The organism is Nocardia barduliensis, from assembly GCF_013315795.1.
GTDB classification, from domain to species: domain Bacteria; phylum Actinomycetota; class Actinomycetes; order Mycobacteriales; family Mycobacteriaceae; genus Nocardia; species Nocardia barduliensis.
Map to the genome: position 1 here is coordinate 1 of NZ_JABLTE010000047.1, position 56,899 is coordinate 56,899.

At 69.8% G+C, this 56,899-nt stretch carries 53 protein-coding genes (1 of these 53 cut by a window edge); 20 read left to right on the plus strand and 33 right to left on the minus strand.

The features are described from left to right. Positions 1-289: 289 nt before the first annotated feature. Complete coding sequence (yczR, locus tag HOV91_RS20775; protein ID WP_174187069.1) at positions 290-1,795, minus strand: MocR-like transcription factor YczR; 1,506 nt, start codon at positions 1,793-1,795, stop codon at positions 290-292. A gap of 63 nt (positions 1,796-1,858) precedes the next feature. Between yczR and HOV91_RS20780 the strand changes: the two genes are divergently transcribed. Further along, positions 1,859-2,089: a hypothetical protein gene (locus HOV91_RS20780; protein ID WP_174187070.1), complete on the plus strand. Its 231-nt coding sequence runs from the start codon at positions 1,859-1,861 to the stop codon at positions 2,087-2,089. A 130-nt stretch (positions 2,090-2,219) separates the two neighbouring features. Further along, positions 2,220-2,771: a methylated-DNA--[protein]-cysteine S-methyltransferase gene (locus tag HOV91_RS20785; protein ID WP_312884720.1), complete on the plus strand. Its 552-nt coding sequence runs from the start codon at positions 2,220-2,222 to the stop codon at positions 2,769-2,771. A gap of 153 nt (positions 2,772-2,924) precedes the next feature. On the opposite strand, the gene HOV91_RS20790 is transcribed toward HOV91_RS20785, so the two are convergent. The 3 genes from HOV91_RS20790 to HOV91_RS20800 form a co-directional block, all read right to left on the minus strand. Further along, positions 2,925-3,197 (minus strand): hypothetical protein, encoded by a 273-nt coding sequence (locus HOV91_RS20790; protein ID WP_174187072.1) that lies wholly within the window; start codon positions 3,195-3,197, stop codon positions 2,925-2,927. Then, on the minus strand, positions 3,194-5,800 hold the full coding sequence (locus HOV91_RS20795) for a helix-turn-helix transcriptional regulator (RefSeq protein WP_174187073.1): 2,607 nt from the start codon (positions 5,798-5,800) through the stop codon (positions 3,194-3,196). The genes HOV91_RS20790 and HOV91_RS20795 overlap by 4 nt, the downstream gene beginning before the upstream one ends. 116 nt (positions 5,801-5,916) lie before the next feature. Beyond that, the gene (locus HOV91_RS20800; protein WP_174187074.1) at positions 5,917-7,206 is read right to left on the minus strand and encodes an adenylosuccinate synthase; all 1,290 of its coding nucleotides are present in this window, start codon (positions 7,204-7,206) and stop codon (positions 5,917-5,919) included. A 280-nt stretch (positions 7,207-7,486) separates the two neighbouring features. Here HOV91_RS20800 and HOV91_RS20805 point away from each other — a divergent pair, with 280 nt between their 5' ends. Together HOV91_RS20805 and HOV91_RS20810 are read left to right on the plus strand one after the other, a co-directional pair. Beyond that, complete coding sequence (locus HOV91_RS20805; protein WP_217440920.1) at positions 7,487-8,146, plus strand: hypothetical protein; 660 nt, start codon at positions 7,487-7,489, stop codon at positions 8,144-8,146. Continuing rightward, positions 8,143-8,925 (plus strand): site-2 protease family protein, encoded by a 783-nt coding sequence (locus HOV91_RS20810; protein ID WP_174187076.1) that lies wholly within the window; start codon positions 8,143-8,145, stop codon positions 8,923-8,925. The genes HOV91_RS20805 and HOV91_RS20810 overlap by 4 nt, the downstream gene beginning before the upstream one ends. 313 nt (positions 8,926-9,238) lie before the next feature. Here HOV91_RS20810 and HOV91_RS20815 read toward each other — a convergent pair whose 3' ends face one another. From HOV91_RS20815 to HOV91_RS20845, 7 genes are all read right to left on the minus strand, one after another. Continuing rightward, positions 9,239-10,342 carry an FUSC family protein gene (locus HOV91_RS20815; RefSeq protein WP_174187116.1) on the minus strand — a complete coding sequence of 368 codons (1,104 nt, stop codon included), beginning with the start codon at positions 10,340-10,342 and terminating at the stop codon, positions 9,239-9,241. 99 nt (positions 10,343-10,441) lie between these two features. After that, a complete protein-coding gene (locus HOV91_RS20820) occupies positions 10,442-10,885 on the minus strand; it encodes a DUF3151 domain-containing protein (RefSeq protein ID WP_174187077.1) in 444 nt (147 codons plus the stop codon). Positions 10,886-10,976: 91 nt separating this feature from the next. Next, the gene (locus HOV91_RS20825; protein ID WP_174187078.1) at positions 10,977-11,219 is read right to left on the minus strand and encodes a helix-turn-helix transcriptional regulator; all 243 of its coding nucleotides are present in this window, start codon (positions 11,217-11,219) and stop codon (positions 10,977-10,979) included. Continuing rightward, positions 11,209-12,060, minus strand: a complete 852-nt coding sequence (locus HOV91_RS20830; RefSeq protein ID WP_174187079.1) for an ABC transporter permease — start codon at positions 12,058-12,060, stop codon at positions 11,209-11,211. Before HOV91_RS20830 ends, HOV91_RS20825 begins: the two co-directional genes overlap by 11 nt. Further along, positions 12,057-12,986, minus strand: coding sequence for an ABC transporter ATP-binding protein (locus HOV91_RS20835; protein WP_174187080.1), 930 nt, complete (start codon positions 12,984-12,986; stop codon positions 12,057-12,059). The genes HOV91_RS20830 and HOV91_RS20835 overlap by 4 nt, the downstream gene beginning before the upstream one ends. A 354-nt stretch (positions 12,987-13,340) precedes the next feature. Next, the gene (locus HOV91_RS20840; protein ID WP_174187081.1) at positions 13,341-13,985 is read right to left on the minus strand and encodes a hypothetical protein; all 645 of its coding nucleotides are present in this window, start codon (positions 13,983-13,985) and stop codon (positions 13,341-13,343) included. A 33-nt stretch (positions 13,986-14,018) separates the two neighbouring features. Continuing rightward, complete coding sequence (locus tag HOV91_RS20845; RefSeq protein ID WP_174187082.1) at positions 14,019-14,531, minus strand: hypothetical protein; 513 nt, start codon at positions 14,529-14,531, stop codon at positions 14,019-14,021. A gap of 133 nt (positions 14,532-14,664) precedes the next feature. Here HOV91_RS20845 and HOV91_RS20850 point away from each other — a divergent pair, with 133 nt between their 5' ends. Continuing rightward, positions 14,665-15,942: a nuclear transport factor 2 family protein gene (locus HOV91_RS20850; protein ID WP_246350492.1), complete on the plus strand. Its 1,278-nt coding sequence runs from the start codon at positions 14,665-14,667 to the stop codon at positions 15,940-15,942. A gap of 98 nt (positions 15,943-16,040) precedes the next feature. After that, a complete protein-coding gene (locus HOV91_RS20855; RefSeq protein WP_174187083.1) occupies positions 16,041-17,108 on the plus strand; it encodes a fused (3R)-hydroxyacyl-ACP dehydratase subunits HadA/HadB in 1,068 nt (355 codons plus the stop codon). Between the two features lie 10 nt (positions 17,109-17,118). Here the strand turns inward: HOV91_RS20855 and HOV91_RS20860 are convergent, their stop codons facing one another. Continuing rightward, positions 17,119-18,585, minus strand: a complete 1,467-nt coding sequence (locus tag HOV91_RS20860) for a glycoside hydrolase family 183 protein (protein ID WP_174187084.1) — start codon at positions 18,583-18,585, stop codon at positions 17,119-17,121. A gap of 160 nt (positions 18,586-18,745) precedes the next feature. Here HOV91_RS20860 and HOV91_RS20865 point away from each other — a divergent pair, with 160 nt between their 5' ends. Then, the gene (locus HOV91_RS20865) at positions 18,746-19,069 is read left to right on the plus strand and encodes an excalibur calcium-binding domain-containing protein (protein ID WP_312884718.1); all 324 of its coding nucleotides are present in this window, start codon (positions 18,746-18,748) and stop codon (positions 19,067-19,069) included. Here HOV91_RS20865 and HOV91_RS20870 read toward each other — a convergent pair. Beyond that, positions 19,066-20,184, minus strand: coding sequence for a BTAD domain-containing putative transcriptional regulator (locus HOV91_RS20870; RefSeq protein WP_174187086.1), 1,119 nt, complete (start codon positions 20,182-20,184; stop codon positions 19,066-19,068). The two genes, HOV91_RS20865 and HOV91_RS20870, sit on opposite strands and share 4 nt — an antisense overlap. A gap of 31 nt (positions 20,185-20,215) precedes the next feature. Beyond that, positions 20,216-21,250, minus strand: coding sequence for a class II fructose-bisphosphate aldolase (fbaA, locus tag HOV91_RS20875; RefSeq protein ID WP_174187087.1), 1,035 nt, complete (start codon positions 21,248-21,250; stop codon positions 20,216-20,218). Positions 21,251-21,549: 299 nt separating this feature from the next. Here fbaA and HOV91_RS20880 point away from each other — a divergent pair, with 299 nt between their 5' ends. Both HOV91_RS20880 and HOV91_RS20885 read left to right on the plus strand, forming a co-directional pair. Further along, a complete protein-coding gene (locus HOV91_RS20880; protein WP_246350494.1) occupies positions 21,550-22,212 on the plus strand; it encodes a DedA family protein in 663 nt (220 codons plus the stop codon). 4 nt (positions 22,213-22,216) lie between these two features. Beyond that, positions 22,217-22,915 carry a DedA family protein gene (locus tag HOV91_RS20885; protein ID WP_174187089.1) on the plus strand — a complete coding sequence of 233 codons (699 nt, stop codon included), beginning with the start codon at positions 22,217-22,219 and terminating at the stop codon, positions 22,913-22,915. 6 nt (positions 22,916-22,921) lie between these two features. On the opposite strand, the gene HOV91_RS20890 is transcribed toward HOV91_RS20885, so the two are convergent. From HOV91_RS20890 to HOV91_RS20900, 3 genes are all read right to left on the minus strand, one after another. Further along, positions 22,922-24,007 (minus strand): glycoside hydrolase family 76 protein, encoded by a 1,086-nt coding sequence (locus HOV91_RS20890; RefSeq protein WP_174187118.1) that lies wholly within the window; start codon positions 24,005-24,007, stop codon positions 22,922-22,924. 273 nt (positions 24,008-24,280) lie between these two features. Then, positions 24,281-24,967, minus strand: coding sequence for a TrmH family RNA methyltransferase (locus tag HOV91_RS20895; protein ID WP_174187090.1), 687 nt, complete (start codon positions 24,965-24,967; stop codon positions 24,281-24,283). Positions 24,968-25,010: 43 nt separating this feature from the next. Further along, positions 25,011-25,346 carry a DUF4190 domain-containing protein gene (locus HOV91_RS20900; RefSeq protein ID WP_174187091.1) on the minus strand — a complete coding sequence of 112 codons (336 nt, stop codon included), beginning with the start codon at positions 25,344-25,346 and terminating at the stop codon, positions 25,011-25,013. A 92-nt stretch (positions 25,347-25,438) separates the two neighbouring features. Between HOV91_RS20900 and HOV91_RS20905 the strand changes: the two genes are divergently transcribed. From HOV91_RS20905 to HOV91_RS20920, 4 genes are all read left to right on the plus strand, one after another. Further along, complete coding sequence (locus HOV91_RS20905) at positions 25,439-26,806, plus strand: sensor histidine kinase (RefSeq protein ID WP_174187092.1); 1,368 nt, start codon at positions 25,439-25,441, stop codon at positions 26,804-26,806. Beyond that, positions 26,803-27,456 carry a response regulator transcription factor gene (locus HOV91_RS20910; protein ID WP_174187093.1) on the plus strand — a complete coding sequence of 218 codons (654 nt, stop codon included), beginning with the start codon at positions 26,803-26,805 and terminating at the stop codon, positions 27,454-27,456. Before HOV91_RS20905 ends, HOV91_RS20910 begins: the two co-directional genes overlap by 4 nt. Before the next feature lie 74 nt (positions 27,457-27,530). Then, a complete protein-coding gene (locus HOV91_RS20915) occupies positions 27,531-28,109 on the plus strand; it encodes a Uma2 family endonuclease (RefSeq protein WP_174187094.1) in 579 nt (192 codons plus the stop codon). A 62-nt stretch (positions 28,110-28,171) separates the two neighbouring features. After that, complete coding sequence (locus HOV91_RS20920; protein WP_174187095.1) at positions 28,172-28,618, plus strand: DUF3592 domain-containing protein; 447 nt, start codon at positions 28,172-28,174, stop codon at positions 28,616-28,618. On the opposite strand, the gene HOV91_RS20925 is transcribed toward HOV91_RS20920, so the two are convergent. The 7 genes from HOV91_RS20925 to clpB form a co-directional block, all read right to left on the minus strand. Continuing rightward, positions 28,602-29,309 carry a lysoplasmalogenase family protein gene (locus HOV91_RS20925; RefSeq protein WP_174187096.1) on the minus strand — a complete coding sequence of 236 codons (708 nt, stop codon included), beginning with the start codon at positions 29,307-29,309 and terminating at the stop codon, positions 28,602-28,604. The genes HOV91_RS20920 and HOV91_RS20925 overlap by 17 nt on opposite strands. A 3-nt stretch (positions 29,310-29,312) precedes the next feature. After that, the gene (locus tag HOV91_RS20930; protein ID WP_174187097.1) at positions 29,313-30,371 is read right to left on the minus strand and encodes a beta-ketoacyl-ACP synthase 3; all 1,059 of its coding nucleotides are present in this window, start codon (positions 30,369-30,371) and stop codon (positions 29,313-29,315) included. A gap of 48 nt (positions 30,372-30,419) precedes the next feature. After that, a complete protein-coding gene (gene pyrE / locus HOV91_RS20935) occupies positions 30,420-30,968 on the minus strand; it encodes an orotate phosphoribosyltransferase (RefSeq protein WP_174187098.1) in 549 nt (182 codons plus the stop codon). Between the two features lie 2 nt (positions 30,969-30,970). After that, a complete protein-coding gene (locus HOV91_RS20940; RefSeq protein WP_174187099.1) occupies positions 30,971-31,780 on the minus strand; it encodes an SDR family NAD(P)-dependent oxidoreductase in 810 nt (269 codons plus the stop codon). A 55-nt stretch (positions 31,781-31,835) separates the two neighbouring features. Next, a complete protein-coding gene (locus HOV91_RS20945) occupies positions 31,836-32,828 on the minus strand; it encodes a TtfA family protein (protein WP_438822681.1) in 993 nt (330 codons plus the stop codon). A gap of 137 nt (positions 32,829-32,965) precedes the next feature. Then, a complete protein-coding gene (locus tag HOV91_RS20950) occupies positions 32,966-33,760 on the minus strand; it encodes a DUF5666 domain-containing protein (RefSeq protein ID WP_174187100.1) in 795 nt (264 codons plus the stop codon). A gap of 164 nt (positions 33,761-33,924) precedes the next feature. Then, entirely contained in the window at positions 33,925-36,480 is a 2,556-nt protein-coding gene (gene clpB, locus HOV91_RS20955) for an ATP-dependent chaperone ClpB (RefSeq protein WP_174187101.1), read from the minus strand. Between the two features lie 334 nt (positions 36,481-36,814). On the opposite strand from clpB, the gene HOV91_RS20960 reads away from it, so the two are divergent. The 4 genes from HOV91_RS20960 to HOV91_RS20975 all read left to right on the plus strand — a co-directional run bounded on the left by HOV91_RS20960 (position 36,815) and on the right by HOV91_RS20975 (position 40,950). Then, entirely contained in the window at positions 36,815-37,750 is a 936-nt protein-coding gene (locus HOV91_RS20960; RefSeq protein WP_174187102.1) for an NADP-dependent oxidoreductase, read from the plus strand. A 58-nt stretch (positions 37,751-37,808) separates the two neighbouring features. Next, positions 37,809-38,696 carry an LLM class flavin-dependent oxidoreductase gene (locus HOV91_RS20965; protein WP_174187103.1) on the plus strand — a complete coding sequence of 296 codons (888 nt, stop codon included), beginning with the start codon at positions 37,809-37,811 and terminating at the stop codon, positions 38,694-38,696. A gap of 302 nt (positions 38,697-38,998) precedes the next feature. Then, the gene (locus tag HOV91_RS20970; RefSeq protein ID WP_174187104.1) at positions 38,999-40,156 is read left to right on the plus strand and encodes an FAD-binding oxidoreductase; all 1,158 of its coding nucleotides are present in this window, start codon (positions 38,999-39,001) and stop codon (positions 40,154-40,156) included. 29 nt (positions 40,157-40,185) lie between these two features. Beyond that, positions 40,186-40,950, plus strand: a complete 765-nt coding sequence (locus tag HOV91_RS20975; RefSeq protein WP_174187120.1) for an FAD-binding oxidoreductase — start codon at positions 40,186-40,188, stop codon at positions 40,948-40,950. A gap of 302 nt (positions 40,951-41,252) precedes the next feature. On the opposite strand, the gene HOV91_RS20980 is transcribed toward HOV91_RS20975, so the two are convergent. The 5 genes from HOV91_RS20980 to dnaK all read right to left on the minus strand — a co-directional run bounded on the left by HOV91_RS20980 (position 41,253) and on the right by dnaK (position 47,066). Next, positions 41,253-42,422 (minus strand): globin domain-containing protein, encoded by a 1,170-nt coding sequence (locus tag HOV91_RS20980; RefSeq protein ID WP_174187105.1) that lies wholly within the window; start codon positions 42,420-42,422, stop codon positions 41,253-41,255. Between the two features lie 530 nt (positions 42,423-42,952). Beyond that, a complete protein-coding gene (locus HOV91_RS20985) occupies positions 42,953-43,372 on the minus strand; it encodes a heat shock protein transcriptional repressor HspR (RefSeq protein WP_174187106.1) in 420 nt (139 codons plus the stop codon). Further along, on the minus strand, positions 43,372-44,529 hold the full coding sequence (gene dnaJ, locus HOV91_RS20990; protein ID WP_174187107.1) for a molecular chaperone DnaJ: 1,158 nt from the start codon (positions 44,527-44,529) through the stop codon (positions 43,372-43,374). Before dnaJ ends, HOV91_RS20985 begins: the two co-directional genes overlap by 1 nt. Positions 44,530-44,553: 24 nt before the next feature. After that, the gene (gene grpE / locus HOV91_RS20995) at positions 44,554-45,222 is read right to left on the minus strand and encodes a nucleotide exchange factor GrpE (protein WP_174187108.1); all 669 of its coding nucleotides are present in this window, start codon (positions 45,220-45,222) and stop codon (positions 44,554-44,556) included. Further along, complete coding sequence (gene dnaK, locus HOV91_RS21000; protein ID WP_174187109.1) at positions 45,219-47,066, minus strand: molecular chaperone DnaK; 1,848 nt, start codon at positions 47,064-47,066, stop codon at positions 45,219-45,221. The genes grpE and dnaK overlap by 4 nt, the downstream gene beginning before the upstream one ends. 426 nt (positions 47,067-47,492) lie before the next feature. Here dnaK and HOV91_RS21005 point away from each other — a divergent pair, with 426 nt between their 5' ends. Continuing rightward, positions 47,493-47,933, plus strand: a complete 441-nt coding sequence (locus tag HOV91_RS21005) for a winged helix-turn-helix transcriptional regulator (RefSeq protein ID WP_174187110.1) — start codon at positions 47,493-47,495, stop codon at positions 47,931-47,933. A gap of 55 nt (positions 47,934-47,988) precedes the next feature. Further along, a complete protein-coding gene (locus HOV91_RS21010; RefSeq protein WP_174187111.1) occupies positions 47,989-49,152 on the plus strand; it encodes a zinc-binding dehydrogenase in 1,164 nt (387 codons plus the stop codon). Between the two features lie 10 nt (positions 49,153-49,162). Here the strand turns inward: HOV91_RS21010 and HOV91_RS21015 are convergent, their stop codons facing one another. The 4 genes from HOV91_RS21015 to HOV91_RS21030 all read right to left on the minus strand — a co-directional run bounded on the left by HOV91_RS21015 (position 49,163) and on the right by HOV91_RS21030 (position 56,441). After that, positions 49,163-49,807 (minus strand): HhH-GDP family DNA glycosylase, encoded by a 645-nt coding sequence (locus HOV91_RS21015; RefSeq protein WP_174187112.1) that lies wholly within the window; start codon positions 49,805-49,807, stop codon positions 49,163-49,165. 134 nt (positions 49,808-49,941) lie between these two features. Beyond that, the gene (locus HOV91_RS21020; protein ID WP_312884719.1) at positions 49,942-51,495 is read right to left on the minus strand and encodes a dynamin family protein; all 1,554 of its coding nucleotides are present in this window, start codon (positions 51,493-51,495) and stop codon (positions 49,942-49,944) included. Then, entirely contained in the window at positions 51,492-53,354 is a 1,863-nt protein-coding gene (locus tag HOV91_RS21025; RefSeq protein ID WP_174187113.1) for a dynamin family protein, read from the minus strand. The genes HOV91_RS21020 and HOV91_RS21025 overlap by 4 nt, the downstream gene beginning before the upstream one ends. A gap of 36 nt (positions 53,355-53,390) precedes the next feature. Continuing rightward, positions 53,391-56,441, minus strand: a complete 3,051-nt coding sequence (locus tag HOV91_RS21030) for an IniB N-terminal domain-containing protein (RefSeq protein WP_174187114.1) — start codon at positions 56,439-56,441, stop codon at positions 53,391-53,393. 297 nt (positions 56,442-56,738) lie between these two features. Here HOV91_RS21030 and HOV91_RS21035 point away from each other — a divergent pair. Further along, the coding region annotated (locus tag HOV91_RS21035) for an Hsp70 family protein (RefSeq protein ID WP_174187115.1) crosses the window boundary (this coding region is incomplete at its 3' end): on the plus strand, positions 56,739-56,899 show 161 of its 1,604 nt. 1,443 nt of the annotated region lie beyond the right edge of the window.

Consider the following 56,899-nt stretch of genomic DNA (forward strand, 5'->3'; position numbering starts at 1 on the left):
CCCCGCCTGCTGGTTGAAAGTTGCAACAAACCAACCGGTTCGACAGTTAGGCACCGCACCTGCCATACTGTCCGCGAGCTGGCGGCCTTCGAGAACAGTGGATCTCGCCCGGTCCGCTCCTTGACCGCCGCTCGAGCTGGAGGCCTCGGCGCCGTGCGAGCTTTCCGCACGCCGCCCGCGCACGACGAGGGCCAGCCCCGAGGGGTGGCCGGCCAATCGTGCCCGGCGGCGCTCGGAGGGGAAGTGCCGCCGGCGGAGGCTCTCCCATGAGCCCGGCGGCGAGAATCCCTCAGTAGCAGGTCAACGGCGTCAACGGGTCCGCTGCGCGAGGCGTCAGCGCCGCGTAAGCGGAGGCAATCGCCTTGACCGCCAATCGCAATTCCGGTTCCCGATGGGTGAACGGCAGCCGCAAGAACCGTTCGAACGCGCCTTGGACGCCGAATCGAGGCCCGGCCGCGAGCAATACGCCGTGATTGGGGGCCGTGGCGGCCAGCGCCGTGGAGACCGAGGTCGGCAGCTGCGCCCACACCGACATACCGCCCGCGCCGACGGTGACGCGCCAGTCCGGCAATTCCTCGGCGAGCGTGTCGAGCAGAGCGGCACGCTGCGAACGCAACTGGTCGCGCCTGCGGTCGAGAATGACCTCCGCGTGCTCGAGCAGGTGCACGGTGGCCAGCTGGTCCATCACGGGGGTACCGAGGTCGACCGTCGAGCGGATGCCGAGCAGCTTGGTGATCAGCGCCTGGTTGGTCCGGATCCAGCCGACGCGCAAACCGCCCCAGAACGATTTCGAAGCCGAGCCGATGGTGACTATCTCGGAGCCCTTGGCGAAGGCCGCGACCGGCGGCGGTGCGATGTCCCCGCTCAACCCCAGATCCGCCATGGACTCGTCGATCACGATGGTCATCCTGGTGTCCCTGGCGATCGCGGCCAGTTCGGCGCGGCCGTCGGCGTCGAGCAGCAGGCCGGTCGGGTTGTTGTAGTCCGGCACCAGGTAGGCCAGGCTGGCCGCGGTCTGGCGGGCGGCGCTGCGGATTCCGTCGAGGTCCCAGCCGCCCGCCGGGTCCTCCGGGCGCAGCGGCACCGGCACCGGCCGGGCGCCGACGTCGCGAATCGCCTCGATGGCGTTCGGATAGGTCGGATGGTCGATGAGCACGCGGGCGGCGGGCGCGGTGAGCACGTTCAGCAGCAGACGCAGGCCGTGCTGGGCGCCGAGGGTGACCAGGATCTGGTCGGGCTCGGTCGGCAGGCCGCGCGCGGTGTAGCGGCGGGCGATCGCCTCCCGTAGCGCGAGCACGCCCACCGGGTCCATGCCGTGGGTGCCGAGGTATGCCGGAATCCCTTCCAGAGCAGCGGAATACGCGTCCTGCATCTCCAGCGGAGCGGCCATCGCGGCATAGGTCATGTCGATGGTGGGCAATTCGGGCGAGGCCATCATCGCCAGGATGCTCCTGGCCGGCTTGACGCCGTCGTGCTGCACGTCCCGGGGCAGGGCCACCGTGCTGCGCGAGCCCTGGCGGCTGATCAGGTAGCCGTGCTCGCGCAGCAGCGCGTAGGTGGAGGTGATGGTGGTGCGGCTGACGCCGAGGGTGGCGGCGAGATCGCGTTCGCTGGGCAACGCGACGCCCAGCGGTGCGCGACCGTCGTGGATCAGCAGCCGGATGCCCTCGGCGAGCGCCAGGTACGCCGGGCGGGCGGACCGCCGCCCGGCCGCGTCCGGCTCACCGTCGTCCGCGTGCCGCCAGCGGCCCAGATCGCGAGCCAAACTGCCCGCGCCGATCACTCTCGTCGCCATGCGGTCCAGTATTGGCCGATTGGATATTCCTTGGCAAGGCCAGTGGGGCGCACGCTGACGGACATGACCGCCCTCGCCACCCTGCTCCTCGTCGCCCTGTTCGGCTTCCTGATCTGGCACTACACGCCGAGACGCGATGAGCGCGCCTTCCGACTCGAGCGCTTCCACCCGGGCACGCCGATGTCCGACCAAACCCTCTCGTACTACGACCACCAGCGGCGATACCCCGATCTCGCCGCGATCCACGGCCGTGGCGACATACCGGACCGGGACGGCAACAAAAAGGCCAGTTAGGAATAACTGGACTGATTGTTTCGAACTTGTCGGTCCCCCGGTGCAGACTTGGCTCATGCCCGACGCCACTCGTCTCGCCGCCGCGGCCGAATTTCCGGCGGCCACGGCCGCCGGTCCCGTCCCGGAGACCGTGACCTCGGGCCGCGGCGCGGCGGCGCTGTTCGACACCGCGATCGGCTGCTGCGCCATCGCATGGCGTGCGGCGGGGGTGATCCGTTTCCAACTCCCGGAAGCGAGCCCGGCGGCCGCCCGCGCCCGCATCACCCGCCCGCGCGCCGGGGAGGAAATCCACGAGGAAGCACCCACCGCCGTCATCGCCGAGGCCATCGCTGGCATCCGCGCCCACCTCGCGGGCGAGCTCGACGACCTGCGTTGGATCCCCGTCGACCTCAGCGGAATCCCCGAGTTCCACCGCGCCGTCTACGCGGTCACCCGAGCCATCGATCCCGGCCGCACTCTCAGCTACGGGCAAGTCGCCGACCGCGTCGGCGCACCAGGTGCCGCCCAGGCGGTCGGCCAAGCCCTTGGCCGCAACCCGATCCCGCTGATCATCCCCTGCCACCGTGTCCTCGCCGCCGACCACGCACTGCACGGCTTCTCCGCTCCCGGCGGCATCGACACCAAGCAACGACTGCTGACCATCGAGCGCACATCCGGATTCGGCGAGCCCACGCTGTTCTGAGCACTTCCGGCGGCGATCGCACCGCTCGATCCGGCTTCGAGTGCGGCGAGCCCGATCGTGTGCCGTTCGGTCCGGCTCGCGTGCCAGTGGCCGCCGCGCAGGCGACGACGGAGTGAGTTCGTCCGAGCCACCGAGCACATGAACCGCGGGGAGTTACAACACCGGGTGCGCGCGGAAGAACTCGCAGGCGTCTCCGGTGATGTACCCGTCGGCGCAGCCGAAGTACGTTTGGATGCAGGCGTTGGTCGTGCAGCCGAGTTCGATCAGCTTCTGTCTGATCCGCTCGTTGCGCTCCTGCGGCGTCTCGGTTCGCGGCGCCACCGTGGCCGAGCTGGTGACCGGTTGCGGCTGCCCGTCCGAGCATCCGGCGGCCAGGACCAATCCGGCTGCCAGCGCACCCGCCACCGCGATCGCTCGCGAGGTCATCCTCCGCTCCCGGTCTCCCCGCGCATCAGTGCTCCGAGCGACTCCCGATCGGTGACGTCCATCTTGATGCAGGCCCGGTAGAGATGGCCCTCGACGGTGCGCACGGAGACGGTGAGCCGGTCGGCGATCTGCCGGTTGGACAGGCCGGCGGCGACGAGGTTCGCGATCTCGCGTTCCCGGGCGGTCAAGGGCAAGGGCTGCGCGGCCTGCCGCAGCGCCGGGGTGCTCGCTCCGCCGCACGCGGCGGCGAGCCGGTTGGCCGCCGCCGCGGACTCCAGCAGCCTGCGCCGATCGCCGGCTCGCTCGTGTGCCGATGCGGCCTGCGCCGCGGCGTCGGCGGCCGACAGCAGCACGCCGATGCGCTCGAATTCGGCTGCGGCCGCGTCGAGCCCGGGTCCGTCATGGGCCGCGAGCGCCACCGCGTGCCGTGCCTGCGCCTGCACCAGTTGCCCATCCACCCGGGTGGCCAGCTCGGCCAGCCGTCCGGACACGGAATGATCGCCGAAGCGGGCCGCGGTGTGCAGCGCGAAGGCCTCGATCGCGTGCTGATGCGAACGCGCCGCCGCGTCGGCCGCGTTCACCGCGATCCGGATGGCCGGGGTCACGGTGCCCTCGGCGGCGGCCAGCCAGGCGCGGGCGACCTCCAGCTGCGGCTCGTACACGGCGCTGTGCCTGCCGCCCCGCGCGGTGGCGTGCGCGATCGACTCGGCCGCCTCGCCGGGGCGCCCGAGCGCCGAATACGCCTCCGCCAGGCGGATTCTCGCGGGGAACATCCAGGCCGCCGCGCCCTCGGCGGCCAATGCGGCCAGCGCCTGTTCCAGATTCTCGATGCCGTCGACGAACCGGCCCTGTGCCACGTCGACGGTGCCCTGCAAGATCTTGGACATGCCCCAGGCCAGGTACTGCCCCGGCGAGGAGTAGCCGACGAACGCCCCCGCGCGCCGCCGTGCGGCCTCCAGATCGCCGGTGAAGGTCAGGGCGAGCACCTCGGCATGCGTGGACATGAAGCGGTTGAGCCCATCGATGTGCTCCTCCACCTCGTGCCCGCGGGCCGCGTACCGCCGGGCCGCCTCGCCCTTGCCCATCAGCGCCAGCGCCAGCCCACCGCCGAACGACGCCCACCACACCGCCCACGGCGGTGCGCCGTCGGCGGAGATCACCGTTTCCGCCTCGGCGATCGCCTCTTCGACCCGGTTCTCGTTCACCAGGCTCGCGGAGGCCAGACCGGTGAAGATGGCCGCGATCTTCGGATGCCGCACCTTCGCGCGCACCAACTGCAGTACCTCGTCGGCGCGGTCGGCATCGCCCATCGCCCACAGCAGGTTCGCCACCCGGGTACTGCCCCAGCGCGCCAACTGGACCTCGTCGAGCTGGTCGGGGTCGAAGCTGGCCAGGGTGCGCTCGGCCTCGATCCGGTGCCCCTGCCAGAGCAGGGCACGCGCCAGCAGGTCCGCGGATTCCACGCCGCCGCGCCGCTCCACCGCGGCCCGCGCGAAGCGCTCGCCCAACGGCAGATTGGCCAATCCGATCGCGTCGGCCGCGGCCGCCTCGAACAATTCCAGATCCGCGGATTTGTCACTGTCCAAGGCCAATTCGGCCAGCCGGATGCGGTCGGCCGCGGAATTGATCCGGCGTTCCTTCAGCGACGAATACAGCCTGCCGCGCAGCCGCCGGGCCGAGGCGATGCCGAGTCGACGGCGGATCACCTCGCCGAACAGCGGGTGGTTGTAGCGCACCGTCAGCTCTTGCGAATTCTCCACGACCCGGATCACACCGCGCGTCTCGGCGGCCTCCACCGCGTCCTCGCCCGCCAATTCGGCCAGGACGTCGAGATCGATCGGCTCACAGAAGGTCAGCAGTTCCAGCACCCGCAGCACCGGCTCGGGCAGCTGCTCGACCCGGTCCTCCAACAGCGCGGCCAGCTCCGAGGTCACCGCGGCGCGCCCGCGCAGCTGCCACACGCCGTTGACCTGACGCAGCGTGCCCGCTTCCAGCGCTCCTTCGACCAAATGCCGGAGAAACAGCGCGTTTCCAGCCGAGGACTCCCACATCAGATTGGCGGTGAACCCTTCCAGCTGCCCGCCGAGCATCGACTCCACCAGCTCCACGCTCTGACGCTGGGTGAACGGGCGCAGGTCGATGCGCATCAGATGGCCGTCTTTCCACAGTGAGGTGACGGCGTCCGGCACCGGGACTCCACTGCGGACGGTCACCACGATGTGCGCGGCCTTGTCGATGGCCAGCTGTAGCAACAACGTGGCGGAGAGCTGATCGAGCAGATGCGCGTCGTCCACGCCGATCACCGTGTCGCCGTCGGCGAGCAACGCCTCCCGCGCCGCCGACATGAACGTGACCGGATCGTGCGCCGTGTAGACGCCGACCATGTGCGCGAAGACCCCCAGCGGGATGCTGCGCGCCGACTCGGTGCCCGCGACCCACCGCACATTGCCACCGATCGCGGAGGTGGCGTGCCTGGCCAACGTGGTTTTTCCCACCCCGGCGTCGCCGGTCAGCACCACACCGACGTGCTCCGGACCGGTCAGTGCCGCGCGGATCGCCTCGAATTCGCTTTCGCGCTCGATCATCGGCCAGTTCCGAGCCATGCTCTAACTGTAGTTCTTCAGCGATCATGATCGAAGCCGAGCGAGCACGATCGATGTGGCTAATTTGTGGTCAACGTGCCGAATTTCCGCTGGACCGCGCGGAATTCGAACAGGTTCTAGCCGAGCACGTCGTGCCGGACGATGGTCTGATCCCGGCCAGGACCCACGCCGATGCACGAAATGCGGGCTCCGGACAGTTCCTCCAAACGCAACACGTACGCCTGGGCGTTGGCGGGCAGTTCCTCGAAGGTGCGCGCGCCGGAGATGTCCTCCCACCAACCGGGCATCTGCTCGAAAATCGGCTTCGCGTGATGAAATTCGGTCTGTGTGGTCGGCATCTGCTCGACCCGCTCGCCATCGACCTCGTAGGCCACGCAGATCGGCACCGTATCCAGACTGGATAGAACGTCCAGTTTGGTGAGGAAGTAGTCGGTGATGCCGTTGACCCGGGTGGCGTAGCGCGCGATCACCGCGTCGAACCAGCCGCAGCGGCGGGCGCGGCCGGTGGTGACGCCGACCTCGCCGCCGGTCTTGGCCAGGTACGCGCCGAACTCGTCGAACAACTCGGTCGGGAAGGGGCCGGAACCGACCCGGGTGGTGTAGCACTTCAGGATGCCGAGCACCGTGTTGATCCGGTTCGGCCCGATGCCCGCGCCCACCGCCGCGCCGCCCGACGTGGGGTTCGATGACGTGACGTACGGATAGGTGCCGTGGTCGACGTCCAGCAGCGTGCCTTGGGAGCCCTCCAGCAGCACCGTCTCGCCGCGCTCGAGCGCCAGATTCAGCTTCAGCCGGGTGTCGGCGATCCGGTGTTTGAAGCTGTCGGCTTGGTTGAGTACCTCGTCGACCACCTGCTGCGGATCCAGGGCGCGCCGGTTGTAGATCTTGACCAGCACCTGGTTCTTGAACTCCAGCGCCGCCTCGACCTTCTGGGTGAGGATCTTCTCGTCCAGCACGTCCGCGACGCGCACGCCGACGCGGGCGACCTTGTCCTGGTAGCACGGCCCGATGCCGCGGCCGGTGGTGCCGATCTTCTTGTTGCCGAGGAAGCGTTCGGTGACCTTATCGATGGCCACGTGGTACGGCATGATCAGGTGCGCGTCGGCCGAGAGCAGCAGGCCGGAGGTGTCGACGCCGCGCTCTTCCAGACCCGCGAGTTCGTCGAGCAGCACGCCGGGATCCACAACGACGCCGTTGCCGATGACATTCGTCACGCCGGGTGTGAGGATGCCGGAGGGAATCAGGTGCAACGCGAAGTTGTCACCGTTCGGCAACACCACGGTGTGACCGGCGTTGTTGCCGCCTTGGTAACGGACCACCCATTGCACCCGGCCGCCGAGCAGGTCGGTTGCTTTGCCCTTTCCCTCGTCACCCCACTGGGCGCCGATGAGGACGATTGCCGGCATGGTCGTGTCTCCTACGGTTCGACAGGCAACACTGATGTGTTGCAGCTACCTGCCGTACTGAGGCGGTGGCCGGAAGCACAGTCTAGCCGACCCGTCCGCGGCGGCATCGCGGCGGATCTCGTCGTAGGCTCGACAACCGTGTGGTCACGGCCGGGCAGGGCTATGGTTGCACGGCACGCCCAGCGGCAGCGCGGCGTGCACGGGTGGGCCGCAGCGGGTCCGCCCGCGATGGCGAGGGGCCCGACGGTGTCGGCTCGAACCGAGGAGGGTGTACGGCAGCTTGAGTACCCATGTTCTCCGCTGCGACGGCGCCCCCGTACCCATCGCGCTCGCGGCACTGCCGACCACCCAGACGGCCGCCGTCCCCGATCCCGCCGTGATCGATGAACTACTTCCCGTGCTGGCCGCCGACAGCCTGCCGCGATTGATCGTGCTGGGCGAGGACGCCGCGCTGGCCGCGGTGCTCACCCACCTGATGCGCACCGAGCGCCTGCACGTGGAGATCGGCTACGTGCCGGTCGAGCGGACCTATGGTTCGCGTGCCTACCAGACCGGCACCGGCAATGCCGCCGCCAAGCGCGCCATCGAAGGCCGCGCTGTCGAGACGCCACTGGTTCGCGACGACACCGGCAAGGTGCTCGCGGGCCGAGCGGTGATCACGGGCCTCGGCGGCGAGAAACTGGAGGGCGAAGCCTACGTCGACGACACGCTGCTGTTCTCCGGGCTCGTGCCGGCCATGCACATCTCGCCGTGCCTCGAACCGCCCGGTGTGCGGGCGACCGTGCGAAAGGGCTTCCGCAAACGGCGCTGGGTGGAGGGACGAGCGGCGCAACTCGGGACGCCCGGCGCGATCGTCACCAGGGACGGCGTCCGCGCCGATCGCCCGGTGCCGCGCTCGACTTTCTACCGCCACCACGAACCATGGCTGCTGGTGCGATGAGCTCTCCCTTCCCGATCCACCGCGGAGCGCGCGCGGTCCGGCCGAGCCCGGTTTTCCTGCTCGTGATCGCCCTGACCGTGGTCGGCGGCGCGCTGGCCTGGGACGCCCCGCTGGACTCGACCAGAGCCAAGGCCGGGGTGTTCGTCTTCGTGGTGTTCGGCTGGGTCGTTTCGCTGTGCCTGCACGAGTTCGCGCACGCGTACATGGCGTGGCGCGCGGGCGATCGCGAGGTCGAGTTGCGCGGCTACCTGACACTGAACCCGTTGAAGTACAGCCATCCCCTGCTGTCGATCGTGTTGCCGATGGTGTTCATCGCGCTCGGCGGCATCGGTTTGCCGGGCGGCGCGGTCTACGTGCACACCCACAATGTCGCGCCGCGCACGCAGCGGATCATCAGCGGCGCCGGGCCCGCGGTCAACGCCCTGTGCGCGGTGCTGCTGTTGGTGGTCGTCCGGATCTGGGGCAGCGCCGAGCACCACCCCGCATTCTGGTTCGGCGTGAGTTTCCTCGCCTTCCTGCAGATCACGGCGACGCTGCTGAACCTGATCCCGCTGCCGGGACTGGATGGTTACGGCATCGTGGAGCCCTCGCTGAGCTATCAGACCAGGCGCTCGCTCGACCAGTTCAAGCCGTTCGGCATGTTGATCCTGTTCGCGTTGCTGTTCACGCCCGCGATCAACGAGGTGTTCTTCGACGCGGTGTACGCGCTGTTCGAACTGTCCGGCGTGCCGTCGAATTGGTCGCGCTACGGCGGCTATCTGACGCGATTCTGGACCTGATCACCGGTCTCCGGCCGCGGCGAGGCGCGAAGCCGCCCGGTCGGGTCGACCGGGCGGCTCCGCTTCTTCGCCCGCTTCCGATCCGCCCCACCCTCCGGCCGCCACACCCCTTGGCCGGAGAGCCCTTTCGTCCACGTGCGAAGCGATCGACCGCGATACCCCTCGGACTCGCGGTCACATCGCAAAACTACGGCGGGCCGACGCGCGCGACACGAGTAGCGCACTACTTGAAGATCAACTTTCCCGCGTGGCGTGCCCGGCGCGGAACACGGTGCCGGACAGGAATGTCCGATTACCGCTGAGTAGTCCGGGGTCAGGCCTCCGGCCGCACGTACGGATTCTTGACCGTCGGCGGCAGCAGGGCAATCGCCGAGATACGCTGCACGCCACACACCTGCATCAGGTCTACCAGCGTCGAACGCACCTGCGCGAAGACGACGTGCGCCGAAAGCCCCGCGCCCGCTACCAGTTCGGGGCGCGCGCCCTTCGCGACCGAGCGCAGTACGCGGGCGGCCTCGGCCCGGTCGGGCTGCTCGCCCGGGTCGGTCAGCATCATCCGGCGCACCACGTCGACGGCCTGGCCGAGGCGCTCCACCTCATCGATCAGGCCGGGGTCGAGGATTTCGTCGTCGCGCACCAGAGTCAGCGAGCGGCGCAACAGGACCCGGGTGTTGCGAATGGCGTTGTCCAGCGGGTCCGCCGTTGCCCTGATGCGGTCGAGGCGGGAACGGGAGTTCCAGTACAGCGGCGAGATCCGGCTGATCTCGCGGCCGCCCTCGAGGGTGGCGCGCAACGAGTCGATCTGCGGCTGCGTGGCGCGCATCGCGGTGAGCGCCCTGTGCAACTTCTCCGGATCCTGTTCGAGCAGCCCATCGGCGCATTCGCTGATCGACTTGCCCATCACGCCGAGGATGTCCGCGGCCAGCGTGCGCGCCCTGCGCACGGGATGCAGGGGTATCGCGGCGACCACCACCACGCCGACCAGGCCGCCGACCAGGGCGTCGATCATGCGGGACAGGCCGCCGCCCACCGAGGGTGGCAGCAAGGTCGCGACCAGCACGGCCGAACCCGCCGCCTGCATGGTGATGATCGAACCGCCGTCCAGGAACACCGCCGCGGCCATGGCGACCGCGACCACCAGCGCGATCTGCCACACGCCGGTGCCCGCCCTTGAGATGAACAGGTCGCCGATGCCGATGCCGACCGCGACGCCGACCACCAGTTCCACCGAACGCCGCAGCCGAGCGCCGAAGGAGATGCCGATGGACACCACGGCGGCCGTCGGGGCGAAGAACGGCAGCGCGTGGCCGAGCACGTGGTGGGCCAGGAACCAGGCCAGCGCGGCGCCGACCGAGCACTGGATGATCGGCAGGACCGACCGGCGCAGCCGCGCCCACGAGGCGCGCAACCTCGCCATACTGCTCGCGCGGGCGGTACCGACGCGGGAATCCGGGCCGAGCGCACCCGCCGACCGGCCGCCACCGGAATCGCTACGCGGTGCTCCGATCACTACGACTCAGTCGAGGCCGAGCTCCGCGGCCGCCCGCGGGTCGCAGTCTTCCAGCAGGTCCAGGCAGCGTGCGTACTCGTCGGTCTCGCCGATCAGCTTCGCCGCGCGAGCCAGCGCGCCGACGCTGCGCAGGAAGCCCCGATTCGGCTCGTGACTCCACGGCACCGGCCCGAAGCCCTTCCAGCCGTTGCGGCGCAGGAGGTCGAGGCCGCGGTGATAGCCGGTGCGGGCGAACGCGTACGCCGCGACGATGTCGTGGTTGACCGCCTCGTCCTCGGCCTCGCCCCGGGCCAGCGCCGCCTCGGCGAGGTGCGCCCAGGCGATGGAGGCGGCGGGGTGATCGGCAGCGACCCGCACCGGATCGGCGTTGTCGAGCAGCGCGTCCTCGGCGTCGGAGATTTCGGGTAGCAGTACCGGTTGCGGTCCGAGCAGGTCACCGAACGAGGTCATGCGGTTCATTGTGCACCGCAGGCCGATGCTCCCCGCAGGCGGCTGCCCGGCCTTCGCTCGGGTCCGATGACCCCGTCCGGCCGTCGACTTGTTAGGCGGTGCCCGCGTTCGACCCCAGCCGGGGGAAGGGTTCGGTGGAGAACACGACCTCGACCGCGACCTCGAAGTAGGCGGCGATGCGCAGCGCCAGGTGCAGGCTGGGACTGTATTCGCCGCGTTCGAGGTAACCCACCGTCTGGTAGTGCACCCCGAGCGCCTGAGCCAGATCGCGCCGCGAGATGCCGCGCTCGGCGCGCAGCATCGCGATGCGGTTGTAGATGACCTCAGAAGGCACGCTGCATCGCCTTGTCCCGCCGCGCTTGCATACTCGACCCGGATTCGTGTCGTGCCATGCGCCGCAACACCACCGGCGCGACCAGCAGCCCGGCCGAGGCCCATATGCCCAGCACCGCGGCGGTCTCGAGGTGCCGCCAGGACTGGTCGATCTCGATGGCGACCGCTTCCTCGGGCAGCAACGCCGAGCGCATGCCGAGCCCGGCCCAGTACATCGGGAACACTTGGGCCAGGCCTTGCAGCCAGCCGGGCAGAGCGGTGACGGGATAGAAGACGCCGGATATCGCGACCAGGCCCATCATCGGCATGGTCAGCAAGAAGGTGGCGCGGGGGCCCTCCAGAACGCTGCCCAGGATCGCCCCGATGGGCAGCGTGGCCAGCAGACCCAGCAGCACGACCCAGGCGAAGCGCGCCCATGCGCCCGCTCCGTCGAACGAGGAGCCGCCGATGATCACCATGCCTGCCGCGAGCACCACGGCCACTTGCACGCACACCGATCCAGCGCTGGCCACGATCTTGCCGACGAAGTAGCTGATCATGCCGTTGGGCGCGGTTTTGGCGCGCAGCAGAGTGCCGTCCTCGCGGTCGAGCACCAGCACGTTGGTGATTCCGAACAGCCCGTTGAACGCGATGATGCTACCGATCAGGCCGGGCAGCGCGAGTTCGGCGATCGAGGAATCGCTGCCCGCGTAGTCACGGTTGCGCAGCAGATACAGCACCCCCAGCGCGATGGCCGGGGTGAGGAACTGGCCGATCAGGTCGGGGCCGGTGGTGAACAGCTGCCTGAGCTCGATTCGCCCGCGAGCCAAGCCGACGCGGAACGGGATGGCGATGGGATTCATCGGGTGACCTCCGCGAGAGTGTGGACCGCGGTCGCCAACTCGCCGGATTCGTGGCGACGGACCAGGGTCATGTAGACCTCTTCCAGTGAGGCGCGGCGCACCTCCAACTCGCCGACGCCGTCGCCGTGCTGGGTGAACAGCTCGTGGACGAACTTCGTCGACTCGGTGGTGGTGTGCACGAAGCGCTGATCGTCCACGGTCCAGCGCACCTCGGCCTCGCCCGCGACCGTGCGGGACAACTCCGCCGCCGACCCGTCGGCGATGACGCGCCCGCCCGCCAGGATCAGGATCCGGTCGGCCAGTTTCTCCGCCTCGTCGAGGTCGTGGGTCGTCATCAGCACCGTCGTGTCCTCCAGATCGGCCAGGCGGTGCACGAGATCGTGGAAGTCGCGCCGCGCCGCGGGATCGAAACCCGCGGTGGGTTCGTCCATGAACAGCAGTTCCGGCCGCCCGAGGATGCCGATCGCCACGTCCAGCCTGCGGCGCTGCCCACCGGACAACGTCGCGATCCTGGCGCCGGCCTGCTCGGTCAATCCGACCAGTTCGATGAGTTCGTCGCTGCCCCAGGGACGCCGTTCCGCATCGGCGCGGTACGGGCGATACAACGCGCCGAGATGCCCGAGCAGCTCACGCACTCGCCACTTGGCGTGGTCACGCCAAGACTGCAACACCACCCCGATTCGCGCGCGCCATTGTTCGTCCCCGTGCTCGGGGTCGACTCCCAAGACCGTGACCCGGCCCCCCGAACGCTTACGGAACCCCTCCAGGATCTCGAGCGTGGTGGTCTTGCCCGCCCCGTTGGGGCCGAGCATTACCAACACCTCCCCCTGCCGCGCCTGGAATCGCACATCCCGCAGCACATCCGCGGGGTCGTACCGCATCCGCAAGCCCTCGACATCGAGAACCACCCTGTCACTCGAAGTCATGAACCCTCCCATCATCAACCTTCGATTGTCGATAGTATATGTACTACATTTTGCGGTGACAATGCTTTACTGGAGTCGCTTACCGATCCCCGGCGCGAGCACTCCTCTTCCGTTCGGTTCCGGCCCGCCGTGTGGCTGCCCCGCTGGACGTGGATGCAGACGCGAATCCCCCGCCTCGAACCCCGCTTATGGCGGATTGCTTTTCGTTCTGGGCGGTGCAGGTGAGCACCGAGTTCGGTACGGATATGGACCGTCGAGGGGCCGGCTCGACGTTCGTTCGACTCGGCGTGGCCTGATGGCGGACTTCGCCGGGCCGCGCCCATTAGGCTGGCCGTCGAGTTCAACAGTTCCGCCTTAGCGAGGGGTGTGCGTGTCCGACCCGAACGACGAGAAGAACCCGGCGCGGGAGAGCGCCGGACCGGCCGGCACCGCCGGGGCCGACGCACGCCCTGACGCCGCCACCCAACGCATTCCGACCGCGGGCAAGGGCTCCCCGGTTTCCTCGGCCGCACCCACCGAGCGCATCGCGAAAGCACAGCCGGGCGCGACGCCGGCCGGAGACGACGGCAAATCCGCCTCGGGCGCAAGCCCTTCGGCGGCGAACCCGAACCCGGGCACTCGCGCGCCGCGAGGCGACGAGCCCGAGCAGGCGCCCGGCAGCCCGGCCGCTGGTGCGGCGCGCGCCGGAGAGCCGAAACAAGCACCCGGCCCGGCCTCGTCGAAGGGCCCGAACCAGGCGACGTCGAACACGGCGGGCGCGAACCCGGCCAACAGTCCCGCGGGCAGGACGGACGCACCAACAGCCGCCGGGACGAATTCCGGCGCTTCGCCGGTGCGGGGCGCGGGCTCGGCCCAGCAACCCTCGCCGCCCGGTGCGCCCAGCGGCGCGAAGCCCGCAACCCCGGACAACCGGACGAACTCCACGAACCAGCCCGCCCCAACGAATTCCCCGGCGGCCCGGACCTCAGGCGCACCCGGTGGCGCGAGCGCCAAGGGCACATCTGCCCCGAGCCCGGCCGGAGGCGGAACGTCTCAGTCCTCGAACACGCCCGCGGGCAGCGCACCCGGCTCGGCGCCGGGCGGCACCGGTGAACCGACACCCCCGGCGCCCGGCTCTGCCCCGGCGACCCGACCGGCCGGGAAATCCCCTGTCGCCCCGCCCGCCAGCAGTCCGAACGCGCCGACGCCTTCCGGCCCAGCCGCTCCGAACGCACCCACCGGCAAGGGCACCACACCCTCCGCCCCGGCCCGGCACGGCACCACGAACCCCACGCCAGGCAACGCCGGCGGCGAACCGGCACGCTCCAGCGCAGCCGCTCCGAACGCGCCCGGCAGCAGAGGCCCCGCATCTTCCGGCCCGGCCGGTCCTGGCACGGCGAACCCCGCGCCGAGGAACGTCGGCGGCGAACCGGCACGCCCCGGCCCAGCCGCTCCGAACGCGCCTACCAGCAAGGACGCCACACCCTCCGCCCCGGCCCGGCACGGCACCGCGAACCCTGCGCCGGGCAACGCCGGCGGCGAACCGGCGCGTTCTGGCGCGGGCACTTCCGAAGCGGGCCGGCCGCAGGCCGCCGATGCGAAGACGGCCGCCGATCAGCAGAAGCAGCCGAAAACCGGCGAGACCACACCGCCGGACGGGTCGGCCGCAGCGCGCACCGTGGTGATCAAGCGGGATCAGATGCCCGGCACCAGTCAGAATTCCGCGCCGAGCGCACCCTCCGGCGGCGGTCCCCAGGCAAAAGACGCGGCAGCGCAACCGAACCAGCCCTCCGAAGGCCAGGCAGCGCCCGAGTCCGGACCGGGAGCAGGACAGGCGGCCGCAGCCGGTGCCGCAGCGGTCTCGAAGACCGATTCGAAGCCCGCGGAAGGGACACCCGGCGCCACGCCCGAGACCGCCGCGAGCGGCAAGAACGCGCCCGGCACCGCCGATGCCGAGACCGCGGCGATCCCGCCGGGCGGCCCGGCCCAGGCAGGCGGAGAATCCGCGACCGTCGTGATGCGCAGGCCGCAGCCACCGGCGGGCCCGGGCACGCCGACGGCCGACAAGTCCGAACCGGGCGACGAACAGAACCCGCCCGGTTCGGATGACGTGACGATGGCGATGCGGGTGGTCGACCCGGACGACGCGAAGACCGTGGCGCTGCCCATCCAGCGCCCCGCCGACGGCGGCAGGCCGGGAACCGATCGCGTGGTCGCGTCACCGGCGGGACCGGTGCCGGTGACGAAGCCGCCGAGCACGCCGCGCCCCGCCTCCGGGCCGAAGCAGCCCGGACCGCACGGTCCCTCGGCGCCGCCGCACGGTCCGGGAGTCGAGGAGACCCGCCCCTCGCCACCGCGCGGGCCGGGCCGACCGCGTCCGGTGGCTACCGCGCCGTCCCCCGCGGACGTCCAGCAGACCGTGCCCGCGCAATCGATGGCCGGTCCGCGCGCGCCGCAGACCCGGCCCGTCGCACCGCCACAGCGGATCGCCCCGGCGCCGCAACCTGGCGCCGGGGCCTCGGCCACCGGCCCCGGCGGGTCCAACCGCAAGCTGATCGTGGCCGGAGCCGCGGGCGCGCTGGTGATCGCGCTCGTCGCGGTGATCGTGGCGCTCGTCACGATGTCGGGGGAGGACTCCCCCGAGACGCAGGTGCGCACCGCGATCACCAGCTACACCGACGCACTCCGGACCGGCGATCTGGACGCGCTGCGCTCCTCCACCTGTGGCCCGCTGCACGACTTCTATCAGGGCATCCCGAGCGATCAGTTCGCCGGCGTGCACAAGCTGTCGGTCGAGCGCAAGAACATCCCGGTGGTGGACAGCATCGACGCGATCCGGATCACCGACGACACGGCCATCGCGCAGGCCACGGTCTACACCGAGGCCGACCCGGCGAAGCGGTCCGCACGCACCTTCGACCTGCAGCGCACCGACGACGGATGGAAGGTCTGCGACCCGCCCTCCAGCACCCAGTAAACGCCCCGCGGCGTGATAGCCGAAAAGCATCGATGCCGGTCGCGCGCGTCACATAGATATGGTCAATGGTCCGACTCGGCAGTAGCATGGCCCGGATCATGAGCAGGGAGCAGACGATGGCGCGGCCGGATGTCGATCTCGTTCCGGTGACGCGAACCGGACAGCGATTCCGGGTGCGCGACCACTACGAAGTCGGCCGGGAAAAAGTCCGGGAGTTCGCCCGCGCGGTGCAGAACCACCACGCGGCGCACCAGCGCGAGGGCGACGCACGCGCGCTCGGTCATCCCGGGATCATCGCGCCGCCGACCTTCGCCTCGGTGATCGGGATGACCGCGACCAGGGCGCTGCTCGACTCGGTGCTCACCGAGTACGACCTGTCCCAGTTCCTGCAGACCGACCAGGTCTTCGAGATCTACCGGCCGATCCTGGCCGGTGACCGGGTGCGCAGCGAGATCGTCATCGAGTCGATCCGCCGGTTCGGCGACAACGACTTCATCGTGGTGCGCTTCGCGCTGAGCAATCAGCACGGCGAGGTCGCCATCGTCGGGTCGACCACGATCGTCGCGCGCCGCGGCGTCGAGGTCGACGCGGGCCTGAACGACGTGGTCGAAAACATCATGATGCACGGGCGTCCGGTGGACTCGACCGCGGCGAGCGCCGATCTCGCCAGGAGCGACGCGCTGGTGGCGCTCGGCGTCAGCCCGCTGATCGAGCCGGACGGGCACGAGATCACGCCGGTGCGCACGGTGCCCGCGTTCGACGAGCTCGCCCCGGGCGACCAACTGCCCGTCGGCGCCTTCCGGCTGACGCGCGGCGACCTCGCGAACTACGCGGGCGTGTCGGGCGACGCCAACCCGATCCACTTCAGCGACCACGCCGCCCAGCTGGCCGGACTGCCGACGGTGGTCGCGCACGGCATGCTGACCATGGGTCTGGGCGGCGGCTACCTCACCGACTGGCTGGGCGATCCGACCGCCATCCGGAAGTTCAGCGTGCGGTTCTCCGGTTTCGTCCCGGTCGCCGCCGACGCGGCGAGCACGGTGGAATTCACCGGCAAGATCAAGTCGCTGGACTCGGCGACGCGTACCGCGACCATCCTGCTCGGCGGCTCCGCCGAGGGGCGCAAGCTGTTCGGTCGTGCCGTGGCCGAGGTCCGGCTCCGCTAGCGCGACCGGATCACTCGGTGAAGACCGAGTGCATCAGGTAGACGTTGTAGTCACTCCAGGTCGACATGGTGAAGTAGAAGTCCGATCCCGATGACCATGGGTGGATGAACCCGCCGTAGAGCTCCGGATAGCTCAGCACGGACACCGTCGGCGTGCTCTGCGACCACACGCCCTGCGGTGTGTCCGACTCACGGACGACGATGGCGGCCTTCGTCGTGTCCAGGTAGCTCATCTGCCAGACGTTCCGGGCGGCGTCGTAGCGTACGGACAGTTCACCGGCGGGACCGTCCACGATCGGCGTGGCCGAGGAGAATCCACCGACCGGGGTCCACGCGCCGTCGCGCCAGTACTGGTAGGCGGTGGTGTTGAGCAGCTGGTCCTGGGCCACCCTGGCCAGGCCGACCGCGCCGAGCCGGGTATTGGGCGTGCCGAACATGTACACGTAGCCGCCGTGCGGGACCATCGCGCTCACCTGGAAATTCGCCAGGCCGAAGATGTTGTCCCAGCGGGCGTGCGGGTCCTTCGTCCAGGTCTCGCCGTGGTCGTCGGAATAGGCGATGCCGCCGTAATTCGTGAAGAACGTGCCGGGGAGGCTGTTCCAGGTCCGGATCGACATGTAGCTCAGATACTGTCGCTCGCCGATCGCGAAACCCGAGGTGGGGATGGTGGTGACCTCGACGTTGTCGAGTTTGCGACTGGAGAGCACCTCGGCGGCGTGGCAGCGGTCGTCGGTGACCATGCGGTCGAAGGTCACTCCGTCGGCGAGGTCGCGGTCGGTACTGAAGGCGAGCACGTTGCTGCGCCAATCCAGGCCCATGCCGCCCGGTGGATGGAAGCCGCGCCCGACGGTGTCACCGAACGCGGTCGCGATCTCGCCCGGCGCGCTCTCCCACATGATGCCGAGGTCGGTGCCGTCCACCTGCCACCGCTTGTCGGTGCGGTTCACCGAGTTCGCGCCGGTCAGCTTCGCCACCTCGCGGGCGGGGCCCAACCGCGGCGCGGGCCGGGCGGGCGACTGCGCCGCGGGTTCGACCGGCGGCTGCACCGGCGCGGGAGGCGGTGGAACCGGGCCAGGGTCCGGACCGGGTCCGGGAATCGCGAAGTGGAAAGGCTTGGGATTTAGAAGGATCTCCGGAATGCCCAGCTGTGCGGCGAGGCCGGGTGGCGCGCCGGGCAGATCGGTGAGATCCGGGCAGGGATTGGCACACGGGTCCGGCGGAAGCTCCATTCGAGTGCGCTTCGGCGCTGGGTCCGGCAGCTGCGGCGGGAGCACGGTGACCACCGGATAGGGAATCGGCACCTCCAGCGTCTTGGGCACCAGCGGCTCGTGGGTCGCCACCGGATCGGTCGCGCAAGGGCCCACTCCCGCAGGGCTGTCGGCGGCTTCGGGCGCGGCGGCGGCAGGCCCATCGGCGTAGACCAGCATTCCCGCGCCGACGACGACCGCACCGACGGCGGCCAGCATTCGCAGCGCCATAGCAAACCCCTCGAAATCCGTTGCGGACACGAACCTTGCGGACACGAACCAGCGGAACGACCCTACCCCGTTCGCCTTTGCGGCACGGGCCGTCCGACACGCTGGACGAAGAGGAATTTCGCAGCGGCGCACCTGTCGATCCGGGAGCAGGATGGAAGGCGTGACCAAGTCAGTTCTCCGCGTCGTACCCGTGCTCGGGGTTGCGCTGCTTGCGGCCGGGGCGAGCGCGCTCGGGCCGTCGGCGGCGTCCGCCGCGTCCCCGGCCGCCGCGATCGCCGGACCGCACGAAGACCATCCGATCCCGCACAATCGATCCGGCCCCAAGGGCGACAGCCAGCGGCCGGAGGAATCCGCTGAGCGGTCGGGGAAGATCTACACCAATTGCGACCAGGTGCGCGCGGAGGGCGCCGGGCCGCTGTACCGCGGGCAGCCCGGCTGGAACGCGCATCTGGATCGCGACGGCAACGGGATCGCCTGCGACTAGCGCAGCGCCTGGAAGGTCAGGATCGTCGCGCCGATGCGGATCTGATCGCCGTCGGCCAGCAGCGCGCCGCTGTCGATCGGATCGTCGTTGACGAAGACGCCGTTGGCCGAGTGCAGATCCTTGATGAGCAGACCGGCGCGGCTCGGCATGATGTGCGCGTGGTAGCGGCTCGCCCGCGGATCGTCCAGCACCAGGTCGTTGTCGGTCATCCGGCCGATCCGCAGACCGCCCTGGGCGATCGCCACCGCACGACCGTCCGGCAGGCGCAGCTGACCGCTGCGCACGGCGCGCGGCATCTCGGTGACCGTCTCGGTCATCGCCGCGGCCAAGCGCTCGACCTGACGGAGTTCGACCGTGCTCAGCGGCTCCTGCCGCAGCACGCGCTGTTCCAGATCGACCAGCGCCGGTCCCGGGTCGATGCCCAGTTCGTCGGCGAGCACCCCGCGCACCTTCCGGCATGCCTCCAGCGCGTCCGCCTGGCGGCCGGACAGATACAGCGCGGTGATCAACTGTCCCCACAGCGGTTCGCGCAGCGGGTGCTCGGCGGTCATCGCCACCAGCTCGCCGATCACGGAGGACGCGCGCCCGCAGGCGATCTCGGCGTCGATCCGGGCCGAGGCGGCCAGCAGCCGCTCCTCGTCCATGGCGGTGGCGAAGCCGTCGGCGAATTGCAAACCGGCCAGATCGGCCAGCGCCCGGCCGCTCCACTCGCGCAGCGCGGAGCCGAACAACTGCGCCGCCCCTGCGTGATCGCCCGCCTCCGCCGCGCGCGTGCCCGCGTCCCGGGCCGCCTCGAAACGTCCCAGGTCGCAAGCGGTCTCGTCGATCTCCAGCCGATAGCCCGAGGACTCGGTGCGCAGCACCGTCGCCGGATCGACCCCGGAATTGCGCAGCGCCTTGCGGATATTCGAGACGAAGACCTGCAGGCTCGCGGCATAGGAGTCGGGTGGTTCCTCGTTCCACACCAGGTCGGCGAGCGCGGCCGACGACACCGCACGCCGCCGATTCACCGTGAGCGCGGCGAGCAGAGCTCGCGGTTTGGGCCCGCCGACGGCCACCGGTTCACCACCGACGAGCAGTCGAACGGGCCCGAGCACGCGCACATCCAGACTCATGTGCACCAAGCCCCTGACGGGTGTACCAGGGTCAGGCGCTGATCGAGCGTCCGGCGGAGTGCAGGTCGTTGCACGCCTCGACCACCCGCGCCGCCATCGAGGCCTCGGCCTTCTTCAGGTAGCTGCGCGGGTCGTAGGCCTTCTTGTTGCCCACTTCGCCGTCGATCTTCAGCACGCCGTCGTAGCTGGCGAACATGTGCCCGGCGACCGGCCGCGTGAACGCGTACTGGGTGTCGGTGTCGACGTTCATCTTGACCACGCCGAAGCGCAGCGCGTCCTCGATCTCGGACTTCAGCGAGCCGGAACCGCCGTGGAAGACGAAGTCGAACGGCTGCGCGTCGGCGGCGAGGCCGAGCTTGGCCGCGGCGACGCGCTGGCCTTCGGCGAGCACTTCGGGCTTGAGCACGACGTTGCCCGGCTTGTACACCCCGTGCACGTTGCCGAAGGTGGCCGCGAGCAGGTACTTGCCGTTCTCGCCCGCGCCGAGCGCGTCGATGGTCTTCTCGAAGTCCTCCGGCGAGGTGTAGAGCTTCTCGTTTATCTCGGCTTCGACGCCGTCCTCTTCACCGCCGACGACACCGATCTCGACCTCGAGAATGATGTTCGCCGCGTGCGTGGCCTTGAGCAGTTCCTTCGCGATCTCGAGGTTCTCGTCGATCGGGATCGCGGAGCCGTCCCACATGTGCGACTGGAACAGCGGGTTCTGCCCGGCGTTGACCCGCTCCTGGGAGATGGCCAGCAGCGGCCGGACGAAGGTGTCCAGCTTGTCCTTGGGGCAGTGGTCGGTGTGCAGCGCGATGGTCACGTCGTACCTGGCCGCGACCACGTGCGCGAACTCGGCCAGCGCGACCGCGCCGGTGACCATGTCCTTCACACCCTGGCCGGAACCGAATTCCGCGCCGCCGGTGGAGAACTGGATGATGCCGTCGCTGCCCGCGTCCGCGAAACCCTTGATGGCCGCGTTGATCGTCTCCGACGACGTGCAGTTGATGGCCGGGAAGGCGAAGGAGTTGGCTTTGGCCCGACCGAGCATCTCGGCGTAGACCTCCGGAGTCGCGATGGGCACAGTAAGACCTCCGTGTTGTGCGGCAAAGACCTATTTTGTCAGCCCTTACCCTAAGGCAGCAGTGTTTCGCCTGGTATGCAGGGAGGCCGTGCACAGGTGACCCACCGGTAATTTTGCGCACAGCGCGAGCATTTTCCGGCGGAGCCGGTACTGTGGGGCCGGTAATTTGCGCTGGCAGCTTCCGACGCGGTGGCAAGCGAATGCAAGCCAGCCGTATCGGGACAGGAGGCCACGTGATTCTGCAGGCAGCGACAGAATCGGTGACGAGCAACCTCGCGCTTACCGAGTTGCTCGATCCGATGCACCTGCTCACGGAGACGTGGCTGAAGAACGCGGTGCTGCCGGCGATCTTGGTGATCGTCTTCATCGAAACCGGTCTGCTGTTCCCCATCCTGCCCGGCGACTCGCTGCTTTTCACCGGCGGCCTGCTCGCCGCGCAGCCGAATCCGCCGGTGTCGATCTGGGTGCTTGTGCCCGCCACCGTGTTGGTCGCCTTCGCGGGCGACCAGTGCGCCTACTGGATCGGACGGGCCATCGGGCCCGCGCTGTTCAACAAAGAGGACACCCGCTTCTTCAAGAAGCACTACGTCACCGAGACGCACGAATTCTTCGAGAAGCACGGGCCGAAAACGATCATCCTGGCCCGGTTCGTGCCGATCGTGCGCACCTTCATGCCGGTGCTGGCGGGCGTCTCCAAGATGGACTACCGCAAGTACGTCGCGTTCGACGTCGTCGGCGCGCTGCTCTGGGGTGGCGGCGTCACGGTGCTCGGCTACTTCCTGGGCAACGTCGCGTTCATCCGAGACCACGTCGAGGCGATCTTCCTGCTCATCGTCTTCGTGTCGATCCTGCCCGGCATCAGCGCGGTGGCGAAGAAGCTGATGAGCCGGCGCGGCGGCCCGGCGGCCGAGGAGCCGGCCGAGGCCGAGCTGACCGTGTCGACCAGCGAGCCCACCCGCTGAGCCGGTGCGGACCGAATCGTCGCCCCTAGCCCTGGGCAGTTTCGATCCTCTGCTGTCGGCGGGCCCCGCGCTCGTCTGGACAGTGGTGCTGACTTTCGTCTTCCTCGAATGCGCCGTGATCCTCGGGTTGTTCCTGCCCGGGGACTCGATGCTCATCACCGCGGGCATCGTGATGGCGTCGCACGCCTCCGGTGAGGCGCACGTGTGGGCGCTGTCGCTGGGCGCGATGGTCGCGGCCATCGCGGGCAACCAGGTCGGCTACGTGATCGGGCACCGCACGGGGCAACACCTGGTCGCGCGGAAGAACGGCAGATACATCAACGTCCGCAACCTGCAGCGCGTCGCGGAATTGCTGCACCGGCACGGATTCGTCGCGGTGTTGATCGCCCGCTGGATTCCCTGGGTGCGTACGCTGTGCCCGTCCGTCGCGGGCGCCGCGCGGATGGACCACCGCAAGTTCACCGTGGCCAGCACCATCGGCGCGATCGTCTGGGCGCCGGTGCTGTTGCTCATCGGCTACTACGCGGGCAGCTTCCTGCAGCGCGTGCCCTGGCTGATGCCGATCGTGATCGGCACGCTGGTGGTGGGACTGATCATCGGGACGGCGCTCGGCGTGCGGCACTACCGCCAGGAGATGTCCCAGCCCGCCGAGGACTTCACGCTGGAGACCAGCCCGAGCGTGATGCTGGACTCGGAGAGCTGACCCAGCTCACAGGCCTGCGGCGCTGACCTGGAAGGCGGCCTCCATGAGCAGCCAGCCGGACAACTGCACGCTCATATCGCGTTCGGGCACTTTCGAAGGGACCACCGAGCCGCCTGCGGTGAAATGACCGGCTCCCGCACTGCCGCCGGGCAGTTGCGCGGGTTTGCTCCAGTCGTGGCCGAACAGCGGCTCACCCTCCACCTGGAGCCGGTTCGCCCAGGCAGCCGCGGCGGACGCGTGGACGATCGCGGCGGCCGCCTTGCGGTCGGCGACCTGTTCGGCGTCCTCACCGGGCAGCATCACCGCAACCAGGGCGAGATAGCGGGCCAGGATGCCGTTGAACAGGCCCCCGTCGCCGCCACCGCCGCCGTTGACGACACCGCCGGTGGTCATGTGCTGCTCGACGGCCGCCAGCAGCCGATGCACGCGTTCGGTGTGCCTGGGCTCGCCGGTCTGCACAGCCAGTTCGGTCTCCAAGGCGAGCACCACGCCCTGGCAGTAGGTGAACACGGGACGTTCGATCGCACCGGAGGGCAGATGGATGCCGTCCAGGATCAAACCGGTCTCCGGATCGCGCAGCGTCGCGTCCAACCAGTCCGCCATCTCCTGGGCGCGCTGGATCCGCCCGAGCCGCAGCAGCGCGATCGCGGCGGGACCGTTCGCGGGCGCGTTGAAGTAGTCCGAGCCGATGCGCCAGGGCAGACCGCCGCCGACCTGCGGCTGCCAGCCGTCGTGCAGTGCCTTCTCCAGCGCCGCCAAGGCGCTGCGCACGTCGGCGCCCTGGGTGCGCTCGGCGCGTTCCAGGGCGATGGCGAGCCACGCCATGTCGTCGTAGTACCGGTTGGTCCAGCCGGTGATGTTGCGGATGCGGTGCGAGCGCGCCAGCGCGGCGATGCGCCTGCGGCGCTGCGGAGTCGGCGCCCGGTTCGCCGCGTCGATCGCGCAATCGATGAGATGCGACTGCCACCAGTAGTGCCAGGAGCCGAAGACCCGCTCGCGCCTGGTGGCCGGCCAGCCGACCACGCCCAGTTCCGTGCCCGGCAGCGCCCACAGCGCCCGCAGGTGCCGCGAGACGACCGCCGACTCGGCCATGTCGGCTCGTTCGGACCACAGCGTCGCGGGCGCGACGCCATCCCGGCCCGCCGACGCGCGGCCGGCCGGCGGACGCGGTGCCGCGGAGCCCTTTTCGGCGTGCTCCGCGCGCGGCACCTCGATATCGTCGCTCCGCGAGGTCATAGGTCAATGGTGCCAGGCCAGAACGGATTTACGCGCCCGATTTGTTACGAAAGCGATGTGAAATCGTGCCGGTGCGCTCCGGCACAGGAAGATCTCCTGTTCACACGGCCGACGAGTTCGTCCGTGGACTCACCACGCCTCGGTCAGATCGGCGTGTTGCCGGACCCAGGTGTGCATGGCGATCCCCGCGGCCACGCCGGCGTTGATACTGCGCGTGGAGCCGAACTGCGCGATCGATACCGTCATGGCGGCGGCCTGCTTGGCGTGGTCGGTGACGCCGGGCCCTTCCTGGCCGAACAGCAGCAGGCACGCGCGCGGCAGCGAGACCGTCTCCAGCGGGACCGAGCCGGGCACGTTGTCCACGGCGACCACCGTCAGCCCGGCGCGCTCGCTGAACGCCAGCAGCTCGCCGATCTCGGCATGGTGACGAATGTGCTGGTAGCGGTCGGTCACCATGGCACCGCGGCGATTCCAGCGCCGCCTGCCGACGATGTGCACGGCCGCGGCGGCGAAGGCGTTGGCGGTGCGGACCACCGTGCCGATGTTGGCGTCGTGCCCGAAATTCTCGATCGCGACGTGGAAGGGGTGCCTGCGCCGGTCGATGTCGGCGACGATGGCCTCGCGGCTCCAGTACCGGTACGCGTCCACCACGTTGCGGCGATCGCCACCGGCCAGCAACTCCGGGTCCAGGCGCGGGTCATCCGGCGGCGGCTCGGCGTGCTCGCTCGCCCAGGGGCCGACGCCGTTCGGGTGCTCGCCCCACTCCGTCGGCCCGGGTAGGTCCTGCTCCGCCGCGTCCGGCACTGGATGACTCACCCCGACGATGCTAATTCCGGCCGCCGCGCAGGCGCCGGGTGGCTCAGTAGCTCGACGAACTGCCCGCGAACGCGCCGACCAGGCCGAGCACCACGAACAACGCGACGAACAGCAGACTCAAACACATCAGCGCGGTCGCGATGATGCCGCAGATGTACCCCGCGTTGACGTTCCCCCTGCCGCCGATCGTTCCGCCGGAGGAATCGATCTCGTTGAGCGCCCGCTTGCCCATCACCCAGGCGAAGGGTCCCATGATCTGGCACAGCACAAGGCTCAGGATGCCCAGGATGAGGATGGTGGTGGCTTGCGGATGGTCCGTGGGTCCGTAGGCGCCATAGGCTGGGTAGCCGTACGGCGGCTGCTGCGGCGGGTAGCTCATCAGCAGGATCGTAGTGGGTGTGGCCCGCTACACCACACTTACGGCGGACAGCTCCCTCGAATCCCGAAATCTCCGCGACGACCATGGAATTTATGACCGAGACACACGCCGAACCGACCCTCGTGCTCGACCCGCCGCACACGGCCGAACCGCGGGAGCACGTGCTGCGCACGGTGTTGCTCGCGCCGGTGCGCGCGCGGTTCTGGAAGGAACTGGTCTATCTACTCACGGTTTTCGTGCTCGGCTGCGTGGCCGTCGCCTATTTGTTCTTCGGCTTCGGGGGCGGGTTGTATCTCGCCATCACTATCGTCGGCCTGCCGGTCCTTGCATTGGTGCTGCTCGGTGGACGGGTATGGGGCCGCGTCTACCGCGCGCTGGGCAAGGACCTGCTCGGTGTCGCCGTCACGCCGCCCGCGCCCTTCGCGCCCGCGCCCGGCCTGATCGGATTTCTCAGAAGCGCTTTCACCGATCGGGTGAGCTGGCGTGTGGCGGCGTTCCTGCTGGCCCAGGCCGTGCTCGGCGTCGCGGTCGGATACCTGGTGCTCGTCGCGGTCGCGATGACGATGTTCACCGCGGTCTCGCCGCTGCCGTGGGCGCTGATCCACCCGACCAACGTCGACGACAACGGTGTCGAGCACCGGTCCATGGTCCAATTCGGCGATTTCTATCTCGACAGCTGGCCGAAGGTGCTCGGGTTCGCGCTGATCGGCGTGCTGGGCTGCCTGGCGCTGCCCTGGCCGGTGCGCGCGGTCTGCTGGTTGCACCGGCTGCTGACCATCGCCCTGCTCGGCGCGACGGCTCACGACCGCCGGGTGACCGAGCTGCAGGAGAGCAGGCGCACCGCGGTCGAGGACGCCGCCGCGACGCTGCGCAGACTGGAACGCGACCTGCACGACGGCACGCAGGCGCGACTGGTCACCATCGCGATGGCGCTGGGCCGGGCCGAGGACCGGCTCGCGGCAGGCGCGGACCCCGGCGACTTGATCGCGGACGCGCACGCGAGCTCGAAGGAGGCGCTGACCGAACTGCGCGAGCTGGTGCGCGGAATCCACCCGCCCGCATTGGAATTGGGACTCGAACCGGCCCTGGAGACGTTGACGGCGCGCTGCTCGGTGCCGGTGCAGCTGCGGGTGCGCCTGCCGGAACGACCGAGCCCCGCCATCGAGGCGATCGCGTACTTCTCGGTGGCCGAGCTGCTGACGAACGTGGTGCGGCACGCGAACGCCACCGGCGCGTGGGTCTCGGTGCTGCCGGGCGACCGGCGAACCATCGTGGTGACGGTGCGCGACAACGGAATCGGCGGCGTGGTGGCGCCCGTGGACGGCGCGCTCGGCGCGGGGAGCGGGTTGTCCGGCCTCGCGGCGCGGGCCCGCACCGTCGACGGGACGCTGACCGTGCGGAGCCCGGCGGGCGGACCGACCGTGGTGACCATCCTGCTGCCGCTGGCGGGGTCGCGATGAGCGACGGACTGCGCATCGTGATCGCCGAGGACAGCGCCATCCTGCGCGACGGGCTCGCCGGGCTGCTCATCGAACGCGGCCACGAGGTGGTCGCCATGGTCGGCGACGCGACCACCCTCGCCGACGTGGTCGGCACGCACCATCCCGACGTCGCCGTGGTGGACGTGCGAATGCCCCCGAGTTACACCGACGAGGGGTTGCTCGCCGCCATCGAGCTGCGCCGCAAATACCCGTTGACCGGCGTGCTGGTGTTCTCGCAATGGGTCGAGACCCGCTACGCCACCGAACTGCTGGCCGGCGGCGCCGGCGGCGTCGGCTACTTGCTCAAGGACCGGGTCGCCGACGTACGGGACTTCGTGGACGCGCTGCACCGCGTGGCGACCGGCGGCACCGCGCTCGACCCGGAGGTGGTGAGCCAGCTGATGGGCGCCTCGCGTCAGCAGGATTCGCTGGCCCGCCTCACCCCGCGCGAACGCGAGGTGCTCGAGCTGATGGCCCAGGGGCTGTCCAACAACGCCATCGCCGCGGCCCTGACCGTCACCGAACGCGCGGTGGAGAAGCACATCGGCAATATCTTCCTCAAGCTCGACCTGCCGCCCTCGGAGGCCCACCACCGCCGTGTGCTCGCGGTTTTGCGACTCAAGGGCTGACGAGGCTGTGGTTTGCCGGGCTGCTGTGCCAGACTGGCCGCAACGCGGTATCCGTGTGGGGAGGGGAGGAAGCGATGACCGTCGACGTGAACTGGCCTGATCATCTGCTGACCCTGGAGGACTGGAGCGCGCTGCCGGAGGACAGCAGCCGTAATTACGAGCTCGTCGAGGGGGTTCTGGTCGTGTCACCGAAACCGGTGTCGCAACATCAGCGCGCGATCTTGCGGCTGGGCGCGCAGTTGGAACCGCAACTGCCCGGCACCCTCGGCGTGCTGGCCGATACCGAAGTGTTGATCGACGCAGGCCCCCTGCCGACAGTGCGGGTGCCGGACATCCTCGTGGTGCCCGAAGCGGGCATCGAGGCCAATCTGCCGCGCTATAAGGCGGCCGACGTGCTGCTCGCCGTGGAAGTTCTGTCGCCGGGTTCGCGGCGTACCGACCGCGTGACGAAGTTCTTCGAGTACGCCGAGGCCGGTATCGAGTACTACTGGCTGATCGACCTCGACAAGCCCACAAGCCTTGCCGCCTACCACCTCATCGACCGGGACTACGAACTGGTCGCCGAACAGGCCGGCACAGTGACACTCGACATCGCCGGAACCCCGATTACGGTCGATCTCGCCGCGCTGACCAGCAGCCGCGTACGCTCATAGCGCCGCACCACCGGCTACGCCGGGCCTATCCTTGAGTTCTGGCACTCGGGGTGGAGGCTGGCTTGGAACACGAGCGTATATTGCGCACGGTGCTCGGGGTGACCGCCGGGTATCTGATCCTGCTCGCGTTGTGGCTGGGCTGGGTGGTGCATCGCACGCCGCCGGGGACCGTGCCGTATCAGATCGTGGCGTTGGTCGGGTTGTTCGGCTCGTGTGTCGGCATCGGGATGATGCTGGCCGCCCGGCCGTCCAAGGCGGATCGCCGACTGTGGCGCAACGGCTTGGAGGGGTGGGCGACCGTGGAGGGCGTGCATCCGCTACAGCGCACCGACCATCACACCGAACTCACCGAGCTGGATCTGGAACTGACCGTGCCCGGATCGGAAAGTTACCGGGGCACCGTCGTTTTCGATGCCACCCCGGCCGACAAACCCCGGCTCGCGGTCGGCGAGATCCTCTCCATCCGCGTCGACCCGGCGAACCGGGATCGCATCATTCTGGTGCTGTGATCACCGGCTTGACGTGCGCTTTCGGGTCGGCGAGCAGGTACTGCGCGGCCGCGTAGGTCGCCAGGATCACGCCTTCGGTCACCCGGCGGGCTCGCTGACCGCGCGCGAACAACCGCCGCAGCACGATGAGCCCGTCCGAGACGGTGAACAGCAGCGCGCCGATGCCGAGGCGACTACGCGGATCCGCGCCCGGGACATTCACGCCCGCAATGTTTTTCGTGACGGGCGCCAGCGCGGGGTCGGACGCCAGCACGGCCGCGGCGCCCAAGGTGACGCCGTAGGCGGTCAACGGTGCGGCCACCGACGGCGCCTTGCTGCGTAGCAATCCGGCCGCGCCCAGCCAAGCGGCCAGCCGCGGGATGGCGACCCCGGCCGTTGGCCTGCCACCCATCCGCCACCACAGCGTGGCGTAACCCGTCTGCATCAGCGCGAACGACGACGCGCCCGCGATCAACCTGCGATCGTCGTCCGGGTCGATGAGCAGGATGTCGCCTACCGTGGCCGCGCCGAGCGAACCGATCAGAACGGTGCGCTCGCTGGACGGCAGTTCCCTGCCCTCGGTCACCACGTCGGCCGCCAGCAGCGGCATCAGCAGCGGCTTCGCGATCCACTGCGCCTTCTCCCGCCCGGTGACGGCGCCGTAGACGGTGACCGCCGCCGCCGCGAGATAACCGGCTCGGAACGGGCGCATCGGCTAGAAACTCGGTTCGGTGGGCGCGGGGGGCAGCGTGACGACCTGGCCCGCGTAACTCAGGCCCGCGCCGAAGCCGAGCAGCAGCGCCGTCTGGCCGCCCTTCGCCTTGCCGGTGACCAGCATCTCCTCGATGGCGAGCGGAATCGACGCGGCCGAAGTGTTGCCGGTGTTCTCGATGTCGTTGGCCATCGGGATCTCGTCGGCCAGGCCGAGGTTCTTCTTCATCAGCTCGTTGATCCTGGCGTTGGCCTGATGCGGGACGAAGACCTCGATGTCCTCCTTGGCCACGCCGGACACCTCGAGCGCGGTGGACAGCGCGCGCGGCAGGGTGACCGCGGCCCAGCGGAACACGCGCGGGCCTTCCATCCGCAGCGACATCCGGCCGACCGGGTCCACCGCCGGGTCCAGACCCTGCATGGCCTGGGCGCGCTGCATGTACTCCAGGAAGTCGATGTCCTGCATGATCGCGGCGGCGTTCTCGCCGTCGCTGCCCCAGACGGTCGGGGAGATGCCGTTCTCGTCGCTCGGGCCGACCACCACCGCGCCCGCGCCGTCACCGAAGATCATCGCGGTGCCGCGGTCGGTGGGATCGAGCCCAACGGTCATCGTCTCCGCCCCGATGAGCAGGACGTACTCGGCGGAGCCGGACCGGATCATGTCGGCGGCCACACCGAGGCCGTATCCGAAGCCGCCGCAGCCGGAGGTCAGGTCGAAGGCGGGGACCCCGTTCATCCCGATGTCGTAGGCCACCTGCGGAGCACCGTGCGGGGTGAGGGTCAGCCAGCTGGACGTGGCCAGGATGACAGCGCCGATCTGTGACCGATCGACGCCGCTGTTGACGATCGCGCGCTCGCCCGCCGCCGCGGCGATCGACCGGAGCGTTTCGTCACCGCTGATCCAGCGCCGGTTGCGGACGCCGGTGCGCTCGTAGATCCACTCGTCGGTGGAATCCAGGACCTCGCAGACCTCGGCGTTGCTGACCAGGCGTTTGGGTCGGTAAGCGCCGATTCCGAGCATCGCAACGTTCTCGCGATTCCTGTTGACTGCAATGCTCACCACTGGGGACTCACACGACCCTTCACCATCGAAGTTAGATCCTCGTCCAGGCTATCCCAGGGCGAGATCCTTGAGGCCGAGGATCGACCGGTACTCCAGTCCCTCCGCGGCGATCACCTGGTCGGCGCCGGTTTCCCGGTCGACGACGGTGGCGACGCCGACCACGGTAGCGCCCGCCGCGCGCAGCGCTCGCACCGCGGTCAAGGGGGAGTTCCCAGTCGTGGTGGTGTCCTCCACGACCAGCACCCGCTTACCGGCGACGTCCGGGCCTTCGATCTGGCGCTGCATGCCGTGTGACTTGGCGGCCTTGCGCACCACGAACGCGTCGATCGGGCGGCCGGGCGCGTGCAGAACGGCCAGAGCCACCGGGTCGGCGCCCATGGTCAGGCCGCCGACAGCGTCGAAATCCCAGTCGGCCACGAGTTCGCGTAGCAGCTTGCCGATCAGCGGACCCGCGCCGTGGTGCAGGGTGGCGCGACGCAGGTCGACGTAGTAGTCGGCCTCCTTGCCCGAGGAGAGGGTCACGCGGCCGTGCACCACGGCGAGTTCGCGCACCAGGGCGGCCAACCTGTCCCTGTCGTTGGTTATCACGTCGATCATGTCTAAGTCCTTCCGCGTGCGTCGAACAGCCCGCGATTGAGCCGGGCCCCCAGGGTTCGCGGGATCATTCCGGCGACGGTGGTGAGCGCTTTGTACTGCATACCGGGCACGCTGAGCACCCGGCCCTTCTCCAGATCACGCAGTGAGCCGGCGACTACCCGGTCGACGCTCAGCCACAGCGCTCTCGGCAGCGAGGACATCTCGATGCCGGCTCGCTGATGGAATTCCGTGCGAACGAATCCCGGGCACAGGGCTTGGACCCGAACTCCGGTTCCGCCCAGTCCCCCTGCCAACCCTTCGGTGAAGGATACGACGTAGGCCTTGGACGCCGAATACGTCGACCCGCGTCCGGGGATCAAGCCTGCCACGCTGGCCACGTTGACGACGCAACCGTTCGCCGCGGCGATCATCGGCGGCAAGGCGGCCCTGGTGAGCCGCATCACCGACGTGACGTTGACGTCCAGTTGCGCTTGGAGCTGCTCGGGCGGCAGGGTCCAGAACTCGCCCGAGTGCGCGAAACCCGCGTTGTTGACCAGGAATTCGACCCCTTCGGCCAGCCGGGCCGCGACCTGCTCACGGTCTTGCGCCCGAGCCAGATCCGCGACGAGCAACTGCGAGCGAGTGCCGAAGCGATGCTCCAAGTCGGTCGCCAGGGCCGCGAGTCGCCGCTCGTCCCGGGCGGCCAGCACCAAGTCGTAGCCGAGGGAAGCCAGCCGAGTGGCGTAGCCGTGGCCGATACCCGAGGTCGGCCCGGTGATCAAGGCCACAGGGCGGGTAGCGCCGGGCAGCCTGGGATGTGGATGCTCGGTCATGACAGCGCGATCGATCGCAGTCGCGCGGACCCGACTGCGGTGGGCGCGCGGCCGGTCACTTCTGCACGGGTCCCTGATAGGGGCGGAATCCGGGATGGAACGGTCCGCCGGGCGGATCGGACTGCCGCCGCGGCGATTCGGCGTCCGGCCTGCCTTCGGCGGCACGCTCGTCGCGCTCATCCCGCGGCCGGGGCGGCTCGTCCTCGCGCACCCGGGCGCGCGCCTTCGGCACGACGGCGAGCGAGGGGCGGCGTGCGGGTTCCGACTCGTCGGGGCCGTCGTCGGCGTAGGAGTCCGCGCCGGGCCGTTCGTCGTCCTCGGCCTCCTTGCGCAGTCGCGGACGGTCGGCGTCGTCCTCGACGTCCCCGGCGTTCTCGCCGCGCTGCCGATCGCGCGGGCGCGGCCGGCTCGCGTCGTGCGCGCCCTCCGAGCGCGGCTCGCTGACCGGCGGCAGCACGTGCAGCAGGCCGGACAGGCGCAGCACCGCGTCGATCGCGCCTTCCCAGTCCTTCGAGGTGGTGCCGACCGACAGCATGCCCAGCGTCCAGTTACCCTCGCTCCAGAGCATCTGCACCGTGTCGGGCAGCGCCTCGATGAAGGCGACCATGCGCTGATCCACGGCGTGCCTTGCGATTTCGGGATTGGTCGCGAACACCACGCGATCACCGATGGCGCCGAGCAATTCCAGATCGTGGTCCTTGGGCGGAGCGGCCGTCTTCAGCCGCATGTCCACGTCGATGTCCGAGCCGATCTGGCGGCGCACCGCGACCAGCGTCGCGGCATCCTCCAGGTCGAACAGCACGAACTTCTCGCCCTTGCGTATGCCGGAGACCACGTCCACCGCGGAGAGATAGCCCAGTTTGGCCAGCGCGCCCCGCCGCCAAGTGGACGGCAGCGCGGGTTCCACGGACACGTAGGTATAGCCCTGCGACTTCGCCCAGACCTGTCGCGCGTGACCGGTCCGCTGCCGCTGGAGCCGATCGAAATACAGCAGCACGATCGCGCCCACGAGCGCGATCGCCGCCAACCCGAACCACATTGCCGTCATCGCCGCCTAGCCTAATAGGCCCGGCCGGACATGGTCCGTCATTACCCCCGCGCCAGGCCGAGCGAAAGACGAGCAGCCGTCGATCCGGCTTGACGGGCGGGTGCGCGCCGCGGCGGGCATCCGGCGCATGGCACCGCTCATCGTCCGCCGCCGGGCAGTGAGGTACCGATGATGATCTTGGCCTGAATCGAGCCGTCCGGCGCCTTGTCGCCCTGGATCAGCACGAGTTCGCCGGGGGCGAGATCGGACACCTTGCTGCCCGACAACGCGATCACCTGGGTGCTCGCGTCGGTGCGCACCGTGATGGTGTCGCCCGTCACCGAACTCACCGTCAAGGTGCCGCCGTCGTTGGCCGTGACGGTGCCCATGGTCGTGCCGAGCCCCTCCACATCGCCGAGGCCGGGCAGACCGGGCAGGCCGGGCAGCCCGCTGGGCGGGGTGGGCGGCGCGGTCCTGGTCCCGGGCAGGGACCTCGTCGTCACCGGCGCGGTCGAGGCCGCGGTGTCGGCCGAATCGGAATCGCCGCTGCCCAGCAGGACGCCGGCGACGACCCCGATCGCACCGATCAACAGCACGACGCCGAGGGCGAGGGCGATCCACAGACCGGTGTTGCGCCGGGGCGGTCGCGGCGGCCCACCGGGCGGTACCGCGCCGCCGGGCGGCGCAGCCGTCCCCTGCCACTGAGCGCCGCTGTTCTGGTAAGCCGCCCACTGGGAGTCGTAGGACGGGAACTCGCGCGTCGCGTTCGGCCCCGGCGGACCCCATGATCCGTACTGCTCCGTGGGCGGATACGCCGACGGAGCGCCGCTGCCGTACGCCTCCAGGTACTCCGTGGTGTGTGTCGGGTCCCCGTACCCGGACTTGCCCGGACCCAGGTGTTCGGTCGGCGCATCCTCCGGCCGCTGTCCCCATGGATCGTTCGGGTTGGTCATGGGTTCCAGCGTAGGCGCTGTCCCTTCCACCGTGCCCGCGCCTCCGGAACCGGTGCCGCCGACCCGACGAGGAAGCGGTCCGCTCCGGGCGCTACCCGGACCGGACCGCTTGCCGCGCACGGCGATGAGGCGGAAACGTCACCCCCGCACGGCACCGCCTCGGCTCATCGCCCGACGACCAGGCCGTCACCGTCGGGGCTGACGGTCACCTTGACGCTGTCGCCGTCGGAGATCTCGCCCGCGAGCAGCTCCTTGGCGAGGGTGTCGCCGATGGCCTGCTGGATCAGCCTGCGCAGCGGACGCGCGCCGTAGGCGGGATCGTAGCCGCGCACCGCCAGCCAGAACCGGGCCGAGTCGCTGACCTCCAGCTTCAGCCTGCGCTGCGCCAGCCGCTTCTGCAGCTGGTCGAGCTGGATGTCCACGATGCTCTCCAATTGCTCCTCGTCCAGCCGGTGGAACATCACCACGTCGTCGAGGCGGTTGAGGAACTCCGGCTTGAACGCCGAACGCACCGCGTTCATGACGAACTCGCGATCACCGCCCGCACCCAGGTTCGAGGTCAGGATGAGGATGGTGTTGCGGAAGTCCACCGTGCGGCCCTGGCTGTCGGTGAGCCTGCCCTCGTCGAGCACCTGCAACAGGATGTCGAACACGTCCGGGTGCGCCTTCTCGATCTCGTCGAACAGCACCACCGTGTAGGGCCTGCGCCGCACCGCCTCGGTGAGCTGACCGCCCTGGTCGTAACCGACGTACCCGGGCGGTGCGCCGACCAGCCGGGCCACCGAGTGCTTCTCGCTGTATTCGCTCATGTCGATGCGGACCATGGCGCGCTCGTCGTCGAACAGGAAGTCCGCCAACGCCTTCGCCAGCTCGGTCTTGCCGACGCCGGTCGGGCCGATGAACATGAACGAGCCGGTCGGACGGTTCGGATCGGCGACACCGGCGCGCGCCCGGCGCACCGCGTCCGACACCGCCTGCACCGCGTCGTTCTGACCGACCACGCGGCGGGCCAGCTCGTCCTCCATGCGCAGCAGCTTCTGCGTCTCCCCTTCCAGCATCCGGCCCACCGGGATGCCGGTCCACGAGGACACCACCTCGGCGATGTCGTCCGGACCGACCTCCTCCTTGAGCATGACCTCGCCGTCGCCCGCGCTGGCCGAAACCTTTTCGGCCTCGGCGAGCTGCTTCTCCAGGGCGGGGATGCGGCCGTAGCGCAGCTCGGCCGCCTTGCCCAGATCGCCGTCGCGCTCGGCCCGTTCGGATTCGCCGCGCAGCGCTTCCAGTTCTTCCTTGAGCGAGCGCACCTGGTCGATCGCGTTCTTCTCGTTCTGCCAGCGGGTGGTCAGCTGGTTGAGCTTCTCCCGGTCGTCGGCGAGTTCGGCGCGCAGCTTCTCCAGCCGTTGCTTGGAGGCCTCGTCGGTCTCCTTGGCGAGGGCGACCTCTTCGATCTCCAACCGGCGCACCGCGCGCTCCACCTCATCGATCTCTACCGGGCGGGAGTCGATCTCCATGCGCAACCGCGAAGCCGACTCGTCCACCAGGTCGATCGCCTTGTCCGGCAGGAAACGGGAGGTGATGTAGCGGTCCGACAGTGTGGCCGCGGCGACCAGCGCGGAGTCGGTGATGCGCACGCCGTGGTGTACCTCGTAGCGGTCCTTGATGCCGCGCAGGATGCCGATGGTGTCCTCCACCGACGGCTCGCCGACCAGCACCTGCTGGAAGCGCCGCTCCAGGGCGGCGTCCTTCTCGATGTGCTTGCGGTACTCGTCCAGCGTGGTCGCGCCGACCAGGCGCAACTCGCCGCGGGCCAGCATCGGCTTGATCATGTTGCCCGCGTCCATCGCCGATTCGCCGGTGGCGCCCGCGCCGACGATGGTGTGCAGTTCGTCGATGAAGGTGATGATCTGGCCCGCGCTGTTCTTGATGTCCTCCAGCACGGCCTTGAGCCGCTCCTCGAATTCGCCGCGGTACTTCGCGCCCGCGACCATCGCGCCGAGGTCCAGCGCGACGACGGACTTGCCGCGCAACGACTCCGGGACGTCGCCCGCCACGATGCGCTGGGCCAGGCCCTCGACGATCGCCGTCTTACCGACGCCCGGCTCACCGATCAGCACCGGGTTGTTCTTGGTGCGACGGCTCAGCACCTGGACCACCCGGCGGATCTCGGTGTCCCGGCCGATGACCGGATCCAGCTTGCCGGAGCGGGCGGCCGCGGTGAGATCGGTGGAGTACTTCTCCAGCGCCTGGTAGGTGCCCTCCGGATCGGGGCTGGTCACGCGGGCGCTGCCGCGCACGGCGGTGAACGCCGAACGCAGCGCGTCGGCGGTGGCACCGTACTTGGTGAGCAGCATCGTCACGTCGGAGTCGCCGTCGGCGAGACCCACCATCACGTGCTCGGTGGAGACGTACTCGTCGCCGAGTTCGGTGGCCAGGCGCTGCGCCGCGGTGATCGCGGCCAGCGCCTCCCGGCCCAGCTGCGGTGTGGTGGTGGCGCCGGTCGCCCGGGGCAGCCGGTCCACGATGTCCTGTGCCTCGCGCCGCACGATCGCCGGATCCGTTCCGACGGCCTTGAGCAAGGGCGCGGCGATGCCGTCGGTCTGATCCAGCAACGCCACCAGCAAGTGCGCCGGACGAATCTCCGGGTTGCCCGCGGCGGAGGCCGCCTGCAGGGCGGCCGTCAGAGCCGCCTGCGTCTTGGTGGTGGGATTGAACGAGTCCACGAGTCACCTTCCTACTAGTCGATTCGCACGGCGCCGGGCACGATCGCCGACCCGAAGCCCTCGCTTCGGCTCGGCCCTCGCTTCGACTCGGCGCCGTTCCATACCGTCCAACGTCCGAAAGGTTGAGTCTGTTCCGCTCAAGTTTGAAATTCTTCGCCGCGCCGGTACGACACCGCCGAATCGTGTCGAACGCTACGCCCCGACACCGGCGAATGCGACGATTCGCGACACCGCCGATGCGATGATTCCGCACGTCGGCGGGCTTCGGATGCCTACGATGACCACGGCCGTCACTTGTTGCATCACCCTTCAGCCCGAATCAAGGAGCGAATGGATGCGCGCGATCGTGGTACGGAAGTTCGGAGCGACGCCGGAACTGGCCGAGATGCCGATGCCCGAGCCGGGGCCGGGAGCCGTGCGGGTCCAACTCCAGGCGGCCGGGGTGAACCCCTTCGACCGGAAGGTGGCCTCCGGGATCCTGGACGGCAAACTCCCGCACGACTTTCCGATGATCCTCGGGGTGGACGGGGCGGGCACCGTCGCCACGCTCGGCGCGGGTGTCAGCCGCTTCGCCGTCGGCGACCGGGTGGTCGGCAAGTTCCTCACCCCGCCGGTCGGCCACGGCAGCTTCGCGGAGTACGCCGTACTGCCCGAAGGCGGCACGCTGGTGCCGATCCCACCGGGTGTGCCGACCGTCGCGGCCGCGGCCCTGCCGACCGCGGGCGTGACCGCGCAGGACCTGGTGGACGCCACGCACATCGAGCCCGGCCAGACGGTGCTGATCGTCGGCGCGACCGGCGGCGTCGGCTCCTTCCTGGTGCAACTGGCCAATATCGCGGGCGCGCACGTCATCGCGACGGCGCGCGGTAGCTCCGCCGATCAGATGACCCGCCTCGGCGCGGCCCAGACGGTGGACTACACCGCGGGTCCGGTGCGCGACCAGGTCGCCGCCGCGCACCCGGACGGCATCGACGTCCTGTTCGACCTGGTGAGTCCGCCGGAGGCGCTCGCGGAGCTGACCACGCTGGTCCGCGACGGCGGCACGGTCTACTCCACCACCTTCGCCGCCGACGAGGACGCGTTGCGGGCGCGGTCGATCAAGGGCGGCAACATCGAATCGCAGGGCAAGGCGCCCGAGTTGGCCCGGCTGATCCAGCGGGTCGCGGCCGGTGACGTGGTCGTGCCGATCGACGCGACCGTTCCGCTCGCACAGGCGCCCGCGGTGATCGGAGCGCCCGGCACGCGCGGCAAGACCGTGCTCGCCATCTGAGCCGGGCGGGGACCACCGCATCGGTTCCGCCGTCCCACGAGACCACCGGAGGAGTGCGATGAGCACCCGACCGCCCGAGTTCGGCCTGTTCCTGATCCCCGAGGCCGACGACTTCCGCAGGCTCGCCGAGCTGAGCGTGTACGCGGACGTGTCCGGACTGGACCTGATCGGCATCCAGGACCACCCCTACCAGCGCCGCTTCCTGGACACCTGGACCCTGATCACCGCTCTCGCCGGGCGGACCGAACGGATCACCTTCTTCCCCGACGTGGCGAACCTGCCGCTGCGCCACCCCGCGCTGCTCGCGAAGGCGGTGGCCTCGCTCGACATCATCAGCGACGGCCGTATCCAGCTCGGCCTCGGTGCGGGCGCGTTCGGGGACGCCGTCGCCGGGATGGGCGGGCCGCGCCGGACCGGCGGCGCGGCGGTGCGCGCGCTGGCCGAGGCGATCGCGGTGATCCGCGCCCTGTGGTGGAGCGAGGCGCGATCGGTGCGGGTGCCCGGGGTCCACTACTGCCTCGCGGGCGCGCATCCCGGCCCGCGCCCGCGTCATCACCCCGGCATCTGGCTCGGCGCGAAGGGGCCGCGGATGCTGGAGCTGACCGGTCGCGTCGCCGACGGCTGGGTGCCCTCGGCGGCGTGGGCGCCGCCGGAGTTCCTCGCCGAGGCGGGCAGGCGGATCGATGACGCCGCCGCGGCCGCGGACCGGGACCCGCTGTCGGTGCGGCGGGTGCTGAACGTGTCGGGAACCATCACCGCCGACGGGGCCGATCGCGGCTTCCTGGAGGGCCCGCCCGAGCGCTGGGCCGACGATCTGCTGGCGCTGCACCGCGACCAGCGGATCGACGGATTCGTCTTCTGGCCGACCGAAGGGGAACCGGTCGAGCAGATCCGTCGTTATACCGAGCAGGTCGTGCCCGCGGTCCGTACCGCCGCCGGGACCTGACCGGCCGGGACCGGCGCCTTCCCGCACGGGCGGGTTCGCGGTTGCGGCGCGGCTCGCCCGCAGTCCCGCTCATGACGGGTCAGCGACGTCCGCCGTTTGCCCACCGATTACCGTTTGGCCGGGTCTTACGGCACCGAGGGCGCGGTCGGACGCAGTCCGTCCATCGCCCGCGCCCGGCCGCAGCGAAGGTGAAGGTGCGCCTATACCCACACGACCATGGCATTTTCGGGGATACTTGTCCGCGGGAGACCGCCGGTAACGGGTATGTCCCCGCAGAACTGAGGGAAAGGAAGCTCCACGTCGTGGATGCGCGTTCGGCTGCGCTGGTCCGCGCCAATTTCCGTTCGGTGATCGAGTCGCCGAATGGACCCGAGCGGTTGGTCAGTGCGTTCTACGGACATTTGTTCGCCGAGAACCCACGGCTGCGCGAACTGTTCCCGCCCGCCATGGAGATGCAGGCCAAGCGGATCGCCACGGCGATTCAGTATGTGCTCGACCACCTGGAGGACTGGGACCGGGCGCAGAAATTCCTGGAGCAACTCGCTCGCGACCATCGCAAGTACGGCGTGGAAGCCGCGCACTACGACGTGGCGGGCCGCGCGCTGCTCGCGGCGTTCCGCGCTTACAACGGCGTGGCCTGGAACCGGGGCCTGGAGGAGGGCTGGCGCGACATCACCATCCTGATCTCCGCGTCGATGGCCATCGGGGCGAACTCCGACAAGTCGCAGCCGGTGTGGGAGGCCACGGTGGTCGGCCATCGCCGCGTTCTGGAGGACTTGGCCATCGTGCGCTTGCAGTCGGATGGACCGGTGCCCTATCAGGCCGGGCAGTACGTGCCGGTGACGATTCCGCAGCGCCCGAAGATGTGGCGCTATTTCTCCCCGGCGATCCCGTCCAACCCCTACGGCGAAATCGAGTTCCATGTGCGCAAGATCCGCGGCGGCTGGGTGAGCCCCGCGATCGTCAACGAGACCAGGGTGGGCGACCGGTGGCGGATCGCGGGCCCGCTCGGCGGGTTGCACGTCGACCGGGACAGCGGCCGCGACGTGCTCATGATCGGCGCGGGCACCGGCATCGCCCCGCTGCGCGCCCAACTGATCGAGATGGGCCAGCGCGGCATCAACCCGCGGGTGCACTTCTTCATCGGCGGCCGCTACCCGTGCGACCTGTACGACGTGGAGAACATGTGGCAGCTCTCGCAGAGCAACCCGTGGTTGACCATCGTTCCGGTCTGCGAGCAGAAGTCCAATCCGTGGTGGTATCCCCATCCGCCGCAGGACGCACCGTACGGCATGCACCGGCGCCTGATCGGTAACCTGGGCGCCGTGGTCGCGAGCTTCGGCGCGTGGGCGGACCGCCAGATCCAGATCTCCGGCTCGGCCCGGATGATCGCGGACACCCGGCGCGCGCTGCTCGCGGTCGGCACGCCGGAGCAGAACATCACCTGCGACCCTGTGTAACGAAGGAGGCCCCGTTGGGGGATCCGAGCATGCTCGGTAACGGCGCGCATCAGGCGCCGGAGTGGACCTCGACCGTCGTCGGTCATCATCGGCTACGTCACGATCTCGCGGTGATCCGCCTGATCGGCGAGTTCGTGCCGTTCGCGGCGGGCCAGTCGGTCGAGGTGCGGGTGCCTCAGCATCCCGGCGTGCGGCGCAGGTTCTCGCCCGCGCTGCCGCCCTCGCTGGACGGCAAGCTCGAGTTCCACGTGCGCACCGTCCCGGGTGGCTGGTGCAGCGGCGCTATCGTGGCCGACACCCAGCCGGGCGACGAGTGGCGGATCAGCGCTCCGCTCGGCGGGTTCTGGGTCGACCCGGACGGCGACGAGGTGGTGATGATCGCGGGCGGCACCGGATTGGCGCCGATGCGCGCGCAGATCCTGGAGCTGGCGCGCAAGCCGTCGCCGCCGCCCACCTACCTCTTCGTCGGCGGGCGGTCCCCCCGCGACCTGTACGCCGCCGACATGCTCTACCTGCTGGCCGGTGAACTGCCGTGGCTCACCGTGATTCCGGTGGTGGAGAGCTTGGACGACCCGGATTGGGTCGACGAGTGGTACGAGCAGTCCCGCGTCGACATCGGTTTCCCGCCCGACGACCTGCTCTACGGCACGCTCGCCGAAGTCCTCGGCTCGCACGGCGCCTTCCGCGAGCACCAAGTGCTCGTCTGCGGCTCCCCCGCCATGGTCCAGACCACCGTCGACCGCCTCCTCGAAACCGGAACTCCCCCCGAGCGAATCCAATTCGAGGGCCTCTGAACAGGGCAGGCGGATATCCGACGCGAGCCATCGGCATCGGCATCGGCATCGACATCGACACCCTGAGGAACAGCCGGTCCGCCTAACGCAACCACACCAGCTCGACCACGCCTCACGCCTGCCATCCCCACGCGCCCAGCGCACCCCAACCACGTCTTTCGAGCGAAGCGAGACCGAGCATTGCCCGTTCGCGGCCCGGCTCGCGTTTGCGCGGCCGCCGCGCAAGCGACGAAGGAGCAAGCGGCGGCCGCGCAAACGCGAGCCACAAGGGGGCCGCGAACACGCCGCGCCCGCGCGGCCAACTAGAACAACGGATCGTGGCGGATGTTCTTCGCGAGCGTCCCCGCCGCCATGAGGCGGAACTTCGTGGTCTGCACCATCGAGGGCGATCCGACGATCTGTACGTCGCGGTCGGACCAGGCGCCGAAGCTCGCGACGACCTTGCCGATCTGGCCGGTGACGCGGGGTTCCAGGCCGGGCCAGGTGGTGCGGGGCTCGTCGGGTTCGGCGTACCACCACGGGTTCTCGTCGTGCTCGCTGACCGGTGTGACGGTGAGCCAGCGGTTGGCTATCGCCAGCTTGCTCAGTGTCTCCAGGTCGTAGAGGTCGCACGGGTGGTGACCGCCGACGAACAGGTGCACCTTGGGGTTGGTCCGCCGCATCGCCATCGACATCAGTTGCGCACGCAGCGGCGCGAGCCCGGTGCCACAGCCGACCATCAGCATCTTGCGTTTGGTGTTGCGCGGGATGCCGAGGCCGCCCAGTGGCGAGCCGAGCAGCCATTGGTCGCCGACGACGGTCTGGCCCACGATGGCCGAGCTGACCCAGCCGCCCAGCACGCCGCGGACGTGGAACTCGATCTCGCCGTTGGCGTTCGCGGGCACGGCGGGCGAGAGGTAGCGCCACATGCGCGGCCGGGAGGGGATCTGCACGCTCAGGTACTGGCCCGCGGCGTAGCGCATCGGCTGGTCCAGTTGCAGCCGGACGATGACCAGGTCGCGCAGCACTTCGCGGCGCTCGATGACGGTGCCGGTCCACGCCGACGGCGTGGTCTCCTTCTCCGCCGCGCCGATCATGGTGTCGGCGATGATCTTCAGGCCCTCGTCCCAGGCCCGGTCGACCTCGTCGGTCCACATCTCGGTGCCGGCGAACACCCGGACGGCGGTCTTCAGCGCGGTGGACACGGCGGTGTAGTGCGCGGGCTGCACGCCGTACTTGCGATGGTCCCTACCGAGCTGGGCGAGGAACGGCAGCAGTTTGTCGGGCTCCTCCAACCGGTCCAGCGCATAGGAGATCGCCTTGACCAGGCGATCGCGCTGGGCGTCCATCGCGGCCGGGAAGAAATCGCGGACGTGCGGGTAGTCGGTGAACAAGATCGCGTAGAACGATCTCGCCAGTTTCTCCGGACCCCCGTCTTCCGCAGCAACCGCCTTGAATGTCGTTCTGATCAAAGCGACAGTGCGTGAATCCATTGATCTCACAACCCCATTTCGCACTCGTTCACGAACCATGCCGACGAGTGAGGTGCTGCGGGCCACTCGACAGCAGCCGATGGGAAGGAGTGTAGGCGAGGTTTGCCAGCTACGGAATCTTTCGATTGGACATCACGCGTGTAATTTCGTCAAAACGAGGATATCCAGCGAGACACGCCAGAGAAACCGACTGAAAGACGGTAGATCTACCGCAAAATCAGTCGAAGAACCGCCGAATCAGTAAGTGGCGCTTGCGAATTACGTCCCGATTGGTCTGTTCTAGCGACTTCGGGGCAACACCAGAACAGCCGAAGGGAGTACGAAACGGGCAAACCGCGACGACACCATCAATCAAGCTATGGTGAAAATGTCCAGTTGATAAGACAACGAAATAACCACTGCCGTACCGTTTCCGCCAAACATGTTCTGGTTTACTGTCAGCAAATAATCCGCGGTAGCGGGCCCGAAACGACGACGGCCCCAGCCTCGGATCGCGCTGTGCGACCGAGGCCGGGGCCGTCGTCGTGCCGTTATCGCCGGTGGCGGCTGTCGTCGCGACGATGGCGCGGCTGCCAGACGACCAACGCGGTACTGCGTTGCTGCGGGGCGAGATCGGGACGGTATCCGGCCCGCATCCGCTCCAGCTCGGCCGACAGTTCGGCCACCTGCCTGCTCAGTTCCTCCACCTGATTGGTCAGCTCGATGATGCGCTTGATGCCCGCCAGGTTGACACCCTCGTCCTGGGACAGCCGCTGCACCTCGCGCAGCAGCTCTACGTCCCGGGCCGAGTAGCGCCGCCCGCCACCCGAAGTCCGTTGCGGCGTGACCAGTCCCAGACGGTCATACGTGCGCAGTGTCTGCGCGTGCATGCCTGCCAGCTGGGCCGCCACCGAGATCATGAAGAACTCGGCGCGCGCCCCGCCGGACGCGTTCTTCGGTTCCGAGGACATCACGCACCTGCCCATCCTGCACGTGGATCGAAGCCACTGGCCCGCTCGGCCTCCTGATAGCGCTTGAGCGCCTCGACGGCCTCGCCGTCCAGCTTCTGCGGCACCGCGACCTTCACCGTCACCAGCAGGTCACCGGCGCCGCCGCCGCGCTTGGGCACGCCGCGACCGCGTACCCGCAGGATGCGGCCGTCGGCGGTACCCGGAGGCACCTTGACGCCGACTCGCCCGTCGAGCGTGGGCACCGAAACCGTGGTGCCCAAAACCAATTCACTGTAACTGACCGGAAGCACCAGGGTCAGGTCGTCGCCGTTGCGGCCGAAGACCTTGTCCTGGCTGACGTGGACGGTCACGTAGAGGTCGCCCGACGGCGCACCGCGCAGGCCCGCCTCGCCCTGACCGGCCAGCCGGATCCGTTGCCCGTCACCGACTCCGGGGGGAATCCGCACCGTGATGGTGCGCGTGCGGTTCTGGATGCCGCTGCCATGGCAGTCGACGCACGGGTCGTCGATGATCGAACCGCTGCCACGGCACTCGTCGCACGGCTCGCTGAAGCCGAACGCGCCCTGGTTGCGGCTGACGACGCCGGCACCATTGCAGATCGGGCAGACCCGCGGGCTGGTGCCCGGTTTGGCCCCGCTGCCGTGACATGTCGTGCACGGCGACGGGCTGGTCATCCGCAGCGGAACCGTGACGCCCTGGGCCGCCTCCCGGAAACCGAGGGTCGTCTCGGTCTCCACGTCGGAGCCGCGCCGGGGGCGGCTCGAGGTCCGCGTGCCGCCCCGGTTGAACAGACCGCCGAGCAGGTCACCGAGGCCACCGTCGCCGGCGCCTGCGCCGCCGAAGATGTCCCCGATGTTGAACTCCTGCGAGAAGCCGCCGCCAGCACCGGGGCCGAACCCACCGCGACCGTAGCCGCCGCCCGCGAAGAGCTTGCGGGTGTCGTCGTACTCTTTGCGCTTGGCCGGATCCGACAGCACGGCGTGCGCCTCGCTGACGGTCTTGAACCGCTCCTCGGCTCTGGTGTCACCAGGGTTGGCGTCCGGGTGCAGATCGCGGGCGAGCTTGCGATAGGCCTTCTTGATCTCGTCCTGCGAGGCGCCGGAGGAAACACCCAGCTCCTTGTAGAAGTCCTTTTCGATCCACTCCCGTTGGCTCACCGAGCATCTCCTCCTCTCGCGTGCTTATTGTTCGTTCGCGCCGGCATCAACATCCGATGCCTCTTCGGTCGGTTGATCCGTAATCTCCGTCAGATCGGCTACGCCGTCGGTTACCCCGACCAGCGCGTGCCGAAGCACCCTATCGCCGAAGCGATAGCCTTTGCGCATCACTATGCCGATCACCGGATCGTGGCCGGAGCCCTCGTGCTGCACGGCCTCGTGCAGGGTCGGGTCGAAAGGCTCACCCTCCGAACCGAACTCCTCGAGGCCCTGCTTGAGCAGCGCGGCCGACAGCTTGTCGGCCACCGACCGCAACGGACCGGATTCCAGGTCGCCATGTGCCCGCGCGCGGTCGAGATCATCGAGCACGCCGAGCAATTCGGTGACCACCGCCGCCTTGGCGGAATCGATCGCCGCCTTGCGGTCGCGCTCGACCCGGCGCCGGTAGTTGGCGTACTCCGCGGTCAGCCGCTGCAGGTCGGCGGTGCGCTCGGCGAGCTCGCCGCTGATGGTGTCGGCGAGCTCCTGCGCGTCACCGCCGTTGCCGGTCTGCGCGCCGTTGCCCGACTCAGGGGCCTGCGCGGCCGCGGCGCCGTTGTCCGCGGCCGGCTGGCGGATCTCACCGGTTTCCGGGTCGATCTTCCGGTTGTCGACGAAGGTGATCGGCTCCTTCTCGGGGTTGCCCTCGGTCACTTCTTCTCCGTGTCGACCGGCTCGTCCACGACCTCGGCATCCACGACCTGGTCATCCGACGCGGTGCTGGACGCACCGTTGCCCTGCGCCGCCGCGTCCGCGGCGGAGGCTTCGTAGATGGCCTGGCCGAGCGCCTGCGACTCGGTCGCCAGCTTCTCGACGGCCGCCTTGACCGCGGCGATGTCGGTGCCCTTGAGGGCCTCGTTCGCCTCGGCGATGGCCGCCTCGACCTTGGTCTTGACCTCCGCGGGGACCTTGTCCTCGTTCTCCTTGATGAACTTCTCGGTCTGGTGCACAAGCGACTCGGCCTGGTTGCGGGTCTCGGCCTCCTCGCGCCGGGCCTTGTCCTCGGCCGCGTGCGCCTCGGCGTCCTTGACCATCCGGTCGATCTCCTCCTTGGACAGGCCGGAGCCGTCCTGGATCTTGATCGTGTTCTCCTTGCCGGTGCCCTTGTCCTTCGCCGTGACGTGCACGATGCCGTTGGCGTCGATGTCGAAGGTGACCTCGATCTGCGGCACGCCGCGCGGGGCCGGCGGGATGCCGGTCAGCTCGAAGGAGCCGAGCAGCTTGTTGTGCGAGGCGATCTCGCGCTCACCCTGGAACACCTGGATCTGCACCGACGGCTGGTTGTCGTCGGCCGTGGTGAAGGTCTCCGAGCGCTTGGTCGGGATGGTGGTGTTGCGCTCGATGAGCTTGGTCATCACACCGCCCTTGGTCTCGATGCCCAGCGACAGCGGGGTCACGTCGAGCAGCAGGACGTCCTTGACCTCACCCTTGAGCACACCGGCCTGCAGGGCCGCGCCGACGGCGACGACCTCGTCCGGGTTCACGCCCTTGTTCGGCTCCTTGCCGCCGGTCAGTTCCTTGACCAGGTCGGAGACGGCGGGCATCCGGGTGGAGCCGCCGACCAGCACGACGTGGTCGATGTCGGACACCTTGATGCCCGCGTCCTTGATCACGGACTGGAACGGCGCGCGCGTGCGGTCCAGCAGGTCCGAGGTGATCTTCTGGAACTCGGCGCGGGTCAGCTGCTCGTCGAGGAACAGCGGGTTCTTGTCCGCGTCGACGGTGATGTAGGGCAGGTTGATCGAGGTGCTCTGCGAGGAGCTGAGCTCGATCTTCGCCTTCTCGGCGGCCTCACGCAGCCGCTGCATGGCCATCTTGTCCTTGGTCAGGTCGATGCCCGAGCTGCCCTTGAACTTGTCGACCAGCCACTGCACGACCCGCTCGTCCCAGTCGTCACCACCGAGGTGGTTGTCACCGGAGGTGGCGCGGACCTCGACGACGCCCTCGCCGATTTCCAGCAGCGAGACGTCGAAGGTGCCGCCACCGAGGTCGAAGACCAGGATGGTCTGTTCCTTGTCGCCCTTGTCCAGGCCGTAGGCGAGCGCCGCGGCGGTGGGCTCGTTGACGATGCGCAGGACGTTCAGGCCCGCGATCTGACCGGCTTCCTTCGTGGCCTGCCGCTGGGCGTCCTCGAAGTAGGCGGGCACGGTGATGACCGCGTCGGTGATCTCCTCACCGAGGTAGGACTCGGCGTCGCGCTTGAGCTTCATCAGCGTGCGCGCGCTGATCTCCTGCGGCGTGTACTTCTTGCCATCGATCTCGACGCTCCAGTCGGTGCCGATGTGCCGCTTGACGGAGCGAATGGTGCGGTCGACGTTGGTGACGGCCTGGTTCTTGGCCGGCTGGCCGACCAGCACCTCGCCGTTCTTCGCGAACGCGACGATCGACGGGGTGGTGCGCGATCCTTCCGAGTTGGCCACGACGACCGGCTCGCCGCCTTCGAGAACGGCGACGACCGAGTTCGTGGTCCCGAGGTCGATTCCGACCGCACGAGCCATTGTGGTTCCTCCTAGTTGACGTACCGATGTGTGCAGGTGCCGGGGCGAGCAACCGCCCTGCGACGCCCGGTGAAGGACGCCGCGAGACCTCGCCCCTAGCACCTCACGGAGCACGGCCCCAGCAACACTGAGCGTGGTCGGCTCAATCCTGCCCCGCAGGAGTCGCGGAGTCAACCGAAACTTGAGCCCGATCCACTCAATGTTGTCGAAAGGCTCAACGGACGGCTCGCGCGATTAATTCCCGAACGCCGGCGCGAATGCGCGCGCCCCGCCAGTTCGAGGCCGTCGACCCTGGACCCGACCTCGGCGCGAAGCCTGTCGCAACGGCTGCGGGGTCGTCATCCACCCGAGGTTGCGCCGCCCAGTTCCCGGCGGTGCGGTCGGTTCCCTCTTGATACCGCTGCTCGAACTGGCAGAATCGGCTTCATGGACGCACCGGCGACGCCTTACCACTGCGATGGCGAGGGCGACTACGACGTCTTGCAGTGGGACGCCAGAGCGGACTGCGAAGTGCGCCAGATCCTCGATCGGATAGCCGACAAGTGGTCGCTGCTGGTGATCGCGCTGCTGGATCAGCGCAGTCTGCGGTTCACCGAGCTGAAGCGCGCGATCGACGGCGTCAGCCAGCGGATGCTCACCAAGACCTTGCGGCATCTGGAACGCGACGGCCTGGTCCGGCGCACCGTGTACCCGAGCATCCCGCCGCGCGTCGACTACGCGCTCACCCCGCTGGGCACGAGCCTGCACACCACGATCAACGCGCTGGTCACCTGGACCGAGGCGCATCAGAACGAAATCGCCTCGGCCCGTTATGCCTACGACCGCCGGGTGGCCGAGGAGGTCACGGTGGGCGCTACCGCGCAGTAGGGTGACCGCGAGCGGTCCGCCGGACCGCCGCGCGCCGCCGAGCCGAGGAGTCGCCATGAGGGCCGCCGTCGTCACCGCCGCCGAGTTCGAGGTCGCGGAGCTGCCCACGCCGCGGCCCGGCTCCGGTCAGCTGCTGATCGACGTGTCGCGCTGCGGTATCTGCGGCTCGGACCTGCATGCCCGCACCCACGCCGACGAACTGGCCGACCTGGCCTCGGCCACCGGCTACGAGCACTTCATGCGCTCGGAGCAGAGCGTGGTGCTCGGGCACGAATTCAGCGGCACCGTGGTCGATTACGGGCCGGACTGCCGCAAGCGATGGAAGCCGGGGACGGCGGTGGTTGCCTTGCCGATCGTCCGGCACGGCAGGCAACCGCACCTGGTCGGGCTGTCGACCGCGGCGCCGGGCGGCTACGCCGAACAGGTGGTGGTCCAGGAATCGATGACCATGCCGGTGCCCAACGGCTTGTCCGCCGAACACGCCGCGTTGACCGAACCGATGGCGGTGGCCTGGCACGCCGTGCGCAAAGGGGGCGTCGGCAAGGGACGAACCGCCTTCGTCATCGGCTGCGGGCCGATCGGCCTCGCGGTGATCAGCATGCTGAAGGCCGCGGGTGTGCGCACCGTGGTCGCGAGCGACTTCTCGCCGCGCCGTCGCGAACTCGCCACCGCCTGCGGCGCGGATGTCGTGGTCGACCCGGCGACGGAATCGCCTTGGGCCGCCGCGCCGAAGAAGAGCCGGATCAACGGCGTCACCGACATCCTCGGACTCGGGTTCGACACCATGGATCGCCTGCGGCGGGTTCCCAACCTGCCGTGGTGGTATGTCTTCCGGCTGGCGCACACGTTGAACGCGGGCCCGGCCGGGCCGGTGATCTTCGAATGTGTCGGAGTGCCGGGGATCATCGATCAGATTCTGGCGGCCGCACCGCCGCTGTCGCGCGTGGTCGTGGTCGGGGTGTGCATGGAAACCGACCGCTTCCATCCCGCGATGGCGATCAACAAGGAGATCGAGCTGCGGTTCGTGCTCGGCTACGACCCCGGCGAGTTCCGCGACACCCTGCACATGCTCGCCGAGGGAAAGGTCGATCCGAGCCCGCTGATCACCGGGACGGTCGGGCTGGACGGCGTGGCGGAGGCATTCACCGCGCTCGGTAACCCGGAGCGGCACGCGAAGATCCTGATCGACCCGCGCGTCCGCGCCACAGCGCCGGTCTGACGGCGCTCGCTCAGGGCGCGGCGGCGAGAACCTCGTCGGCGATCTTCTCGTCCAGCGTCACCCGGACCAGGGCGGCGGCGAGCTCCGCGGTGTGGTGGTCCGGCGCCAGACGCGCCAGCCGGTCGGGGTCTTCCGGCAACTGCACGCGCTTGGCGCCACGCAGTACGCGTTCGTCGAAATGCGGCCGCACCCAGGTCCAGACGTCCTGGATCTCGCGCAGGAAGATATCGGCCCCGGTAGGACCGATGCCGTCGAACTCCTGGAGCAGTTCCGCGGCGCGCTGCGGGTCGTTGTCCGCCTTCTTCGCAAGCTCCCGCAGGTCACCGTGGTAGCGGTCGAGCACCCGCGCGGCGTTGTGCCCGAGCCTCGTCGCGGTGCTCTCGTCGTAGCGGCGATAGTTCCCCCGGCCGAGCGCGTCGACCAGCTCTTGCCAGTCGGCGTCCGCGACCCGGTGCGGCGTCCGGTAGCCGCTGCCGATCAGCTCCCGGGTGGCCGCGATCGCGATCTCGGCGGCGATGCGGGCACTGAGCAGCTGGGAAAGCATGAGCAACTGGAAGAGCGCGGCCGGTTTGTCGTCGAGCGTGATACCCGCTTCCTCGGCATACCCCGTGCCCGCGCGGACGAGCAATTCGTGTACGACGTCCTCTTGGCTCATCGTTACCTCCTCTCGCTACCAGGGCGCATACCCGGGCGCGAAGGGGCTACACCGGCGGCGCGGGCGCGGTTCGGCGAAGCGTCTCGCCGCAGGTCACGGTGCCGTAGCGGTGCGGGCGCCGGCACGCCCGCCGCTCACTCCGGCAGCACGCTCAAGGTGCCCTCCGCGCTGCGGGCGGCGGTCAGGCAGGCCGTGGCGGTGAACTGGTCGGCGAGCGGGTGACGAGCCCGGGTGCGCCACTTCCGCACCGCCGCGACCGCCTGCGCGCGCTGCGCGGTGAGCGGCGCGTCGATCGGAAGGCCCAGACGCAGGTGGGGTGCGATGCCGGAGCCGCCGATGAGGCGGTGCAATTCGGCGAGATCGTCGGCAGGCAGCGCCAATTCGTAGGTGCGCAGGCGGCCGAGCAGGCGCAGCTCGGCGAAACCGTGCACGTCCGCGAGCAGGGTGCGCACCCTCGGCAGCAGGCGGTCGGCCTGAGTGCCGCGATAGGCGGTCAGCACCCGGGCCAGCGCGGTGAGCGCGGAATGGGCTTTGAGCTGGTCGGCGCGCTGACCGAACTGCACGTCGAGTACCGAGCGCAGTTCGTCCACTCCGCTGCGGCTGGTCAATTCGGCGGCGAGCGTGGCCGAATCCCGGACGCCGAGCCGGATCAGCGTGACCGCCATGCGAATGCCGAACAGCCCGAACCGCTCGGCGAGCTGCGCTCGCAGTTCCGGCGGCACCGGAAGCGGCACGTCGGCGCGCGCGAAACGGTCCGCCGACAGCAGCGCGGCGCTCAGTTCGTCGACCGGGACGCGCGCCAGCGTCTCGAAAGCCGCGAACTCCTGCTGCCGCAGCGTCGCCGCGGCGAACGCGAGCAGCCCGGCGACCGGGATCACGGCCTGGCACAGACCCGTTCGTTCCAGTTCACCGGCGAAACGCGTGGCGACATCGCGCGCCGAGTGCAGCGCGTCGATGCGGCCCGCCCCGATCTCGTCGGCCCGCGAGACCACCCCCACGATGCCGAGCGGCCCGGACGCTCCCGGACCGCCGTTGGCCGCGGCGGTTCCGGCGCCCACGCGCTCGAGGAACTGCACGTCGGTGGCGTCCAGCCGGCGCAGCAGATACACCACCGCGTCGGCGCCGGGTATGGCGATGCCCTGCTCGGAGCGCTCGTCGTCCGCACCCGGAGTCAACAGGCGCGCGGTGCGCCGGGACACCTCGCGCGACAGCGACGACGTACCCGGGGTGTCGATGATGGTGGTGTGCGCGAGCGCGGCGGCGGGCCACTCGACTTCGAGATGGTCGACCTCACTCGGGGCCGGGGCGTTCCAGTTCAGCCGGTCCAGGTCGAAGGTCAGCCCGTGCGTCCCGCTGCCGCGCCGGACCACCACGTGCGCACGGGCGCCGTCGGGCGCGTACGCCGTCACGCTGGGCGTCGAACCGTATCGGTACCAGGTGACCACCCTCGTGCACTCGGTGGCATCCGTGGGAGCGATGTCCTGCCCGACAAGGGAGTTCAGCAGGGTCGATTTGCCCGCCTTGATCGAACCGGCCAGCGCGACGCGCAACGGCTGGTCCAGTCGGCGGGCGCAGTCGGTCAGCAGGGCACGCGGGCGCGGCTCGCCCGCCAGCGCCGCCTGCGCCGCGCCCACCAGCCGATGCGCCTCCGCGACGATCCCCGGCACCGCGCCACCATCACGTCTCACGGGGCTACCGTACCGGCGGGTCCCATCGGTAGTGCGGTCTGCATGGCGTCGGCGTACCGGCGCAGCTCGGCGACCACGCGCAGCTGCTGTTCCAGCTGTGCGCCGCGTTCGGCGCGCCGGGTGGCGACCATGCTCGCGGCCTCCTGCGCGGCCCGCAGCGACTCATCGATCGAGCGCAGGCTGCGTTCGGCGACGCCCGCGTAGTGGTCGCGCAACGCGCGATGGATGCGGTGCAGCCGGTCCTTCGAGTCCTTGCCCGCCTGGAACGCCACGTCGTCGACGAAACGGCGCACCGCGGCCTTGGCCTCGTTGCGCCGCTTGGCCAGCCGGGCCTGCTTGTCATCTCGGAACGCCTTGCCGCCCACGATCAATCCCGCGCCGATCGAGATCGGGTTGAGCAGGGCCAGCCCGGCGAAGGTGCTGGCCAGCCCCACCATGAGCACGCCGCCGTAGGAGCCGCGCATGCCGACTAGCAGTTTGCTGCCGAACCCGATGTCGGGTTCCAGATCCGCGAGCGTGCCGGAGATGGCACGGCCGGTGTCGGCTCCCGCGCCGGGACGCACGTCCGGCAGGTCGACGGCGCCGAGCTCGGCGAAATGCTCCGCGACGCGTTCGGCGAGTTCGATCGCGCGGGAGTGGGTCCACAGCAGGTTGTCGCCGAGGGCGGTGTCGACGGTGCCGGTGAGGTGTTCGGCGATGCGGTCCCAGTGCCTGCCCGGATCGTGCTCGTCGATCCATTCCTCGGTGCTGCGCGCGATGTTGCGCAGGCGGTCGCGCAGATCGTGGTCCACGTCCCCGGCCAGGTCGGTGATGCCGTCGGCGAGCGTCTGCTGCCAGGCCGCGGTCCTGCGGTGCAGTTCCTCGGCCGCGCCACGGGCGGATTGCAGCTCGCGCACGGCCGCCGCGCCCTGTGCGGGATCGCGGACCGCGACCAGCTCACTGCCCAGGGCAAGGGCCAGATGCTCGGCCGCGGAACGGATATCGCGGGCCACCGCGGCGCGCGTGGCCAGCTGATCGCGCGCCACCACCTGGTCGCGCAGGAACTCGTAGAGCGCGCCGAAGCCGGACTCCACGCCCAGCTGCCGGTCCTGCAACCGCATCGCGTGGCTGCGCAGCAGCGAGGACACCGGGATCATCGGCACGTCGAGTCCGGCCCGCGCGAGATGGCCCACATCGGCCTCGTGCACCTGCCGCCAGTGCGGGTACAGGTCGGTCTTGGTGAGCAGCAGCGCGACCGTCGGGCACAGTTCCCGCACCTGTCGCAGGAACGCCAATTCGGGCTCGGTGAGTTCGGTCGACGCGTCCGACAGCACCAGCACCGCGTCCGCGGCGGGCACCAGTCCGAGCACGCCGGTGGCATGGGCATTGCCGTGCCCGCCGACGCCCGGGGTGTCGATCAGCACGATGCCGTCGGCCAGCAGGGCGTTGGGCACTTGGACCTCGAGCCGAACGATCCGCCGTCCCTGCGCGAGCGGTGAGCGCGGGTCGATCGCGCCGATCTCCGCGATCGGCACCGCCACCCTGGTCTCCGCACCGCTGGAGTCGCCGTGCGCCGCGAGCACCAGCTCCGCGCGCGGCTGCGGGCCGTTGGCCAGCAGCATCGGCACAGTGGTTGTGGCGTCGTCACCGACCGGGCAGATGTCCAGGTTCAGCAGCGCGTTGACGAAACGGCTCTTGCCCTGATCCAGCTGCCCGGCGACGACGATGCGCCTGCGCGGGTCGCGGACCCGGTCGGCCGCCACTTCCAGGCGGCCGACCAGATCGTTGCGGCCCGCGGCACGGGCCGCCGCGACGGTTTCACCCAGTACCGACAGCAGCGGTACCGCCGGTGGAGTGGCATTCGGCGCAGGCGTCCCCATCGCGGTATGGACCTCTTTCCGTTTACCGGGCAACTATCAGTGCAGGAATGTATCGCCACCCAGGTCGGCGCCCGCGGACCCGCTGAACTCCGTGCTCGCGTGGCTCTCGCCGAACAGGCCCGAGTCGGCGTTGCCGCCGGTCGTGCTGTCCAGACCCGAGCCGAAGGCGCTCGACACGTCCAGCGAGGACCAGGTGTGCGCGGTCGAACCCACACTGCCACCGAGCCCGGCCCCGGTGTCCACCGCACCGTGCGCCGCGCCGCTCGCCGAGCCCGCCAGACCGGAGGTCGCGTCCGCGGCGCCGTCGACGGTCGACTGCGCCGCACCGCCGAGACCGGCCGTGGCGTCGAGGCCGGACGTCGCGTGGGAACTCGCGGTGCCGCTGATTCCGCTGTCCAGGCTCGAACCGAGGTGTGCTCCCGCGCTCGACGCGCCTTCGAGACCGGTCGACAGGCCAGCGCCGGCATTGCCCGCGGCGCCGAGACCGGTGGACAGGCCGGTCTCCAAGCCCGCGCCGACCGTGCTGTCGATTCCGGTAGCCAGGCCGGAGCCGAGACCGGCACCTGCCTGCGCACCAGCATCCAGCCCAGCCGACAGACCCGAACCCAGACCCGCACCCGCCTGCGCACCAGCATCCAGCCCAGCCGACAGGCCGGAGCCCAGTCCGGCGCCTGCTTGCGCGCCCGCGCCGAGTCCAGCGGCCAACCCGGAACCGATGCCCGCACCCGCGTCGATGACGCCGTCGAGTCCGGTTTCGAAGCCGGTACCCGCCTGCACAGCGCCGTCCACGCCTCCGCCCAGACCGGTGGAAAGGCCCGTCTCCAGTCCGGTCGTCGCCTCGATCCCGGCATCGAGCGCTCCGCCGAGACCGGATTCCAGACCCGTGCCGAGCTGCCCGCCGGTGTTCAGCGAACTCTCCAGTCCGCCGCCCAGCTCGGCTCCGGTGCTCACGGCCGCGCCGAGGCCGGTCGCGAGCCCGGTTTCCAGGCCGGTCGCCGCCTGCGTTCCGATGTTTCCGGCGCCACCGACGGCGGAGGAGAAGTTTCCGCCCAGTCCGGCGGTCAGATTGCCGGAGCCCTGCGCCGAGTTGTCGATTCCACCGGTGAGCCCCGTCGTGGTCTGACCGGTGGCGTCGAACGCACCGCCCAGCGCGGTGTCCAAGCCGCTGGTCACTTCACCGGCTCCGTCCACCGCACCGCTCAACCCGGCGCCGATACCCGTCGTCAGGTCGCCGACCGCGCCCACAGTGCTCTCGAAGCCCGTGCTCGCGTCCACACCTGTGGTCAGCCCGCCCGCCGCGTCGACAGCACCTTCCAAACCGCCACCGAGGCTCGCTCCCACACCGGCACCCAGACCGGCGGTCAGATCAGTCGCAGCGCCAGCGGCACCCTCCAGACCCGTAGTCACACCGGCAGCACCGTTCAATGCGCCTTCCAGGCCAGCGCCCAGACCGGTCGTCGCATCGACAGCACCTTCCAAGCCCGCCCCAAGACCTGCACCGGCTTGTGCACCCGCACCCAGCGCCGCATCCACACCCGTGGTCAGCCCGCCCGCCGCGCCGACAGCACCTTCCAAACCGCCACCGAGGCTCGCTCCCGCACCGGCACCCAGACCGGCCGTCAGATCAGTCGCCGCACCCGCGGCACCCTCCAGACCCGTGGTCACACCGGTAGCACCGTTCAATGCGCCTTCCAGACCAGCACCCAGACCGGCGGTCAGATCAGTCGCCGCACCCGCGGCACCTTCCAGCCCAGCGCCGATGCCCGTTGTCGCGTCGACGGCGCCCTCCAGACCCGCGCCCAAGCCCGCGGTCAGATCGGTCGCCGCGCCGAGGCCGCTATCGAGACCCGCATTCACGCCGGTGGTGACGTTCGTCGCGCCATCCACAGCGCCTTCCAGACCTGCGCCGAGACCCGCAGTTATGTCGGTTACGCCGCCGATCGCGCCGCCCAGACCCGCACCGAGCCCCGTCGTCGCGTCCACGGCACCCTCCAGACCCGCACCCAGCCCGGCACCGAGATCAGCGCCCGCCTGCGCTCCGCCACCGAGACCCGCGGTCAGATCGGTGGCCGCGTTCACGGCGCCTTCCAGACCCGCGCCGAGGCCGGTCGTCGCGTTCACCACGCCGCCCAGGCCCGCACCGAGCCCGGCACCCAGATCAGCGCCCGCCTGGGCTCCGGCACCCAGAGCGGCATCCACACCCGTGGTCAGGCCGGCGGCCGCGTCCACCGCGCCCTGCAGGCCCGCGCCGAGCCCGGTCGTCAAACCGGTCGTCGCGTCTACCACGCCGCCGAGGCCCGCGCCGAGGTCGGTCGTCACCCCGGCCGCCCCGTCCAACGCGCCCTCGAGCCCCGCGCCCAGACCGGCCGCCGCGTCCACCGCGCCCTCCGAGCCCGCGCCCAGACCGCCGCCCGCGCCCAGTGCCGCATCGATGCCGGTCGAGACGCCGGTCTCCAGACCTCCGCCGACGTTTCCCGTGCCCTCGAGGTCGACGCCCGCGCCGATGCCGCTGATCACCTGGGCGCCCGCGCCCAGCAAGCCACCCACGGCGGCGGACAGATCGGCCCCCGCGTTCACCACGGTGTCGAGCCCCGCGGCCAGTCCGGCACCCAGCCCCGCGCCGATCTCCAGCCCGGTCTGGATCGCGGTGTTCAGGCCCGCGCCCACGTCGACACTCGCGCCGAGGTCGACGCCCGTGCCGATACCCGCGCCCACGTCGACGCCGGTGCCGACACCGAGGTCGACGTCCACGCCGCCACCAGCGCCCCCACCCAGATCGACTCCGAGATCCGCCCCCAGGTCGACTCCGGCGTCGGCCACGGCCGCCGCACCCACGGTGCTCGCCGCGCCGACCGCTGCCGCCGCGCCGGTCTGCGCGCCCGCCGCGACGATTGCTTGCAGCTGCGATCCGCCGGTGACCAGTGCCGACTCCGCGACCATCGGGGCGCAGAGGGTGATGTCCTCTGGTGTCACCGCGCTCAGGCCCGCGTTGGCCAGCGCCTGGGTCGGGTTGGCGCAGTACGCGACCGCGGCGTCGTGGTTCCGCAGCAGACCGAGGATGAACTCCAGAATCGCGTTGGGTGTCATGAGAATCGTCTCCTGAGTCCCGGCGGACCTCGCTGATCCGCAGTCGTTGGAATGCAAATCACGCTAGGAGCGCATCCCGTTACGCCGAAACGGGGCGAACCCCTACGACCGGCCGGGGGCACCCGATAGGGGTGGGAGCGGAATTAGGGGAATTTCCCTAAACGATCCCCTAACGAGGTAACGGCTGATGGCCAGCAACCGACAGAACGGTTGCGTCGGCAACTACAACGCCAAGCGCACCATCTCGGATACACAGCAGCGACACCGGACCAGACAGCTTTTCGAACGGGGTTCTGAATGACACAGCGCCTGGCGCTCGGCATCACTGTCGGGGCGTCGAATTCGGTCGCCGTGGCGGCTACGGAAGATGGCGACGACGGCATCGGTCCGTCCGGCGGCGGTTACCTACGCTCGCATCCGAGCGTATTGCGACTGTCGGAGGACATGGCGCCCACGCT

Excerpts from the sequence above, each read along its gene's own strand:
- HOV91_RS20925 (WP_174187096.1), bottom strand. The coding sequence starts at position 29,309 with ATGCGCCCGTTCCGAGCCGGTTATCTCGCGGCGGCGGCGGTCACCGTC.
- dnaK (WP_174187109.1), bottom strand. The coding sequence starts at position 47,066 with ATGGCTCGTGCGGTCGGAATCGACCTCGGGACCACGAACTCGGTCGTC.
- HOV91_RS20835 (WP_174187080.1), bottom strand. The coding sequence starts at position 12,986 with ATGACTTCGAGTGACAGGGTGGTTCTCGATGTCGAGGGCTTGCGGATG.
- HOV91_RS20940 (WP_174187099.1), bottom strand. The coding sequence starts at position 31,780 with ATGACCGAGCATCCACATCCCAGGCTGCCCGGCGCTACCCGCCCTGTG.
- HOV91_RS20945 (WP_438822681.1), bottom strand. The coding sequence starts at position 32,828 with ATGACGGCAATGTGGTTCGGGTTGGCGGCGATCGCGCTCGTGGGCGCG.
- HOV91_RS20815 (WP_174187116.1), bottom strand. The coding sequence starts at position 10,342 with ATGGCGAGGTTGCGCGCCTCGTGGGCGCGGCTGCGCCGGTCGGTCCTG.
- HOV91_RS20860 (WP_174187084.1), bottom strand. The coding sequence starts at position 18,585 with ATGGCGCTGCGAATGCTGGCCGCCGTCGGTGCGGTCGTCGTCGGCGCG.
- HOV91_RS20855 (WP_174187083.1), top strand. The coding sequence starts at position 16,041 with ATGAGCAGGGAGCAGACGATGGCGCGGCCGGATGTCGATCTCGTTCCG.
- HOV91_RS21015 (WP_174187112.1), bottom strand. The coding sequence starts at position 49,807 with ATGAGCCAAGAGGACGTCGTACACGAATTGCTCGTCCGCGCGGGCACG.
- HOV91_RS20820 (WP_174187077.1), bottom strand. The coding sequence starts at position 10,885 with ATGACCTCGTTCGGTGACCTGCTCGGACCGCAACCGGTACTGCTACCC.
- HOV91_RS20790 (WP_174187072.1), bottom strand. The coding sequence starts at position 3,197 with ATGACCTCGCGAGCGATCGCGGTGGCGGGTGCGCTGGCAGCCGGATTG.
- HOV91_RS20905 (WP_174187092.1), top strand. The coding sequence starts at position 25,439 with ATGACCGAGACACACGCCGAACCGACCCTCGTGCTCGACCCGCCGCAC.
- HOV91_RS20795 (WP_174187073.1), bottom strand. The coding sequence starts at position 5,800 with ATGGCTCGGAACTGGCCGATGATCGAGCGCGAAAGCGAATTCGAGGCG.
- HOV91_RS20950 (WP_174187100.1), bottom strand. The coding sequence starts at position 33,760 with ATGACCAACCCGAACGATCCATGGGGACAGCGGCCGGAGGATGCGCCG.
- HOV91_RS20880 (WP_246350494.1), top strand. The coding sequence starts at position 21,550 with ATGCACCTGCTCACGGAGACGTGGCTGAAGAACGCGGTGCTGCCGGCG.
- pyrE (WP_174187098.1), bottom strand. The coding sequence starts at position 30,968 with ATGATCGACGTGATAACCAACGACAGGGACAGGTTGGCCGCCCTGGTG.
- HOV91_RS20900 (WP_174187091.1), bottom strand. The coding sequence starts at position 25,346 with ATGAGCTACCCGCCGCAGCAGCCGCCGTACGGCTACCCAGCCTATGGC.
- HOV91_RS20850 (WP_246350492.1), top strand. The coding sequence starts at position 14,665 with ATGCCCGGCACCAGTCAGAATTCCGCGCCGAGCGCACCCTCCGGCGGC.
- HOV91_RS20800 (WP_174187074.1), bottom strand. The coding sequence starts at position 7,206 with ATGCCGGCAATCGTCCTCATCGGCGCCCAGTGGGGTGACGAGGGAAAG.
- HOV91_RS20810 (WP_174187076.1), top strand. The coding sequence starts at position 8,143 with ATGAGCTCTCCCTTCCCGATCCACCGCGGAGCGCGCGCGGTCCGGCCG.
- HOV91_RS20890 (WP_174187118.1), bottom strand. The coding sequence starts at position 24,007 with ATGGCCGAGTCGGCGGTCGTCTCGCGGCACCTGCGGGCGCTGTGGGCG.
- HOV91_RS20915 (WP_174187094.1), top strand. The coding sequence starts at position 27,531 with ATGACCGTCGACGTGAACTGGCCTGATCATCTGCTGACCCTGGAGGAC.
- HOV91_RS20980 (WP_174187105.1), bottom strand. The coding sequence starts at position 42,422 with ATGGATTCACGCACTGTCGCTTTGATCAGAACGACATTCAAGGCGGTT.
- HOV91_RS21005 (WP_174187110.1), top strand. The coding sequence starts at position 47,493 with ATGGACGCACCGGCGACGCCTTACCACTGCGATGGCGAGGGCGACTAC.
- HOV91_RS20965 (WP_174187103.1), top strand. The coding sequence starts at position 37,809 with ATGAGCACCCGACCGCCCGAGTTCGGCCTGTTCCTGATCCCCGAGGCC.
- HOV91_RS21025 (WP_174187113.1), bottom strand. The coding sequence starts at position 53,354 with ATGGGGACGCCTGCGCCGAATGCCACTCCACCGGCGGTACCGCTGCTG.
- HOV91_RS20910 (WP_174187093.1), top strand. The coding sequence starts at position 26,803 with ATGAGCGACGGACTGCGCATCGTGATCGCCGAGGACAGCGCCATCCTG.
- HOV91_RS21010 (WP_174187111.1), top strand. The coding sequence starts at position 47,989 with ATGAGGGCCGCCGTCGTCACCGCCGCCGAGTTCGAGGTCGCGGAGCTG.
- HOV91_RS20985 (WP_174187106.1), bottom strand. The coding sequence starts at position 43,372 with ATGTCCTCGGAACCGAAGAACGCGTCCGGCGGGGCGCGCGCCGAGTTC.
- HOV91_RS20870 (WP_174187086.1), bottom strand. The coding sequence starts at position 20,184 with ATGAGTCTGGATGTGCGCGTGCTCGGGCCCGTTCGACTGCTCGTCGGT.
- HOV91_RS21030 (WP_174187114.1), bottom strand. The coding sequence starts at position 56,441 with ATGACACCCAACGCGATTCTGGAGTTCATCCTCGGTCTGCTGCGGAAC.
- yczR (WP_174187069.1), bottom strand. The coding sequence starts at position 1,795 with ATGGCGACGAGAGTGATCGGCGCGGGCAGTTTGGCTCGCGATCTGGGC.
- HOV91_RS20975 (WP_174187120.1), top strand. The coding sequence starts at position 40,186 with ATGCTCGGTAACGGCGCGCATCAGGCGCCGGAGTGGACCTCGACCGTC.
- HOV91_RS20830 (WP_174187079.1), bottom strand. The coding sequence starts at position 12,060 with ATGAATCCCATCGCCATCCCGTTCCGCGTCGGCTTGGCTCGCGGGCGA.
- HOV91_RS20780 (WP_174187070.1), top strand. The coding sequence starts at position 1,859 with ATGACCGCCCTCGCCACCCTGCTCCTCGTCGCCCTGTTCGGCTTCCTG.
- HOV91_RS20960 (WP_174187102.1), top strand. The coding sequence starts at position 36,815 with ATGCGCGCGATCGTGGTACGGAAGTTCGGAGCGACGCCGGAACTGGCC.